The sequence below is a fragment of the Lysobacter gummosus genome (assembly GCF_001442805.1).
Taxonomy (GTDB): domain Bacteria; phylum Pseudomonadota; class Gammaproteobacteria; order Xanthomonadales; family Xanthomonadaceae; genus Lysobacter; species Lysobacter gummosus.
The window spans coordinates 3,665,979-3,723,649 of record NZ_CP011131.1 but is presented as its reverse complement, the minus strand read 5'-3'; the positions used below and the strand labels follow the sequence as shown (position 1 = coordinate 3,723,649).

Here is a 57,671-nt window from a genome sequence, read left to right as displayed (position 1 = left end):
TTGGCGCGCATGGCGGCGTTGGCATCGGCGGCCTGGGTGACCACGCCGGTGGAGACGGTGGCGATGTTCGGGATGCGCTTGGCTTCGGAGGTGGCCGAAACCGACAGCAGGGTGCCGTCGGTGGCGACGTAGGGCGAGGTCTGGGCGGATGCGGTCATGGCGGTTGCGGCTCCGAAGGCGAGAACGGCGGCGAGCGCCAGCGGGCGCAACGAAAGACGGGCGAAGGACAGGGGCGTGGACGAGGACGACAACCGGGTCATGTGGAACTCCTTGATGGGCGAGGGCTAGGGTCTTGCTGAACCGGTTAACGAACCGTGATTCGGTGCGGGGTTTGCGCCGTACGGCGTCGGCTGGCGCTCAGTCAGCGCGGGTTATGCTTTCGCGCATGCTCTATCTAGCCTCCCAGTCGCCGCGGCGACGCGAATTGCTCGGCCGCCTCGGCCTGGAATTCGGCCTCATCGATCTCGACCTGCCCGAACACCGACAGCCCGGCGAGCCGGCGCTGGAGTACGTGCGCCGCGTCGCCCGCGAGAAGGCCGGCGCCGGCCTGCTCAAGGTGGTCGCCAACCCCTCGGCGCTGGTGCTGGGTTCGGACACCGAAGTGGTGCTGGACGACGAGGTCTTCGGCAAGCCGCGTGACGCCGCGGACGCCGCGGCCATGTTGCGCAAGCTTTCGGGCCGCACCCATCAGGTGATTTCCGCGGTGTCGCTGGTATCGCCTTCGCGCGAGGCGCAGGCGGTGTCGATCTCGCAGGTCGCCTTCGCCGAACTCGACGACGCCACCATCGAGCGCTACGTCGCCACCGGCGAGCCGATGGGCAAGGCCGGCGCCTACGCCATCCAGGGCTATGCCGAGGTGTTCGTCAGCCGCCTGGACGGCAGCTACTCCGGGGTCATGGGCTTGCCGCTGCACGAGACCGCGCGCCTGCTGCGCGAATTCGGCGTGGGCGTGTGAATCGCGCGCAGGGGAGCGCGCAGGCATCATTCCGGCAGCGTTGAACTTAAGCTGCCGCGCCGCTTTCCATTACCGCACCACTTGCGTTTCACCCGAGCGGGCGTTTACTGCTCGCTATCGTCGTCCCGTATCACCGCCCCGTATCACCGCATTGGGATCCGCGCCGCCTCATGACTGAAGAAATCCTGGTCAACGTTACTCCGCGCGAAACCCGCGTCGCCGTGGTCGAAAACGGCATGCTGCAGGAACTGCACATCGAACGCGGCTGGCGCCGCGGCGTGGTCGGCAACATCTACAAGGGCCGGGTGCAACGGGTCATGCCGGGCATGCAGGCGGCGTTCGTCGAGATCGGCCTGGAGCGCGCCGCGTTCCTGCACGCGGCCGACATCGTCAAGCCCAACCAGAGCAATGAAGGCGAGGGCGACGAAGCGCCGCTGCCGCCGACGCCGACCCGGCCGATCGCCGAGTTGCTGCGCGAGGGCCAGGAAATCGTGGTCCAGGTGGTCAAGGACCCGATCGGCAGCAAGGGCGCGCGCCTGACTACCCAGCTCAGCATCCCCTCGCGTTACCTGGTGCTGCTGCCGCGCACGCGCGTGGTCGGGGTGTCGGCGCGGATCGAGGACGAAGGCGAGCGCGCGCGGCTGAAATCGCTGGTGACCACCCTGGCGCCGGCCGGCGACAACCACGGCTACATCGTGCGCACCAATGCCGAGGGCCAGCCGGAGGAAGCGCTGGCGGAAGACATCGGTTACCTGAGCCGGGCCTGGGCGCTGATCGCGGAAAAGTCCGGAACCTCGAAGGTCGGCGAGCGGGTCTACGAAGACCTGAGCCTGCCGCTGCGCGCGGTGCGCGACCTGATCCGCCGCGACGTGGAGAAGGTCAAGGTCGATTCGCGCGAAACCTGCGAGCGCCTGCGCAGCTTCGCCGCGCAATACATGCCCGGCCTTGCGGAGAAGATCGAGCACTACACCGGCGCGCGGCCGATCTTCGATCTGTATGGGGTCGAGGACGAGATCCAGCGCGCGCTGGAGAAGGAAGTCCCGCTCAAGTCCGGCGGCTATCTGGTCATCGACCAGACCGAAGCGATGACCACCATCGACGTCAACACCGGTTCCTTCCTGGGTCAACGCAATCTGGAGGAAACCGTTTACCGCACCAATCTGGAGGCGGCGCAGTCGGTCGCCCGGCAGCTGCGGCTGCGCAACCTGGGCGGGATCATCATCATCGACTTCATCGACATGACCGACGTGGAGCACCGCCGTCAGGTGCTGCGGCAGTTGGAGAAGGCACTCACGCGCGACCACGCCAAGACCACGGTCTACGAGTTCTCGCCGCTGGGCCTGGTCGAGATGACCCGCAAGCGCACCACCGAGAGTCTGGAACGCCAGCTCAGCGAGGCCTGCCACGAATGCGGCGGGCGCGGCACCTTGAAGACGCCGGAGACGGTGACGTACGAAATCTTCCGCGACATCGTGCGGCAGGTGCGCCAGTTCGACGCGGCGCGGCTGCTGGTGATCGCCTCGCCGAAAGTGGTCGCGCGCATCACCGACGAAGAGTCGGCGGCGGTGGCCGAGCTGGAGGAATTCCTCGGCAAGTCGATCCGTTTCCAGGCCGACGATCAGTATGCGCAGGAGCAGTTCGATGTTGTATTGCTCTGAAGCCGGGATTTGGGATTGGGGATTGGGGAGTCGTGAGAGCGAAACCCGATTTCTGATTTTCCGAATCCCGAATCCCGAATCCCGAATCGCGTCAGCGACGCGCGGAGCGCGCCGCTGATGCCCACCCCGCTGCGCCGTCGCCTGCGCATGGCCCGCCGTGGCGCCTTCTATGGCGTCGCGGTCGTGCTGGTGCTGGTGGCGTTGCTGCTGGGCGCGGCCAGCCAGGTGCTGCCGTTGGCCGAAAGCCATCCCGAGCAAGTCGCGGCCTGGCTGAGCAAGCGCGCCGGGCGGCCGGTCGCGTTCGACAAGGTCGAAACCCAGTGGACCCGGCGCGGCCCGCTGCTGCGTCTGGATGGGTTGCGCATCGGCGAGGGCGCGCAGGCGTTCACCATCGGCGATGCGGAAATGCTGGTGTCGGTGTATGCCGGCCTGCTGCCGGGGCAGTCGTTCTCCGAGCTGCGACTCAAGGGGCTGGACCTGACCTTGGAACGCGCCGACGACGGCCGCTGGAAAGTGCGCGGCCTGCCCGGACAGGAGCAGCCCGCGCAACGCGATCCGCTGTCGGCGCTGGAAGGGCTCGGCGAACTGCAGGTGATCGACGGCAAGCTCGCGGTAATCGCGCCGACCCTGGGCATCGACGCGCGCATTCCCAAGATCGACCTGCGCCTGCGCGTGGACGGCGACCGCGTGCGCGCGGGCGTGCGCGCATGGCCGAGCGTCGGCGTCCCCGGCGCGCCGTCCACGCCGCTCGACGCGGTCCTGGATTTCGATCGCAAGCGCGGCGACGGCCGCGCCTACGCCGGCGCCACCCGCGCCGACCTGTCCGGCTGGTCGCCGCTGCTGAAAGTGGCCGGCATCCGCATCGAATCCGGGCAGGGCCGCGCCCAGGCCTGGGCCGACCTGCGTGGGCATCGCGTCGCCGGCGTGATGGTGTCCGCCGCGCTCGACCGGGTCGAACTGCGCGCCGAACGCATGGCGCCGTCCCCCGCGACCGTCGTTGCGGGAGCTCCCGCCGCTGCGGGAGGGCCCGCTGTTGTGGGAGGGCCTTCAGGCCCGATGCTTTCTGCTCAGATCGCCGCGCCCCCCAGCCCCGAAGCCCTCGCCAAAACTCCCCCCGCGCGAATCGAATTCGAACACGTAGAAACCCTTTCGCACTGGCGCCTGACCCAGACCGGCTGGCGCCTGGACGCGCCCACGCTGCGCATCGGCAGCGGCCAGAATGTGCAGACGCTCGATGGCCTGGCCGTGGCCGGCGGCGAGCACTACGCGCTGCGCGCCGATCGCATCGACGCCGGCCCGCTGATCGCGGTCGCCGCGCTCAGCGACGCCTTGCCCGAACGCCTGCGCCATTGGTTCGAAACCGCCAAGCCGCGCGTGTCGCTCAGTTCGATCGCGGTCAACGGCCGCCGCAACGGGCCGATGTTCGCCAGCGCGCGGATCGACGCGCTCGGCTTCGACGCGGTCGGCCGTTCGCCGGGACTGAGCGGCCTGGCCGGAACCCTGCAGGCCGACCTCGACGGTTTCACTGTAGATCTCGACGAAAGCGCGCCGATGCGTTTCGATTGGCCGAGCGGTTTCGGCGTGGTCCACACGGTCGCGCTCAAGGGCCGCGTCGGCGGCTGGCGCGAAGGCGCGGGCTGGCGCATGGGCACCACGTCGCTGCGCATCAAGGGCAAGGATTTCGGCGTCAGCACGCGCGGCGGCATGTGGTGGCAGGGCGACGGCTCGCGGCCGTGGATCGACATCGCCGCCGATCTCGATGCGACTCAGATACCGGTGGCGAAAGGCTTCTGGATTCGCAGCCAGATGTCGCCGCGATTGTTGAACTGGCTCGACACCGCCCTGGTCGCCGGACGGCTCGACAACGCCCACGCGGTGGTCTCCGGCGATCTCGACGAGTGGCCGTTCAACCGCAACAACGGCCTGTTCCAGGCCAGCGCGCACCTGACCGGCGCGGTGGTGAAGTTCCAGCCCGAATGGCCGGCGGTGGAAGGGCTGGACGCGGACGTGAGTTTCGTCGCCGACGGTTTCAACGTGGAAGGCACCGGCAAGATCGCCGGCGTCGGCATCCGCAAGATCCAGGCCGGCATCGATCACTACAAGGACGGCTCGCTCAGCGTCAAGGCCGATGCGACCTCCGATGCGAATCAGCTGCTGAGCTTGCTCAAGCAAAGCCCGCTGCATAAGGATCAGGCCGACACGCTCGACAACCTGCGCGTCAGCGGCGCGGCGACGGTCGGCTTCGACATGCGCCTGCCGCTGCAACCGAACGCGCAGACGCAGGTCACCGGCACGGTCGATCTGAACAACGCCAAGCTCGCCGATCCGCGCTGGAAACTCGCCTTCGAACAGGTGCGCGGCCGCGCCGAATACGGCCGCGGCGGTTTCCGCGCCGAGGATCTGGCGGTGCTGCACGAAGGCGCGCCGGGCAAGTTGTCGCTGCGCGCCGGCGAGAACTTCGTGCGCGATCGCAGCAACGTGTTCGAGGCCGGGCTGGACGTGATTTCCGGCGCCGACGAATTGATCGCGCGCGGCCCGGACGAATTGGCCTGGTTGAAGTCGTATCTGGACGGACGTTCGCTGTGGACGGTGGGCATTTCGATTCCCAAGACGACGCATGCGAGCACGGTCGGCGCGCCCGGCGCGGCGCCGAAACCGGTCGCGTCCAATCCGACTCCGACCATCCTGCATCTGCAATCGAATCTGATCGGCACCGCGATGACGTTGCCGCCGCCGCTGGACAAGGCCGCCGGCGCGCCGCTGGCGACCACGATCGATACGCCCTTGCCGTTGGGCAGCGGCGATGTGCGGGTCGCGCTCGGCAACACGCTCGCGTTGCGCGCGCGCACCACCAACGGCAAGACCGGCGTGCGCGTGGTGCTGGGCAGCAACCGGGTCGATGAAGCGCCGCCGGCCAGCGGACTGATCGCCACCGGCCGCGCCAATGCGCTGGAAGCGATCGACTGGATCGCGATCGCGCACGGCGACGGTTCCGGCGAAGGCGTGGCCTTGCAACGCATCGACGTCACCGCGCAGCGCCTGCAATTGCTCGGCGCGGTGTTTCCGAACACGCGCGTGATCGTCGCCCCGGCCGCGCGCGGCGCCACCGCGGTGCGCGCCGAGGGCGCGGCGCTGGAAGGCGCGCTGATGGTCCCGGGCAGCGACGGCGGCGCCATCGCCGGCAAGTTCGCGCGCCTGCATTGGCGCTCCGACAGCAACGCCGCCGCGACCAACGCCCCGGTCAATCCCGGCGCCAACGGCGTCAACGCGAGCACCGCGGTCGCCGCCAACACCGCGCAGGCCGCGGCCAAGCCGCTGCCCGACGCGGGCATGGACCCGGCGAAGATTCCCGGGCTGACCCTGGACATCGCCGATCTGCGCATCGGCGACGCCGCGCTCGGCAGCGCCAGCCTGCGCACCCGGCCGACCCCGGCGGGCATGCGCATCGATCAGTTCAACACCCGCGGCAACAAGCAGTCGATCGACATCAGCGGCGACTGGACCGGGCGCGGCGCAGCCGCGCGCACGCATCTGAGTGTCGCCCTCGACAGCGCCGATGTCGGCGGCCTGATCGGCGGTTTCGGTTTCGGCGGGCAGATCGGCGGCGGCAAGGCCAAGGCCAAGCTCGACGCCGGCTGGCCCGGCAGCCCGGCCGGGTTCGCGCTCGGATCGCTGGAAGGCAATTTGAACCTGGACGTGCGCGACGGCCGCCTGATCGAAATCGATCCCGGCGCCGGCCGCGTACTGGGCCTGCTCAGCGTGGCCCAACTGCCGCGCCGCCTGACCCTGGATTTCCGCGACCTGTTCTCGAAGGGCTTCGCTTTCGACCGCATCGGCGGCAACGTGCGCTTCGGCAACGGCAGCGCGCGCAGCGACGATCTGGTGATCGACGGCCCGGCCGCCAACATCGCCATCCGCGGCGCCACCGACCTTCGCGCGCAGAGCTACGACCAGACCATCGAAGTGCGGCCCAAGGCCGCCAACGTGCTGACCGCGGTCGGCGCGCTGGCCGCCGGCCCGATCGGCGCGGCGATCGGCGCGGCGGCGAACGCGGTGTTGCAAAAGCCGCTGGGCAGCCTGGCGTCCAAGACCTATCGGGTCACCGGGCCGTGGAAGGAGCCCAAGGTCGAAGTGGTCACGCGCGAGCAGACGCGGCTGACGCAAAAGGCGCCGCCGGCGGAGGGCTGAGCCGGTGTTCGGTCCCGGCTCTTTTCGCCGATTGGCGGTGGCGGCGCTTCGCCGGCTGGGCGCGCAGGAAACCGCATCGGCCTCGCGCCTCGCGCGAAACTTCGCCGAATCCGCGCTCAGATCGCGCCCATCCGCCTCGCCCGAGGCAGGATTGCGCAAGCCCGGCCCCATTGATCGGCCGCCGCGGCGCCACCATCTTGGGCTCATGCCGGTGCCGCGCCGCCCGGGTTGCGTTCGCGATCCGATACAGCCGCGGCCTGGCCGCCTAAGATGCCCATTCCACGCAACCACGGTTCCGTCATGACCCTACCGATCCAGATCGCCGAATCCCGCCTCCTCCTGCCCGCCGGGCTAGACGCCAGCGGCCTGGAGCGCAGCTTCGGCACCCTGCTCGGGCCGGGCATCGATTTCGGCGACCTGTACTTCCAGCATTCGCGCCGCGAGAGCTGGAGCGTGGAAGACGGCATCGTCAAGGATGGTTCGCATTCGATCGAGCAGGGCGTCGGCGTGCGCGCGATCAGCGGCGAGAAAACCGGCTTCGCCTATTCGGACGAAATCAACAGCGAGGCCTTGCTCGGCGCGGCCAAGTCGGCGCGCGCCATCGCCCGCGACGGCAATGCGCAGCAGGCGCGTTCGCTGGTGCGCGGCGGCGGCCGTTCGCTGTATCCCAGCGACGATCCGATCGATTCGCTGGCGAACGAAACCAAGGTCGAGGCGCTGCGCAAGATCGACAAGCTGTTGCGCGCGGCCGATCCGCGGGTCAAGCAGGTCATGGTCAGCCTCAGCGGCGGCATCGACACCGTGCTGGTCGCGCGCAGCGACGGCGTGCTCGCCGCCGACGTGCGCCCGCTGGTGCGCTTGAACGTGCAGGTGATCGTCGAACACAACGGCCGCCGCGAAAGCGGTTATTCCGGCGGCGGCGGACGTTACAGCTACGCCGAACTGCTGGGCGGCGACAAGCCCGAGAGGCTCGCGCGCGAAGCGCTGCGCCAGGCGCTGGTGAATCTGGACGCGATCGACGCGCCGGCCGGCGTGATGCCGGTGGTGCTCGGTTCCGGCTGGCCCGGCGTGTTGCTGCATGAAGCGGTCGGGCACGGACTGGAAGGCGATTTCAACCGCAAGGGCACCTCGGTCTACGCCGGCCGCATGGGCCAGCGCGTGGCCTCCAAGGGCGTGACCATCGTCGATGACGGCACCCTGGAAGGTCGTCGCGGCTCGCTCAACATCGACGACGAAGGCACGCCGACCAATTGCACCACGCTGATCGAAGACGGCGTGCTGGTCGGTTACATGCAAGACACCCTCAACGCGCGCCTGATGGGCATGCAACCGACCGGCAACGGCCGCCGCGAATCCTTCGCCCATCTGCCGATGCCGCGCATGACCAACACCTACATGCTGGCCGGCACGCACGATCCGGAAGAGATGATCCGCTCGGTGAAAAAAGGCCTGTACGCGGTGAATTTCGGCGGCGGCCAGGTCGATATCACCAGCGGCAAGTACGTGTTCTCGGCGACCGAGGCGTATCTGATCGAAGACGGCAGGATCACCGCGCCGGTGAAGGGCGCGACCTTGATCGGCAACGGCCCGGAGACCATGCAGAAGGTCAGCATGATCGGCCACGACCTGGCGCTGGACGAAGGCGTGGGCGTGTGCGGCAAGGACGGGCAGAGCGTCCCGGTCGGCGTGGGCCAGCCTTCGCTGTTGATCGACGGGTTGACGGTGGGCGGCACCAGTGCCTGATATCGCGAGCGTTCGCGATAAGAGCGCTGCCGCTGACTTCTCCCTTCTCCCGCTTGCGGGAGAAGGTGGCCTGCAGGGCCGGATGAGGGCGCGCGGAGCATCGAGTTACGGCGCGATCTTGGATGCCCTCACCCCAACCCCGGCCCGGCCCAAACGCATGGCGTTTGGGCGTTCGCGCACACGCGAGCCAGTGGCTCGCAAGCTGCGTGCGCTCACCCCGCGCCCCGAAGGAAGTCACCTTGGGTGGCAAGCGGGAGAGGGGCTACGCGCAGCGATCGAAGATCAATCTCGTTCGTCGCCGCTGAATTCGTCGTTGTCTTCCACGTCGTCATCGGCCTCATTCGCTCCCAACATCACCGTACGCAACTCGCGATACAGCTCGCGGAACGAATGCGGCGGCTTGTTGCGCTTGCGCTCTTCCAGCGTGTTGCGCGCCAGTTGGCGCAGGCGCTGGCGGTCGGCCCCGGGGTATTCGCTCAGCAGCTCGGCCAGCGCGCTGTCGCCGTCGACGAGCAGACGCTCGCGCCATTGCTCGATCCGGTGCATCGCGGCGATTTCGCGCCGCGCCGCTTCGCCGTTTTCGTCGAGCGCATCGCGCAGCGCGTCCATCGCCGCATCGTCCTCGCGGCGCATCTGCTTGGCCAGGAACGCCAGCTGGCGCTTGTGCGCGACATGCGAGGTGATGCGCTTGCAGTCGCGGATGTGCGGCAGCAGCGCTTCGGGCACCGGCAGCTTGGCCAGCTGGGCCTCGGTCAGCGACACCAGTTTTTCGCCCAGGGCCAGGGTTTCCAGCGCTTCGCGCCGGTTCTGGCTCCGGCTGGGGCTCAGGAATTCGCCGGTTTCCTCGTCTCTGCCGCGCATCGCAAAACACCTCTATAGCCTGCAAACTGAACATTACGACGGCCGCGCCCAAGCGCGGCCCATGACTAGGATAAGCCATTGAACGCGTCAGCCCTCAGCCAGGCCGCTCCGGCCCATATCTTCGCCGACCCCGAAGCGCGCCTGGACGCGCTGTCGGACCTGTCGCAGCGCCTGCTCGCGGCCGCGCGCGCGCGCGGCGCGACCCAGGCCGAGGTCTCGTGCTCGGAAGAGACCGGCCTCAACGTCAACGTGCGCATGGGCGAGGTCGAAACCGTCGAAGCCACCCGCGACCGCGGCATCGCCGTGACCGTGTATTTCGGCCAGCGCAAGGGTAGCGCCAGCACCGCCGACCTGCGCGACAGCAGCCTGGAAGCCACGGTCGAGCAGGCCTGCGCGATCGCCCGCTACACCGAGGACGACAGCGCCGCCGGCCTGGCCGATGCGGCGCTGATGGCCACGGATCTGCGCGAATTCGACACCTGGCACCCGTGGTACATCGACGCCGACCGCGCCATCGAGCTGGCCCTGGCCAGCGAAGCGGCCGGGCGCGAGTTCGACGCGCGCATCGAGAATTCCGACGGCGCCTCGGTCGGCACCGGCGCCAGCCTGGGCGTGTACGCCAACTCGCACGGCTTCATCGGCCGCGATCGCGGCACCCAGCACAGCCTGGGCTGCGCGCTGATCGCCGGCCGCGGCGACAGCATGCAGCGCGACGGCTGGTACACCTCGGCGCTGATCGCCGACGAACTGGAATCGGCCGCCAGCGTCGGCCGCAAGGCCGCCGAACGCACGGTCGCGCGCCTCGCGCCGCGCCAGCTCAACACCGGCGAATACCCGGTGCTGTTCGCCGCCGAGAGCGCGCGTTCGCTGATCGGCCATCTGCTCGGCGCGGTCAGCGGCGGCGCGCTGTACCGGCGCGCGAGCTTCCTGGTCGATAGCGTCGGCACGCAGTTGTTCCCGTCGTGGTTCCGCATCGAAGAACAGCCGTTCCTGCATCGCGGCCTGCGTTCGACCTCTTACGACGCCGAAGGCGTGGCCACGCGCGAATCGGCGCTGATCGACGCCGGCGTGCTGCAGCGCTACGTGCTGGGCAGTTACTCGGCGCGCAAGCTCGGCCTGCAGAGCACCGCCAACGCAGGCGGCGTGCACAATCTGCAAGTCGCGGCCAATGCCGGCGATTTCGAATCGATGCTGCGGCAGATGGGCCGCGGCCTGCTGGTCACCGAGCTGATGGGGCAGGGCGTCAACAGCGTCACCGGCGACTACTCGCGCGGCGCGGCCGGTTTCTGGGTCGATAACGGTGAAATCCAGTACCCGGTGGACGGCATCACCATCGCCGGCAACCTGCGCAAGATGTTCGAGGCGATCGAAGCGGTCGGCACCGACGTGGATGTGCGCTCGCACGTGCGCACCGGTTCGATCCTGGTCGGACGCATGACCGTGGCCGGCGATACCGCGGAAGATTGATCGCGGCATGAACGACGGCGCGGTTCGATCATGAACCTGCGCCATCGAATTTCCGTTCGATTTCTCGAAACACGACATCGGCGCCTGAACGGGCGCCGTTTGTTGTCAACCCGCAAAGTGCACGTCCGTTTCCGGGGGTATCTTCCCATTGCCCCGGAGAGCCCGATGAGCGCAAGCAAGGCCACTGCCGCCAATCGTTTCGGACTCGGTGCGCGTCCCGGCGAGATCGATCGCGGCAGCGACGGGCGCGAGGTTCTGCTCGCGCAACTGCGGCAGCCCGCGTCGCTGAGCGAATTCGAAGGCCTGCCCGGCAGCGCCGCGACGATGCGCAGCGAGTTCGAACAACAGCGGCTCAATCGCGAGAACCGCAGCCGCGATGCCGCGCCGGCAACGCCGCCACAGGCCGCCGCCGCCGATATGGCGGCCGGCGACATGGCCGCGCCGAACCTGTCCGCAGCGCCCCAGCGCCGCGGCCGCGCCAACGCGGCCGCGATGCCCGGCGACACCAAACCCAACGCCGCCGCCAGCGATGCCGACAATCCCGGCCAGGCCATGCTGCGCGATCTGCGCCGGCAGCAGCTCAACGAATTCGCCGCGCGCTATCGCCATGCCGCGCGCACCCAGGCGCCGTTCGTCGAGCGCCTGACCCAGTTCTGGTCGAACCATTTCGCGGTCTCCATCGACAAGTCCAACGCGCGTCTGTACGCCGCCTCGATGGAGCGCGAAGCGATCCGCCCGCACGTGACCGGGCGCTTCGAGGACATGCTGTTCGCGGTGGAAACCCACCCGGCGATGCTGCGTTACCTCGACAACGCGGTGTCCATCGGCAACGACTCGCGTGTGGCGATGAACGCCGAACGGGCCAACAAGCCCAAGCGCGGGCTCAACGAAAACCTCGCTCGCGAAATCCTGGAACTGCACACCCTGGGCGTCAACGGCGGCTACAAGCAGGCTGACGTGACCGAACTGGCGCGCGCGATCACCGGCTGGAGCACGCCGGCGCCGCGCGATGCCGACATCGATAATCCATTCGTGTTCCGCGCCAACGCGCACGAGCCCGGCGCGCGCCGCGTGCTGGGCCGCGATTACGCCGAAGGCGGGCTCGACCAGGGCCGCGCGGTATTGGCCGACCTGGCCCGGCATCCGGCCACCGCCAAGCACCTGAGCTTCAAACTGGCGCGTCACTTCGTCGCCGACGAGCCGCCGCCGGCGCTGGTCGATGCCATGGCCAAGGCCTACCTGCGCAGCGGCGGCGATTTGCGCGCGCTCTACACCACCCTGGTCGAAAGCCCGCTGGCGTGGGCGCCGGACGCGCGCAAGTTCAAGACGCCGAACGATTTCGTGATCTCGGCGCTGCGCGCAGGCGAACTGCCGGTAGACGAGGATGCGCGCGCCTTGATCGCGCTGCTCGCCAGCCTGGGCCAGCCGGTGTTCACGCCGCGCTCGCCGGCCGGTTTCCCCGACACCGCCGCCGACTGGAGCAGCCCGGACGGCTTGTTCAAGCGCATCCAGGCAGCGCAATTGTTCGCCGCGCGCGTGGATGCGACGAACGGCATCACGCCATATCAACGCGCGGTATCGGTGCTGGGCAGCGACGTGGTCAGCGGCGATTTCGCCATCGGCCTGCGCCGCGCCGGTTCGGCCAGCGACGGTTATTCGCTGCTGTTCGCCAGCCCGGCGTTCCAATGGAGGGCTTGAGATGATCGACGCTCAACGACGTAGCCTGCTGGCGGCGTTCGGCGCGAGCGCGCTGCTGACCTTATTCCCCGGCACGACCCGCGCGGCCACCGGACACGACACGCGTTTCCTGCTGGTGCTGCTGCGCGGTGGGCTCGACGGCTTGCATATGCTGCCGGCGTTCGGCGATCCGGCCTACGCCGCCTTGCGCGGCGACGGCGCCATCGCCGATCCGATTCGCATCGACAGCCAGTTCGGCCTGCATCCGGCGATGCAGCAGAGCGCGGCGATGTACCGCGAAAAACAATTGCTGCCGATCGTGGCGATCGCGCCGCCGTATCGCCAGCGCTCGCATTTCGAAGCGCAGGATTGCCTTGAGAACGGCACCGCCACGCCCAGCGGCGCGCGCGACGGCTGGCTCGGTCGCTGCGTCGGCGCCATGCCCGGCAACTCCGCGATCGCCATCGCGGCGGTGATGCCGTTGGCGCTGCGCGGCAGCGATCGCGCCAGCAACTGGTCGCCGCCGTTGTCGAAGAAAGTCGATCCGCTGTTGCTGCAGCAGTTGGGGCCGCTGTACGCGGCCGATGCGCGACTCAGCGAAACCTTCGAGCGCTCCATCCACGGCGCGACGATGATGCGCGACGGCAAGGGCGCGTTCGCGCTGCCCGAGGCGATGCGCGTGGCCGCGCAACGCATGAGCGCGGCCGACGGCCCGCGCATCGGCTTCGTCGAGGACAGCGGCTGGGACACGCACCGCAATCAGGCGGCGTTGCTGCAGCGCAAGCTCGCCGAACTCGATCAAGGCCTGGCCAATGCGCGCGATGCGTTCGGCGCGGCATGGCCGCGCACGGTGGTGGCGGTGGTGACCGAATTCGGCCGCACCGCGGCGATCAACGGCAGCGGCGGCACCGACCACGGCACCGGCGGCGTCGCTCTGCTGTGCGGCGGCGCCGTGCACGGCGGCCGCATCGGCGGCGACTGGCCGGGGCTGGCGCCGGCGCAGCTCAACGAAGGCCGCGACGTGCGCGCCACCAGCGACCTGCGCGGCTTGTTCAAGCGCGTGCTGGTCGAGCACGTGGGGCTGGCCGATTCGGCGATCGAGTCGAAGGTGTTCCCCGGCAGCCGCGCGGTCGCGGCGATGCAGGGCGTGAGCCTGGCCTGAGCGCGGACTTGGCCGGATCGCAGCGCTGACTGGCGCGAATGCGCGCGGTTCACCGACGTTTCGTCGGGCCGCCGATACGGTCGGCGCGACGCGGTTCGCAAACCGGCGTTTATCCCGCGATCCGTGCGCTCGCGCACGGCCGCATTTTCGCCCTTCCTACGTGGACCCGGGGCCGGAAAACTTGCGCCACTGCGTTGTTATTCTGTGATGAATAAAGGTTTATGATGCCCGCAAGGGGCAACGGGCCGTGCGGCGCGGGACCTCAACCGACACCATCCAACACGTAGGGGAAGCGTAATGAACGATATCAGTCAGGACGAAAAGACTTGGGGCATGCTGGCTCATCTGAGCACGCTGGTCGGTTTGATCATTCCCTTCGGCACCGTCCTGGGCCCGCTGGTGGTATGGCTGGTCAAGAAGGACACCATGCCCTTCGTCGCCGACCAGGGCAAAGAAGCGCTGAACTTCAACATCACCGCGCTGATCGCCGGCATCGTCAGCTTCCTGCTGACCTTCGTGCTGATCGGTCTGGTGCTGCTGCCGCTGGTCGGTCTGGCATGGCTGGTGCTGACCATCATGGCCGCGCTGGCCGCCAACAAGGGCGAGGAATACCGTTATCCGTGGACGCTGCGTCTGGTCAAGTAAGACGCGCATCGCGGCAAGAAAAAAGCGGGCTTCGGCCCGCTTTTTTCATGTCCGCGATTTGCGCGAGGGCGTCTCAGCGATCGCGCTCGATCGCCAGCCGGCCCAGCGCCTGCAGCGCGTTCGCGCGTTCGCCGAACGGCTCCAGCGCATCGCGCATTGCCTGCGCGAGTTCGTCCAGGCGCGCGCGCGAAGCCTCCACGCCGATCAGCGCGGGGAACGTCGATTTGTCCTGGGCGATGTCCTTGCCCGCGGTCTTGCCCAGGGTCTGACTGTCGCCTTCGATATCGAGAATGTCGTCGCGCACCTGGAACGCCAGGCCGAGCGCGCGCGCGTAGCGGTCCAGCGCCTCCAGCGCGGCCGTGTCGGCGCCGCCGCACAGCGCGCCCAGGCGCACCGACGCGCGGATCAGCGCGCCGGTCTTGAGCGAATGCAGACGTTCCAGCGCCGCCACGTCCAGGCGCACGCCGGCGCCGGTGGCGTCGATGTCCAGCGCCTGGCCGCCGCACATGCCGGCCACGCCCGCGGCCTGGGCCAGGGTGCGCAGCAGATCGACCCGGATCGCGTCGGAGACCTGGGTGTCGGCGAGCACGCCGAAGGCCAGCGACTGCAGCGCATCGCCGGCGAGAATCGCGGTGGCTTCGTCGAAGGCCACGTGCACGGTCGGCTGGCCGCGGCGCAGCGCGTCGTCGTCCATCGCCGGCAGATCGTCGTGGACCAGCGAATAAGCGTGAATGAATTCCACCGCCGCCGCCGGCGCGTCGAGCACCAGCGGGGCGACTTCGAACAAGGCGCCGCTGGCGTAGACCAGCAGCGGCCGCATGCGCTTGCCGCCGAGCAGCACCGCATGGCCCATGGCCTGGTGCAGACGCCGCGGCTGCTCGTCGGTCGGAGGCAGGGCGCGTGCGAGTGCGGCGTCGGCGCGTTGGCGCCATTGCCTCAGGATGCCGTCGAGCATGGAGAAATCGGGCCTTGGTGAGCCGGTCGGAACGGGAACGGCCATGGTGTCAGCGGCCGGTCGCGGGCGTGTCAGGCATCGACTTCGCTGCCCGGCGGGCCGGCATTGCCGAAGGGCTCGGCGCTGGCCGGTTCCTGCGGATCGGTGAGCAGGCGCACGCGCAGTTCGGCTTGCTCCAGCGCGCTCTGGCAGCGGCGGTAGAGCCCGACCCCGCGTTCGTAGGCGGCGAGGGAGTCTTCCAGACTCATTTCGCCGTGCTCCATTTTCTCGACCAGTTGTTCGAGCGCGTCCAGGGACTGCTCGAAATCTGCGACCGGCGAGGCGTCTGTGGTGGATTTACGGGCCATGTGAGAAGTGTGCGGCGGGGACGGGGCGGGGTCAATGCGCGCCCGCGGCGACGGCTGCGACAATCGGTCGCGGTCGGCTTCCAGGCCGCGGCCGCGTTGCCGATCGCGGCGATATTCGCAGCGCCTTCGCGCTCAACCGGTCCAGTGCAGTCGCGCCGCGCGTTCGCGCAGCCAGGCGTCCATCGACGCCGAGTACACCAGATCGCCCACCGCCAGCAGTTCGCCCCGCGGCGAGGACAGCAACGGCAGGCGCGCGCGCTCCCACGGCGGCACGCCCAGTTCCTGCAACAGATTCTTGAGCGAATGCCGATGCGCGCGGCCGGGCAGGGCGATGCGTTCGCCGCCGCGGCGCGCATGCGCCAGAAGCGGGGTGTCGAAGGCCGGCGCGTTTTCCAGCCGCAATTGTCCGCCGCAGGGCAGTAGCAGTGGCGCGCGGCCGTCCCAGGCATGGCTCCAGTTCTCGGGCCAGGCCGGGCGCTGAGCCTGCGCGTGCAACAGATCGCGCCAGGCGCGGATGCTCGCACCTTGCCAGGCGAATTCGGCTTCGGCGTCGGCGCGCGCGGGCAACAGGTCGGTTTCGATCCGCATCACGCCTTGCGCCGGCAGCGGCGGCAGCCCGAGCGTCGCGATCCAGCGCCGCAGCACCCGCGCGCGCCGCGCCGCCGGCAGCGCGAGCAGGGCCGAGCGCGACAGCGCCTGCGGGTCCAGACTGCGCACCTGGGCCAGGGCTTGCGCGTCTTCGCCGTCGAGCAAGCGCGCGGCCTCGCCGCTGAGTTGCGCCGATACGGCGAAGGCGGCGTCGGCCTGCGGCCAGCGTTCGCGCAGCAGCGGCAATACGCGGTGGCGCAGGAAGTTGCGGTCGTAGCGGTGTTCCTGGTTGCTGGGATCGTCGATCCAACGCAGGCCGTGCGCTTGCGCGTAGGCCTGCAAGGCCTCGCGCGGCAGCGCCAGCAGCGGCCGCCACAAGCGGCCGCTGCCGCAATCGCGCCACGGCCGCATCGCCGCCAGGCCGTCGGGGCCGGAGCCGCGCAGCAGGCGCAGCAGCAGGGTTTCGGCCTGATCGTCGCGATGGTGCGCCAGCGCGAGGACTTCGCCTTCGCCCAGCCCGGCCTCGAAAGCGGCGTGACGGGCGCGGCGCGCCGCGGCCTCCGGGCCGTCGCCGTCCTCGCGCGCAACCGATACCCGCGAAACGGTCAGTTCCAGGCCGTCGCGGTCGCAGATTTCCCGGCAATGCCGCGCCCAATCGTCGGCGTTCGGATGCAGGCCGTGATGGACATGCCAGGCGCGCACGCGCTGGCCGCGCGAACGCGCGCGCGCCGCCAGCGCATGCAACAGCACGGTCGAATCCAGGCCGCCGCTGTAGGCCACGCACAGCGGCGCATCCGGCGTTTGAGCCAGGGCGAGGGCGATCGCATCGGCGTTTGATACGGACATGCCGGCATGGTGCCACGGCCACGGGACGCAGCAACCCATGCGTGATGCTGCAACGGCGCGAGGCCGCCACTACCTTGGTTCGCAGTCATCCCTTGCAGAGATTCCCCGTGTCCCGGCTTTTCGCTCCGCTTTCGCAACGATCCCTGAGCTTGCGCAACCGTCTGGTGGTTTCGCCCATGTGCCAGTACTCGGCGGTCGATGGCCTGCCGAACAACTGGCATCTGGTGCATCTGGGCAGCCGCGCGGTCGGCGGTGCGGGCCTGGTCATGACCGAGGCCAGCGCGGTCTCGCCGGAGGGGCGCATTTCCGCCGCCGACACCGGTTTGTGGAACGGCGCGCAGGCCGAGGCCTGGCACCGCATCACCTGCTTCCTGCGCTCGCGCGAGGCGGTGGTCGGCGTTCAACTCGGCCACGCCGGGCGCAAGGCCAGCGTCGAGCCGCCGTGGCTGGGCGGCAACGCGGTGTCGGTGGAAGACGGCGGTTGGACCACGGTCGCGCCGTCGCCGCTGGCGTTCCGCGAAGACGGGCCGGAACCGCGCGAATTGCAGCCGATCGAGATCCGCACCGTGATCGACGATTTCGCCGCTGCGGCGCAGCGCGCGCTGGACTCGTGCTTCCAACTGGTCGAGATCCACGCCGCGCACGGCTATCTGTTGCATCAGTTCCTGTCGCCGTTGTCGAACCATCGCAGCGACCGCTACGGCGGCAGTTTCGAAAACCGCACGCGCCTGTTGCGCGAAGTGCTGGCCGCGGTGCGCGAGGTGTGGCCCGAGCGCTTGCCACTGTGGCTACGCATTTCCGCGACCGATTGGGCCGAAGGCGGTTGGGATATCGAACAGAGCGTGGAGCTGGCGCGGATCGTGAAAGACCTCGGCGTCGATCTGATCGACGTCTCCAGCGGCGGCCTGGTTCCGCATGTGCGGATTCCGAACGAGCCGGGTTATCAGGTGCCGTTCTCCGCGCGCATCCGCCGCGAAGCCGCCATCGCCACCGGCGCGGTTGGATTGATCACCCAGGCGCGGCAGGCTTCGAGGATCATCGAAGACGGCGAAGCCGACGTGGTGCTGCTGGCGCGCGAGTTGTTGCGCGATCCGTATTTCCCGCACCGCGCGGCGCGCGAGTTGGGCGCGGCGACGCATGTGCCGGAGCAGTATCAGCGGGCGTGGGGCTGAGGCCGACTGCGACGAAAGCGTCGGGCCTGAAGGGCCTCCCACAACAGCGGCCGACAGCACGAAGTCTTTTGTGGGAGGGCCTTCAGGCCCGACGCTTTCGTCGCAGTCGGCCGCGCCGGCTTACGCCGCCTCGTACGCCCCGTACCCGCGCAAGCGCTCATAGCGCCGCTGCAGCAGCTCATCGGCCGGCACGTTTTCCAGCGCGTCGATCTCGTTGATCAACACCGCCTTCAAACGCGTGGCCATCTGCTTGGGATTGCGATGCGCGCCGCCGATGGGTTCGCGCACGATCTTGTCGATCAGGCCCAGCTCGTGCAGGCGCTTGGCGGTCAGGCCGAGCTGTTCGGCCGCGTCCTTGGCTTTTTCCGCGGTCTTCCACAGGATCGAGGCGCAGCCTTCGGGCGTGATCACCGAGTAGGTGCTGTATTCGAGCATCAGCGTGCGATCGCCCACGCCGATCGCCAGCGCGCCGCCGGAGCCGCCTTCGCCGATCACGGTGCAGATCACCGGAATCTTGAGTTCGGCCATTTCCAGCAGGTTGCGCGCGATGGCTTCGGACTGGCCGCGTTCTTCGGCGTCGATGCCCGGCCAGGCGCCGGCGGTGTCGATGAAGGTCAGCAGCGGCAGCTTGAAGCGCTCGGCCAGCTTCATCAGGCGCAGCGCCTTGCGGTAGCCCTCCGGACGCGGCATGCCGAAGTTGCGCTTGATCTTGCTCTTGGTGTCGCGGCCCTTCTGGTGGCCGACGATGACCACGCTGCGCCCGGCGATGCGGCCCAGGCCGCCGACGATGGCGTAGTCGTTGGCGAAGGCGCGGTCGCCGGCCAGTTCCTGGAACTCGTCGCACATCACCCGGATGTAATCGAGCGTGTACGGCCGCGCCGGGTGGCGGGCGAGTTGGGAAATCTGCCAGGACGACAGGTCGCGGAAGATCTGCGCCGTGCGCAGTCGCAGCTTGTCCTGCAGGGCGTGGATTTCGGCGTCGATATCGACCGCCGGGCCGCTGCTGGCGTGTCGCAGTTCCTGGATTTTGGCTTCCAGGTCGGCGATGGGCTGCTCGAAGTCGAGGTAGTTCGGATTCATTCGGGGGCCGTGGGCCTTGGTCAACGGACAGTCTAGCCCAGTGGAGCGGACCGTACCGAGGGGGATGGCGGAGTCTGGAAGTGAAGCGGATCAAGCGGCTTCTCCCGCGTGCGGGAGAAGGCAGACACGAGGACGCTTCGGCCTAGTTCGCCCAGGGCTTGGACAGGCTCAATTTCACCGCCGTCACACCCGGTTGCGAGCGCAGGATGCCGACCAGATCGGCATCCACGCGCACCGACTGCGGGCCGTTGAGGTCGAGCATGCCGGCCGCGCCCTGGCGCAGCAGGTCCAGGCGGATCGGCGTCGGGCCGGGACGCTGCTTGGCCAGCAGCGCGTCCACGCGTTGCCAGGTGCCGGGCACGCGCAGGTCCAGACGCAGGGCCAGGCGCTGCGCGTGCTTGGCGCAGACCTGGGCGTAGTCCCAGCAGCGCGCCGCGCGCAGGGCGAAGCCGCCGCTGAAGGCGTCCTCGCGCAGGCCGCCCTGGATCACCAGCAGGCGGTCGCGCGCCAGCATCGAGGCGAACTCGCTGTAGGTCTCGGAGAAGAACGCGCACTCCAGGCGGCCGCGGCCGTCCTCGATCTGCACGAACATCTGGCTGTCGCCCTTCTTGCGGAAGCCGACGACTTGCCCGGCGACGATGATGTCCAGCTCCGGACGCCAGCCGCTGCGCGCGCTTTCCGGGCGTTTTTCCCAGATCGTTTCCAGCTCGCCCAAGTCGTTGCCGACCAGGTTGCGCAACTCGTCGCGGTACGGATCGAAGGGATGGCCGCTGAGATAGTGGCCGAGGGTTTCGCGCTCGCCGTGCAGGATCTGGCTCAGCGGCCATTCGTCGGCCTCCGGCAGGTCCAGGTGCAGTGCCGGCGCGGCGGTTTCGAATCCGCCGAACAGCGAGACTTGTCCCGCGGCGCGTTCCTTCGCCAGTTGGTCGGTGACCTTGAGCACTTCCGGCAACTGCAGCATCAAGCTGGCGCGGTTGCGGCCCAGGCCGTCGAGCGCGCCGGCGTGCGCCAGCGCTTCCAGCGCGCGGCGATTGAGCTTGCCGGTGTCCACGCGCTTGCAGAAATCCAGCAGGTCCGAGAACGGGCCGGCGCGGCGCGCTTCCACGATCGCCTCGCACACGCCGCGGCCGACGCCCTTCACCGCGCCGATGCCGTAGCGGATGGTGGTGGCGTCGATGGCTTCGAACATGTAGTCCGATTCGTTGACGTGCGGCGGCAGGACGGTGAGGCCCATGACCCGCGCTTCGTCGAGGAAGTTGACGACCTTTTCCGTGTTGTCCATGTCCGACGAACAGGTCGCGGACATGAATTCGGCCGGGTAGTGGCGCTTCAGCCAACCCGTCTGGTAGGCGACCAGCGCGTACGCGGCGGAGTGCGACTTGTTGAAGCCGTACTCGGCGAACTTCTCCATCAAGTCGAAGATCGGGCTGGCCTGCTTGGCCGGAATGTTGCGCTCGGCGCAGCCGGCTTCGAACTTGGCGCGCTCCTTCGCCATTTCCTCCGGCTTCTTCTTGCCCATCGCGCGGCGCAGCATGTCCGCGCCGCCGAGCGAGTAGCCGGCCAGGACCTGGGCGATCTGCATCACCTGTTCCTGGTAGACGATGACGCCGTAGGTCGGCCCCAGCACCGGTTCCAGGCTGTCGTGCGGATAGGTGACTTCGGCGTTGCCGTGCTTGCGGTCGACCCAGTCCTTGTCCATCCCCGAGCCCAGCGGGCCGGGACGGAACAAGGCGGCCAGCGCGATGATGTCTTCGAAGGTGTCGGGCTTGGCGCGCTTGAGCAATTCGCGCATGCCGCGCGATTCGAACTGGAACACCGCGACGGTGTCGCCGCGCGCGAACAGTTCGTAAGTCGCTTGGTCGTTGAGTTCGAGCGCGGTGATGTCGAGCGGGCCCTGGCCTTCCTTGCCGCGGCGCTTGTTGATCGCCTTGACCGCCCAATCGATGATCGTGAGCGTGCGCAGGCCGAGGAAGTCGAACTTGACCAGGCCGACGGCTTCCACGTCGTCCTTGTCGAACTGGGTGACCGGGCTCTTGCCGCGGCCCTCGCCGTCGTGTTCGGCGAACAGCGGGCAGAAGTCCGACAGCGGGCTGGGCGCGATCACCACGCCGCCGGCGTGCTTGCCGGCGTTGCGGGTCAGGTCTTCGAGTTCGCGCGCCAGGTCCAGCAGATCGCGCACGTCGTCTTCGCTGCGGTAACGCGCGATCAGATCGGCCGACGCCAGTTCCTGGTTCTTCGCCGCCGCTTCCGATTCGCCCAGCGCGTCGTCGAGGCTGATGCCGAGCGTGTTCGGAATCAGCTTGGCGATGCCGTCGACGAAGCCGTACGGATGGCCGAGCACGCGGCCGGCGTCGCGCACCACCGCCTTGGCCGCCATGGTGCCGTAGGTGATGATCTGGCTGACGCGGTCGCGGCCGTACTTGCGCGCGACGTAGTCGATGACTTCGTCGCGGCGGTCCATGCAGAAGTCGATGTCGAAGTCGGGCATCGACACGCGTTCGGGATTGAGGAATCGCTCGAACAGCAAGTCGTAGGGCAACGGGTCCAGGTCGGTGATGCCCAGCGCCCAGGCCACCAGGGAACCCGCGCCCGAACCGCGGCCCGGGCCGACCGGGATGTCGTGGTCCTTGGCCCAGTTGATGAAGTCCGCGACGATCAGGAAGTAACCGGGGAACCCCATCTTGATGATGACGTCCAGTTCGGTTTCCAGGCGCTCGTCGTAGATCTGCCGGGTCTTGCCCGGCGCGATCGGATTCTTCTCCAGGCGCTTGATCAGGCCTTCGCGCGATTGCGCGCGCAGCCAGGACTCGATGGTGTGATCGTCCGGCACCGGGAAATCCGGCAGCGCGTATTCGCCGAGCTTGAGTTCGACGTTGCAGCGCTTGGCCAGCGCCAGCGCGTTGTCGATCGCGTCGGGCACGTCGGCGAACAGTTCGCGCATTTCCTCGCTGGACTTGAGGAACTGCTCGGCGCTGTAGTCGCGCGGGCGCTTGGGATCGTCGAGCACGCGGCCCGAGGCGATGCACACGCGCGCTTCGTGCGCCTCATAGCCTTCCGCGTCGATGAAGCGCGCGTCGTTGCTGGCGATCACCGGCAGGCCGCGCTTGCTGGCGGCGTGCAGGGCGAAGGCGTTGAAGGCTTCCTCACCGTCGCGCTGGGAGCGGGTCAGCTCCAGGTGCAGGCGATCGCCGAACACGCCCTGCCAATCGACCAGCCAGGCGTGAGCGAGCTCGTCGCGGTTGCTCGCGGCCAGGCGGCCGGCGAGGCTGTGGCGGCCGGCCAGCGCGAACAGGCCTTCGTTGTCCTCGCGCAGCCATTCCGGACGCAGCACCACGCCTTCGGTGCGGTGGCCTTCCATCCAGGCGCGGCTGAGCAGGCGCGACAGGCTCAGGTAGCCGCCGCGGTCGCGGCACAGCAGGGTCAGGCGCGAAGCGGTTTCGTTGCCGTCGGCCAGATGCACGTCGGCGCCGATGATCGGCTTGATGCCGGCGCCTTCGCAGGCTTTGTAGAACTTCACCGCGGCGAACATGTTGTCGACGTCGGTCAGCGCGACGGCCGGTTGGCCGAGCGCGACGCAGCGTTTGACCAGATCGCCGATGCGGATCGTCGAGTCGGCCAGCGAGTACTCGCTGTGCAAGTGGAGATGAACGAATGGAGCGGACATGCGTACCGGTTCTGCGGCCGTGCCGATGGAGACTCAAGCCGTGGGTCGGCTGGCGGCGTGCGAGCCGCCTTGCAGGGTATCAGCCCGGCGGCGTGGGACAAGCCTTGACAGGATCGGATTGGGGGTTGCGGGGCGAATTGGGCGAATCGCGAAAACTGGTGGGTGGTGGTGTGGGGAGGCGGCGGGGCAAATCCCCCGCGCTTTGGCCGGTCTTCGGATTGCGTGGTTGCGCCGGGCGCCGGCCCCCTTTTTCAAAGGGGGCGAATTCACTCGCTCGGTTCAGCCCGCAATGTAGCTGTCCCCCCCTTTGAAAAAGGGTGAAGGGCCGCGCTTGCGAACCGCAGGTTCGCGCGGCACTGAACGCCCGCAGGCTGTGCCTGCGGGCCGGAGGGAAAGGGGGGGCTTTTCCCCGCCACTCAAGCCACCCGAAACACCGGCTCCGGACTGCGCCCATTGGCATAGTGGCTATCGCTGACCCGAGCGTGATGCTGCAACAACGCCAACTCAGCCAGGCGATCGCGAACCCAGGCCGCGCGCTGCTGCGTGGCATCGCCGTCCGGGTGCTCGATCCGCCGGTACGCGCAGAAGTCGCGGAAGTCCTCCGCCTCGGCCGCGAACGCAGGCCAAGTCAGCTCGACCAGCAGCACATCGTCGAGCAAGCCGAACAAGGGCACGCGGTCGGGAATCAGGTCCTCGTCGCTGTCCACGTAGGCGAACAGCTGATCCAGGCGCCGGCGCATGGCCGGTTCGCAGTCCCAGCCCGGGTCGGCGACCATCGAGCGCAGGTCCTGCAGGCATTGCAGACGCTCGTCGATCGCGCGCCGCGCCTGGCTGGCCGGCAGCGAGGCCAGCCAGCCGGCCAGACGCTGCAGCCGGGTGGCGTCCACGCGCGCGGCATCGGGATGCAATTCGTGAACGAGCGCGTCGAAGGCGGCGATCGCGGCCGGGCTGATCGTCATCGCCGGCTCGTAGGGTTGAACGTAGTGAGGCAGCGCGCTTTCGCGTTCGAACGGAAACGGTTCGGGCGTGGGCGTGGGATGAGGCAGACGCATGGAACACCTCGCGTCCGGCCGGATAAGGCGGGGGCGGTGCGCGTCGCGGGCCGGTGGCGACGCGTAGCGGTTGCGGTCGATGAACGAACTTTGCGCCTGAGGGCAGTGTGAGCGCGCCGGTATGAAGTCGCTGTGACCTGTGGCACGGGTTACGCGTTCAGCCGACCGGGGGCGGCGTGGCGGGGGAACTTTTGCGCTGCGTGCTGTGTTGCGTCGGCGAAGCCGAATATCTAGAGCCCTCAGCGCCATCCTTCCAGAACGTCATTCCCGCGAACGCGGGCTCCGCTTTACTTCGGCGGAGCCGAACATCCAGTGACTTCAAACGTTCTCGCACGAAAGGCCCTGGATTCCCGCGTTCGCGGGAATGACGAGCGAAGAAATTGTGGGGATAACGAGGAAAAACCTCAGAACAAACTCAACGTCTCCAACGCCGTGCGCACCGGCGCGAAGCTGCGCCGATGCTGCGGGCAGGGCCCGTGCTGGTTCAGCGCGGCCAGGTGCGAAGGCGTGGAATAGCCCTTGTGCTGATCGAAGCCGTAATGCGGGAAGGTTTCGTGCAGGCTGCGCATCATCCGGTCGCGCGCGACCTTGGCCAGGATCGAGGCGGCCATGATCGACGGCTCCAAAGCGTCGCCGCCGACCAGGGCCTCGCCGCCGCAGGGCAGGCCCTTGGGCAGGTGATTGCCGTCCACGCGCACGAATTCCGCCTGCGGCGCCAGCGCCTGCACGGCGCGGCGCATGCCGAGCATGGTCGCCTGGAAGATGTTGACCCGGTCGATTTCCTCGACTTCCACGAACTCGATGCGCCAGGCCACGGCGCGCTCGACGATCAGCGCGTACAGCGCTTCGCGCTTGGGCTCGCTGAGCTTCTTCGAATCGTCCAGGCCGTCGATGCGGCGGCGCGGGTTGAGGATCACTGCCGCCACCGACACCGGCCCGGCCAGCGGGCCGCGGCCGGCCTCGTCCACGCCGGCGATCAGGCGCGGCTTCGCGCGCGGCCGGGGCGGGGCGGGGTCGGGGGCGATCAGGCTGTCCACGGTGACGGCGTTCTGTGCGGGTTCGGCGCCAGTGTATGCCGCCGCGGGCTCGCGGTCGCCACCGTCGGGCTCAGGCCGCGGGCCTGGGTTCGGCGATCAACTCGGCGATCGCATCGGCCGCGCGGGCCGAGGCGTCGCGCTTGAGCTCCAGATGGATGCGCTGGAATTTAGGCAGCAGCGCCGCGCTCGCGGCCGGATCGCGCAGCCAGCGCAGCACCGCGCCGGCCAGGTTCTCCGGCGTGCAGTCGTGCTGCATCAGCTCGGGCACCACCACTTCGCCGGCCAGCACGTTGGGCAGGGCGTAGTGATCGACCTTGAGCATGCCCATGCGCTTGACCAGGGTGTAGGTCAGCGGCGCGATCTTGTAGCCGACCACCATCGGCCGCTTGGCCAGCATCGCTTCCAGCGTGGCCGTGCCCGAAGCCAGCAGCACCACGTTGCTGGCGACCATCACCGTGCGCGCGCCGCGATCGACGATGCGCAGGGCGCGGCGCAGACGCTCGCCGTCGGGATGGGCGGCGAGCACGCGCTCGAACGCGGCGCGCGCGCCGGCGTTGGCCATCGGCGCGACGATGTTGAGCTTGGGCTCGGCGCCGAGCAGGATCGAGGCGGCGGCGATGAAGTCGCCGGCCAGGGTTTCGATTTCGCCCACGCGCGAGCCCGGCAGCATCGCCAGCACCGGAGCTTCGTCGTCCAGTCCCAGGTTCATCCGCGCTTCGTCGCGATCGGGGTGGATCGGCATCTCGTCGGCCAGCGGATGGCCGACGAAACGCGCGTCCACGCCGTATTCGGCGTAGATCGGCGGTTCCATCGGGAACAGGCACAGCACGCGGTCGGCGCTGCGGCCGATCTTCTGCGCGCGCTTCCTGCGCCAGGCCCAGACCGAGGGGCTGACGTAGTGCACGGTGCGCACACCGCGTTGCTTGAGCCAGCGCTCCACGCCCAGGTTGAAGTCGGGCGCGTCGATGCCGATGAAGGCGTCGGGCTTCCAATCGAGAATGCGCTGGCGCACGTCGCGACGCAGGCGCAGCAGGCGCGGCAGGTGCTTGAGCACTTCGGCCAGGCCCATCACCGCAAGTTCGGTGGCGTCGAACCAGGTTTCCATGCCGGCCGCGCGCATTTGTTCGCCGCCGATGCCGATGAATTCCGCGCCCGGGTAGCGGCGCTTGAGTTCCTCGATCAGGCCCGCGCCGAGCAGGTCGCCGGAGGCTTCGCCGGCGATCAGGGCGAAGCGCGGCGGCAGCGGCGCGACAGGGAAGATTTCGTCGATCGGGCGGGGCGTCGCGGCGTTCATGGGGCGCGGTAACGTTCCAGTTCTTGCTCGTATTGCACGCGGTCGAAGACGAAGCGGGCGACGGGCGTCAGGGTGGGAAGCGAACTGTCCGGCGCATTGTGCCCGGCCACGGGGCCATCGTCGTCTTCGAGCGTCACATCCTGCCAAATCACGTGATCGTCACCGACTTCCAAACGGCAGGAGATCACGCCGCAGTAGTCGCAACCGCAGTGGCAGCGGTATAGCACCAGACGGCCGCTGCCGAACTGATTGTGAGCCTGGGCGCGGCTCAGGAACGCGTCGATCCCGCGGTTGCGTATCGGTTCCGGCGAGCCGGGATCGAAATCGGTGCCGTATTGCGACAGATTGCGGTCGATGCCGAGCCATTCGCACAACCGGCGCTCGTCGATGAAGAATTCGGCGAGCGTGACCTTGTAGTCGGCCTCGTCGATCCGGTAGTCCACGACGGTCTGTCCGAAACGAAACCGATGGACCGTCGTCATCGCGAAGGTCTCAGCGCAACAACGGCCGCTCGCCGTTGCCGATGAAGTCCAGCAACGCCCGTACGTCGGGGCTGGTCGCGGCCATGTCCTCGAGCTTGACCCGCGCTTCTTCCAACGGCGCGCCGGACACGTACAAGGTGCGATACGCACGCTTGATGGCACCGATTCGCTCGGCGTCGAAGCCGCGGCGCTTGAGGCCTTCGCTGTTGATGCCGCGCGGGCGGCCGTAGCCGTCCTGGGCGACCATCACGAACGGCGGCACGTCGCCGTTGACCAGCGCGCCCATGCCGATGAAGGCGTGCGCGCCGATGCGGCAGAACTGATGGATGCCGGAGAAGCCGCTCATGATCACCTGGTCTTCGACGGTGACGTGGCCGGCCAGGGTGGAGTTGTTCGAGAACACGCACAGGTTGCCGATCGCGCAGTCGTGGGCGACATGCGTATAGGCCAGCAGCCAGTTGCCGTCGCCGATGCGGGTGATGCCGCCGCCGTTGCCGGTGCCGCGGTTGACGGTGACGAACTCGCGGAACACGTTGCCGTCGCCGATGTGCAACTGCGTGCGCTCGCCGGCGAATTTCTTGTCCTGCGGATCGCCGCCGATCGCGCACTGCGCGTAGAAGCGGTTGTCGCGGCCGATCCTGGTCGGGCCGTGGACCACGCAATGCGGCCCGAACACGGTGCCTTCGCCGACTTCGACCTCATCGCCGATGTAGGTGAACGCGCCGACCACGACGCCGTCGGCGAGTCTGGCGCCGGGCTCGACATAAGCGCTGGGATGGACGGTCGCGCTCATCGGTTCAGTCCTTGGCCTCGGCGCACATGATGTCGGCGCAGGCGGCGATTTCGCCGTCCACGCGCGCCACGCCGGTGTACATGGCCATGTTGCGGATCATGCGCTTGAGGGTGACTTCCAGTTCCAGCTTGTCGCCCGGAGTGACCATGCGCGAGAAGCGCGCGCCGTCGATCTTGACCAGGTAGAAGGAACGGCCGGCGGCGACGCCGCCGTGCGAGATCTGGGTCAGCAGGCCGCCGGCCTGGGCCAGCGCCTCGACCACCAGCACGCCGGGCATGACCGGGTTGCCGGGAAAGTGGCCGTTGAAGAAGGGCTCGTTGCAGCTCACGTTCTTGTAGGCGAGCACGCGCTTGTTGGGCTCGAGCTCCACCACCCGGTCGATCAGCAGAAACGGATAGCGGTGCGGCAACAGCTTCTGGATCGCCGGAATGTCGAGCGGGAGTTGCAGGGTCTGGCTCATCTTCGTGTTCGTCCTGTGTCCATCTGTGTCGCGCTGTGTCGCGCCGACGGCGGTCGCCTCCTGCGTTGCGGTCCGCAATCCGTTGCGGCCTGTCGAGGGTGGCGCGTGTTCGCGTGTATTGTCCCGCAGTTTCCCGCGCGGGTGTGGCGCCACCGTATGGAAACGGCCGGGACCGGGCCCGGCCGCCGGCCGCTCAGGCCTCGTCGCCGTCGCCCCCGCGGGCGCGCGTGCGCCGCGCGATCGCGTCGAGCTGCTTGAAACGCGCGGCGTTCTTGCGCCAGCTGCGATTGTCCATCAACGGGGTGCCCGAGGAGTATTCGCCCGGCTCGCGGATCGAGCTGGTGACCAGGCTCATCGCGGTGATGGTGACCTTGTCGCAGACCTCCAGGTGGCCGAGCACGCCGGCGCCGCCGCCGATCAGGCAGTAGCGGCCGATCCGGGCGCTGCCGGCCGCGGCCGAGCAGCCGGCCATGGCGCTGTGCGCGCCGATGTGGACGTTGTGGCCGATCTGGATCTGGTTATCCAGGCGCACGTCCTCTTCCAGCACCGTGTCCTCGATCGCGCCGCGGTCGATGCAGGTGTTGGCGCCGATCTCGCAATCGTCGCCGATCGACACCCCGCCCAGCTGCGGCACCTTGAGCCAGCGGCCGGCTTCCATCGCCAGGCCGAAGCCGTCCGCGCCGAGCACCGCGCCGGGATGGATCAGCACGCGCCGGCCCAGGCGCACGCGGGTCACCAGGGTCACACGCGCAATCAGTTCGCAGCCTTCGCCGACCACGCAGTCCTCGCCGATCACGCAGCCCGGGCCGATCATGGCCCCGGCCTCGACGCGGCTGCGCGCGCCGATGCTGACGAACGGGCCGATGTGCGCATCGGCCGATACCTGCGCGCTGGGATCGACGACCGCCAGGGCATGGATGCCCGGCTCGCGCACCGGCTTGGGCTCGAACAGCGCCGACATCTTGGCGAAGGCAGAGTAGGGATCGCGCGCGATCAAGGCGGTGCCGGCGTGCGCGGCGGCGTCCTCCTCACGCATGACCACCACGCCGGCGTGGCTCTCGGCCAGTTGCGCGCGGTACTTGGGATTGGCGAGGAAGGCCAGTTGGCCGGGACCGGCCTTGGCGAGCGTGCCGACGCCGCTTACGCGGACGTCGGCATCGCCGTGCAGGCCGAGCGAGAAACGCTCGGCCAGTTCGCGTGCGGTATAGGCGGGCGCGTCCACCGGGGCGTGAGGCTGGGACGCCGCGCTCAGAACGTGCCGCCGAAGGTGAACTGCAGACGCTCCAACTCGTCGCCGCGGTCCAGCTGGGTCTTGCCGTCCGCGCTGTAGATCGGGCCCTTCTTCTTGAACGGGAACGCGTAGCTGATCGAGATCGGGCCCATCGGCGAGCGCCACATCATCGCGATACCGGCCGAAGCGCGCAGGTCGCCGGCGTCGAAGGCGTCGTAGTCCTTGTAGACGTTACCGAAGTCCAGGAACGCCGAAACGCGCGCGGCCGGAGTGTCGAGCAGGGTCGGGAAGTACATTTCCAGCGAGCCGGTGGTCTTGAACGAACCGCCCAGCGGCTGGGTGTAGCTGCCCGCGACCGCGGCTTCGCGCGGGCCCAGGGTGTTGTCGGTGAAGCCGCGCACCGAGCGCACGCCGCCGGCGTAGAAGTTTTCGAAGAACGGCAGGCCGGTGGCGGTGATGGTTTCCGCCGGCAACGGGCCGTCCGGGCCGTCGCGATCGATAACGCGGGTGACGTCCTTGCCGTAGCTGTCGCCGTAGCCCAGTTCGGCGCGGGTGTTGAGCACCAGGTGGCGCGACAGCGGCCAGAACTTGGAGAAGCTGTAGTTGAGCTTGTAGTACTCGACGGTCGAGCCGGGCAGGGTCGCTTCCAGCCACAGGCGCTGCTGGGTGCCGGCGGTCGGCGTCAGCGCGTGGTTGAGGCTGTTGCGGCCCCAGCCGATCTGCGCGCGCCAGGCGTGGAAGGTACGGTGACCCAGCGCGTCGAGGTAATCGACGATGCTCTTGGGCGTATAGCCGTAGCCGGCGATGATTTCGTTGCTGTCGATGCCGATCAGGCCGGTGATCGAGTCGGTCTCGGTCAGCGGCACGCCCAGCACGACCTGCGCGGTGCCGTTGGTGGTCGAGTACTGCGCGGTGTTGAAGTCGGAGTAGTCCAACTTGCGCCACGACAGGTTGTAGCCCAGCGACACGCCGTCGTCGGTGAAATACGGGTTGGTGTAGGAGAAGTCGAAGCGCTCCTGGTAATAGCTGCGCTGCGCCTGCACCGACACGCGGTTGCCGCTGCCGAGGAAGTTGTTCTGCGACAGCTGCACCTGCGTGGTCAGCTTGCCCAGCTGCGAATAACCCAGGCCGAACACGAAGCTGCCCGAGGTGGTTTCCTTGAGGTTGTAGATCACATCGACCTGATCGCTGGTGCCGGGAACCGGCTTGCTCTCGACGTCGACGGTCTCGAAGAAACCCAGGCCTTGCAGACGGATCTTGGAGCGGTCGATCGCGGCCTGCGAGTACCAGCTGCCTTCGAACTGGCGCATTTCGCGGCGCAGGACTTCATCGCCGGTGCGCGTGTTGCCCTTGAAGATGACCCGGCGCACGTTGACGCGCGGACCGGGCACCACCTGCATGTTGATGCCGACGGTCTTGTTCTCGCGATTGACGTCCGGGATCGGATTGACCTGGGCGAAGGCGTAGCCGACGTTGCCCAGCGAGGCGGTGATCGCCTCGGAGCTGATTTCCAGCAGGCGGCGCGAGAAGATCTGTTCGGGCTTGACGATGACCAGCTTCTCGACCTGCTCCTTGGGCAGGATCGTGTCGCCGGTGACCACCACGGTGGAGACCTTGTACTGCTCGCCTTCGCTCAGGCCGGCGCTCAGGAACATGTCCTGGCGGTCCTGGCTGATCGAGACCTGGGTCGAGTCGATGCTGAAATCGACGTAGCCGCGGTCCAGGTAATACGAGTTGAGCTTTTCCAGATCGCCCGACAGCTTTTCGCGCGAGTACTGGTCGTCGCGGCGGTACCAGCTGAGCCAGTTGTGCTCGCGCGATTCCCAGCCGTTGAGGATGTCCTTCTGCTCGAACTTGTCGTTGCCGATCAGGTTGATGTGGCGGATCTTGGCCGCCTTGCCTTCCTTGACGTTGATCGTGATATCGACGCGGTTGCGATCAAGGCGGGCGACGGTCGGGGTGATCTCGACGTTGTACTTGCCGCGGTTGTTGTATTGGCGCGCCAAGTCCTGCGTGACCTTGTCCAGCGCCAGGCGGTCGAAGGTTTCGCCTTCGGCCAGGCCGATTTCCTTCAGGCCCTTGAGCAGGTCCTCGGACTTGATGTCCTTGTTGCCGCTCAGGGTGAGCTTGTTGATCGCCGGACGCTCGGTCACGGTCACCACCAGGATGTTGTCCTGGCGGTCGAGCTGCACGTCTTCGAAGAAGCCGGTCTTGTACAGCGCGCGGATGGCTTCGCCGGCCTTGGCCGCGTCCATCGTGTCGCCGCGCTCGATCGGCAGGTAGGTGAAGACGGTACCGGCCGAGATGCGCTGCAGGCCGTCGATGCGGATGTCGCCGACGGTGAACGAGCCCGGGCCGGGGGTGTTCGGGGTGGCGCCTTTGAGGGCGAACGGATCGGCGGACTGCGCCAACGCCGGAATCGCCGGGGCCGAGGTCATTGCCGTGGCAAGGGCGAGGGCGAGCAGGCGGCGATTAGGAATTCGCGTCATCATTACGTCCGTTGGGGGCTGGTCTGCCAGCGCTCGCGGAGCGGGCTGGCGGGGGTCAAGGCGGCAGGTTTCGGGCGGCTGGTTTGAAGCAGGCCAGGTGGAGCTAAAGCGTTCGATCGAGCGTCAGGCCGGCATCAGCGCACCAGGTTGTTCAAAATGTCGTTGTAGAACGCCAGGCCCATGAGGCTCGCGATCAACGCCAGGCCGACGAAATGCCCGGCCGCCATCACGCGCTCGCTGACCGGGCTGCCTTTGACAAGCTCGATAAGGTAATACAGCAGGTGTCCGCCGTCCAAGATCGGGATCGGCAGCAGGTTCAGGATTCCCAGGCTGAGCGACAGCATCGCCAGCAGCTGCAGATACCAGGCCGGGCCGTTGTTGGCGTAGGCGTTGGCGGCGCGGCCGATGGTCACCGGGCCGGCCACGGTGTTCTGCAGCGAAACCCGGCCGGTGAATGCGCGGCCGATCATGGCGAACAACTCGCGGGCCTGATGCGCGCTTTCGCCCAGCGCCGCCGGCAGCGCCTGGATCGGGCCGTAGCGCAGCACCGCGTCGCGTCGAGGCGGCTGCGGGGTCGCGGGCAGCACGCCCAGACCCCAGAATTTCTCGCCGGTTTCGCGCTGCATGCGCTTGGGCGCGATCTCCAGCGCCAGCCGGTCGCCGTTGCGGACGACCTCGATCATGGCCTTGCCGCCGCGCTCGCCCAGGCGGGCCACGGCCGGCGGCAAGTCGTTCCAGCTCGGGATCGGCTCGCCGTCCAGGGCGGTGATGCGGTCGCCTTCGGCCAGCACGCCCCAGGCCGCGGTGTCCGGATTGATCCGGCCGATCACCGCCGGCACCAGTTCGTGGCGCGCGCCCAGGCCGATGACCTGGACCGCGCGGCGCTCATCGAAGGCCGCCGGCAGGCGCGAAAGCTGCAGCTCGCGGTTCACTTCGGTGCCGTTGTCGGTGCGCACTTTGACCCGCACGTCCTCGCGGTCCAGGGCGTAGGGAATCAACGCCATCTGCACCTCGCTCCAGGTCGGAGTGGGGCGGTCGCCGATCTGCATCAGGGTGTCGCCGCGGCGCAGGCCGGACTCGGCGGCGATGCCGCTGGCGCTGCCGACCACCGGCGCGAAGTCCGGACGGCCGATCACGAACATGCCCCACAGGAACGCCACGCACAGGATCAGGTTGGCGACCGGGCCGGCGGCGACGATGGCGATGCGCTGCCACACCGGCTTGCGATTGAAGGCCTGCGGCGCCAGCGCCTCGGTGATTTCGTACTCGCGCTCGTCGAGCATCTTGACGTAGCCACCGAGCGGGATCATGCCGATCGCGTAGACGGTGCCGTCCTTGCCGGTGCGCTCGTACAGCGGTTTGCCGAAGCCCACCGAGAAGCGCAGCACCTTCACCCCACAGCGGCGGGCGACCCAGAAGTGGCCGAATTCGTGGAAGGTCACCAGCACGCCGATGCTGATGATTAGCCACCACAACGAGCCCAGGATTTCGCTCATGGCTGTATCAGGCTCTGTAGGCTTGGGCTGCGTGACCGATCGCCTGCTCGGCATGGCGTCGGGCCTGGGTATCGGCCTCGCGCAACGCCGCCAGCGAACTGGCCGGGGTGGGCGGGAGCGCGGCGAGAGTGTCCTCGACCAGCGCGGGTATGGCTAGGAAACCCACGCGCCGCTGAAGAAAGGCTGAAACGGCCACTTCGTTGGCGGCGTTGAGCACCGCCGGAGCGGTGCCGCCGGCGGCCAGGGCCTCGAAAGCCAGGCGCAGGCAGGGGAAGGCTTCCAGATCGGGGCGTTCGAAATCCAGGCGGCCGTGGGCCAGCAGGTCCAGTCCGGCCACCCCCGATTCGATCCGCTGCGGCCAGCCGAAGCCCACCGCCAGCGCGGTGCGCATGTCCGGCAGCCCCAGCTGGGCCAGGGTCGAGCCATCGACGAATTCGACCAGCGAATGCACCAGGCTTTGCGGATGCACCAAAACCTCGATGCGCTCGCCTTCCACGCCGAACAGGTGGTGGGCCTCGATGACTTCCAGGCCCTTGTTCATGAGCGTGGCCGAATCGACGGAAATCTTCGGGCCCATGGACCATTTCGGGTGGGCGACGGCCTGTTCGGGTGTGACCTGGGTCAGGTCCGAACGTGTACGGCCGCGGAACGGCCCGCCCGAGGCGGTCAGCAGAATCCGCTTCAAACCGGCGTGCGCGCGGGTATCGGCGCGTTCGCCGCCGGTCTGCGCGGTCGGCAGGCACTGGAAGATCGCGTTGTGCTCGCTGTCGATCGGCACGATGCAGGCGCCGGCCTCGTGCGCGGCCTGCATCAGCAGTTCGCCGGCCAGGACCAGGGATTCTTTGTTCGCCAGCAGCAGGCGCTTGCCGGCGCGGGCCGCGGCCAGGGTGGACGCGAGCCCGGCGGCGCCGACGATCGCGGCCACGACCGTGTCGCAGACCTGCGAGGACACCAGTTCGACCAAGGCCTGGTCGCCGCAATGCGCCTGGGTGGCCAGGCCGCGTTCGCGCAGGCCCTCGCGCAGGGCGGGGAAGCCGGCTTCGTCGGCGATGACCGCGTGTTCGGGGCGATGGCGCTCGCACAGCGCGAGCAGCGCATCGACCTTGCCGCCGGCGGCAAGCACGGTGGCGCGCAGGTTGTCGCCGTGGCGGGCGATCACGTCGAGCGCGGAGGTGCCGATCGAACCGGTGGCGCCGAGCACGGCGATGTTGCGCGCGGGGGTGCTCATGCGAGGGCTCCGTTCGCGCTTGTCGCGGCGATGTGCATTGCGGTAAGAGCAAATCCCCCCTGCCTCCCTTTTTCAAAGGGGGGAAAAGCCGATGGCGCTGGCAATACCGCAGCGTGGGCCGTTGCCGTTCTCCCCTTTGAAAAAGGGGGGCAGGGGGGATTTGCTTCTACCAGGCGAACCGGCGTACTCATCATCAGAATCCGAAAATCGCCTTGCCCAGCGCGAACACCGGCAACGCGGCGAGGACGCCGTCGATGCGGTCGAGAATGCCGCCGTGGCCGGGAATCAGATGGCCCGAATCCTTCACCCCGACATGGCGCTTGAGCAGGCTTTCGAACAGATCGCCGACCACCGAGAACAGCACCGCGACGAAGGACACCAGCGCCACCCACGGCAGCTGATCGGTGGTCGCGCCGGCCAGCAGCGAGAAACCCACGCCCGCGGCGACGCCGGCGAACGCGCCGCCGATCAGGCCTTCGACGGTCTTGTTCGGGCTGACCCGCGGGGCCAGCTTGAGCATGCCGAACTTGCGCCCGGCGAAGTACGCGCCCGAATCGGCCGCCCACACCACCGCCAGCGCGGTCAGCAGCCACCAATGTCCGTCCGGCAGCCCCAACAGGCCGACCGGGCCTTCGGCATGAATCCAGACCAGCGCGGCCCAGGCCGGGATCACGCTCAGCGCGGCCGCGGCGAGCTTGAACATGCGCGCATAAGTGCGGTGATCGCTGGCGAAGTTGAAGCGCTGCAGCCACAGGAAGGCCAGCAGCCACCAGATCACGCCGACCAGCGAAGCGATCTTGAACAACACCATCGGCGCCTGCGTGGCGCCGAGCCCGCCGGTGCGCGAGGCCCACACGATCGCCACCATCAGCGCCGCGTGCACGACCAGCAGCACGGTGCGCGACAAGGTGTCGTCGATTTCGGCCAGATCGAACCACTCCCACAGACCGATCAGGAAGATCACCGCGGCCAGCGCGGTGATCCATGGCGTAGACAGCAGCAAGATCGCCGAGATCGCGACAGGTGCCATGACCAGCGCGGCAAGCAGGCGGGTTCGGGTCATTCAACGATCTCGTTGGTCTGGGCCGCGACCTGCGCCCCGGTCAGGCCGAAGCGGCGTTCGCGGCTGGCGAAATCGTCCAGCGCGTTCTGCAGCAGGCCGGCGTCGACTTCCGGCCACAGCGCTTCGGTGAACCACAGTTCGGTATAGGCCAGCTGCCACAACAGGAAGTTGCTGATGCGGGTGTCGCCGCCGGTACGGATGAACAGATCCGGCGCCGGCAGGTCGGCCAGCGACATGCGCGAGGCGAGCAGGGTTTCGTCGATGTCGTTCGGGTCCAGGCGGCCGTCGGCCACGTCCTGGGCCAGCCCGCGCGCGGCCTGGGCGATGTCCCAGCGGCCGCCGTAGCTGGCGGCGATGCTCAGATGCAGGACGTCGTTGTTCCGGGTCTGGCGTTCGGCCGCGGCCATGCGTTCGCGGATCGGTGCGGCGAAACGGTCGCGTTCGCCGATGAAGCGCACGCGCACGCCGCGACGGTCGAGTTCCTCGACCTCGCGTTCCAGGGCATTGAGGAACAGCTTCATCAACGCGCCGACCTCGTCCTCGGGCCGGCCCCAGTTTTCGCTGGAGAAGGCGAACAGGGTCAGCGCGCGGATGCCGCGGTTGATGCAGAAATCGATGCAGATATTGACCGCGCGCGCGCCGGCGCGGTGGCCGATGATGCGCGGCCGGCGCCGGCGCTGCGCCCAGCGGCCGTTGCCGTCCATGATGACGGCCAGATGGCGCGGGATGCGTGCGGGCGCGGCGTTGGCGGGCTCGGAAGGCATGGCGCCGATGATGTGGACCTCAGGCAACGGATGGGGCGATGGACGAGGGTGGAAGCCGCTGTGTCCATCGTGCGGCGCGGCGGTGTCGGCGAGTCGGCCGGGGACACTGCCCGTTGTGGACCTGCACGATACGCAGAAGTTCAGCGCGGCTGCGACCGATGAACCGGTCGCCGGTCGCCGCGATGGTCTGCGTTCAGACCGCCATCAGTTCCTGTTCCTTGGACTTGACCACGCCGTCCACGTCCTTGATCGCGCTGTCGGTGACCTTCTGGATGTCGCCTTCGAAGCCGCGCAACTCGTCCTCGGTGACCTTCTTGTCCTTGAGCAATTCCTTGGCCTGATGGTTGGCATCGCGGCGGATATTGCGGATCGCGACCTTGGCGTCCTCGCTCTGGCTGTGGACGACCTTGGTCAGTTCCTTGCGGCGTTCTTCGGTCAGCGCCGGCAGGTTGATGCGGATCACGGTGCCGGCGGTGTTGGGGGTCAGGCCCAGGTCGGAGGCGAGGATGGCCTTTTCGACCGCGCCGACGATCTGCTTTTCCCACGGGGTGATGGTGAGCGTGCGCGCATCGCTGACCTGCACGCTGGCGACCTGGCCCAGCGGCATCTCGGAGCCGTGGTAGTTGACCTTCAGATGATCGACCAGCGCAGTGGAGGCGCGCCCGGTGCGGATCTTGGTCAGGTCGTGGCGAAAGGCTTCGACGCTCTTGGCCATGCGGTTCTGTGCGTCTTTCTTGATTTCATTGAGCATCGCCGGCTCCGTTCCAGTGGCGGTAATCGCGGGATTATATGGGCTCGGGCGGGTTTTGCGGACGACGACCGGCCCCCCGGCCTTGTCGCGACCGCCGCCGCGCGCGCGATCGCCGCTGTTTTGCGCATGCCGCAGCGGGATCGTGGCGATGGACCGATGCCCGGGTTTTCGATGGCATCGGTCACGTTTTGCGCGCGATCGCGGCCGATTTCGCCCGGACGCGGATGGACGGGGCGATCAGGTGCCGACGGTTTCGCTGCGTTGCAGCATGGCGGCCTGGCGCGTGGGTCAGTGCCGGTGCGTGGTGCCGTGCGGGTGCGGGTGTGCCGGCGTGTCGGCTTCGTGGCCGTCGGCGCCGTGCTCGTGGGCGTGGTCGCCGTGATCGTGGTGGCTGTGATCGCCGTGATCGTGGCCGTGATGGTGCCCGCCCGCATGCGCGGGGTCGCCGTGCGGCGCGCGATCGTGGCGGTCGTGCTCGCAGGCGCGGCCGTGCTCGACCTGCAGGGTCGGGTGATTGATGCCGAAGCGGCGGTCGAGTTCGCGATTGAGCCGATCGATGAAGGCGTCGTGGTCGCTGTCGTCGGGCCGGACGATATGCGCGGTCATGGCGATCTCGCCGGCGCCCAGCGACCAGATGTGCAGATGATGGATCGCGATCACCCCGGGCTGTTCGCGCAGCAACGTTTCGACTTCGCCGCGATCGACCCCGCGCGGCACCGCGTCCATCGCCGCGTTGAACGCCTCGCGCAGCAGCCCGAACGCGCCGACCGCGACCACCACGCCGATCAGCAGCGCGATCGCCGGGTCCAGCCATTCCCAGCCGGTCAGCCACATGCCGGCGCCGGCCAGCACCGCCGCCAGCGACACCGCGGCGTCGGCCATCAGGTGCAGGAACGCGCCGCGGCGGTTGAGATCGTGATCGTGGCCGTCGCGCACCAGCCAGGCGGCGCCGAGATTCACCGCGATACCGAGCGCGGCGACGATGATCACCGGCAAGGCGGGAATCTCCGGTGGCGCGCTGAAGCGGCGGATCGCCTCCCAGCCCAGCGCGCCGGAGAAACCGACCAGCAGCAGCGCGTTGGCCAGCGGCGAGAGCAAGGTCGCGCGGCGCCAGCCGTAGGTGTGGCGATCGGTCGGCGCGCGCTTGGCCAGCGCCGCCGCGCCCCAGGCCAGGCCCAGGCCGAGCACGTCGCCGAAGTTGTGCAGAGCGTCCGACAGTAGCGCCAGCGAATTGGTCATGAAGCCGTAGCCGGCTTCCAGCGCGGTGTAGGCGAGATTGATCAAGGTCACCGCGGCGAACGCGCGGGTGCCGCTGAGGCCGTGGTGGTGACCGTGGTGGTTGTGCGAGTGCATGCGCACATGCTGTCACGGCCGTCGGCGTGAACACTATTACAGGGTCGCGGCGGAGGCCGTTAAGCGCGCCTCGCGTCGCAGATCGGGCTTTTCCTTCGGTGTTTGCGGTTTGAGCGATGCGGCGGCGCGGCGTTGGTACGGCATAACATTTCATTGCGGTATCGCGCGGCGATATGCGTGTCGCGGCGTGAATCGCGCGAGCGTTTCGATCGCGTGGCATCGATGACAATCTGACGGCCGCGCGGCGAAATTCCAGATCGTTTGCGATCGCCGTTTAGTAGCGCGCGAGTGCGTCGACGTGCACCAACATCGCAAGCTGTCGAGATGCTGTCGTCGAATGCGCTTCGCGGGACGCGATGTCGATTTCGCATCCATGAGCCCACAGAGAGGCATCGCCGCAATTATCCCCGCGAGGCCGCCCGAGCCCTGGTCCGCCATCGATCGCCGCCGTCTCTTAAACCTTTCCCGCCACCTCGACATCGATACCTGTCTCTGCCCCGCGGGATCCGGCCCATGACTTTCTGCAGGCTTGACTACGTCTGTAGTCACACGCACCCTTGGCTACAGCTGTAGTCAAGGAGCGGCCATGACCCAGAAATCCATCGGCGACCAGGAGCTGGCGCTGCTGCAATACCTCTCCGAACAGGGCGAGGCCTCGGTCGGCGACGTCGCCGCCGGCTACGGCGAGCCGCGCGGACTGGCGCGCTCGACCGTGCTGACCATGATGGAGCGCCTGCGCGCCAAGTCCTATCTGCGCCGGCGCAAGGTCGGCGGGGTGTACCGCTATTCCACCGCGACCGAACCCGACGACGTGATGCGCTCGGCCGTGGCCAAGTTCGTCGCCAACACGCTGCAAGGCTCGGTCTCGCCGTTCGTGGCCTGGATGTCGCAACGCGCGCAGGTCAGCGACGACGAACTGGCCGAGCTGGAAAGCCTGGTCGCCGATCTGCAGTCGCGCCGCAAGGAGAATTGAGATGAGTCTGGACTGGATTGGCGAGACCCTGCTGCCGCGCCTGGTCGCGGCCGGATTGCAATCGGTGCTGGTGGTCGCGGCGGTGTGGCTGCTGTGCCGCTATCTGCGACTGAGCGCGGCGATGCGCTGCTGGCTGTGGTGGTGCGCGGCGCTGCAACTGTTGCTCGGCGCGCTGTGGCCGACGCCGTTGAGCCTGCCGTTGCTGCCGGCCTCGTGGAACGACGCGGCGCTCACGACGCAGCCCGCGCCGCCGCTGTCGTCGGCCGCGCAATTGCCGTATTTCGTGACCCGCGCCGACCTCGCCGCGGCGCCGGCCGTCGGCGAACAGATGGCCGGCGCGGACTGGTTGTCGTGGCCGCTGGTGTTCGCCGCGCTGTGGCTGTCGGGTTTCGTCCTGGTCGCGATCGCCAGCGCGCGTGGTTATGCCGCCGCGCGCCGCCGCGTCGCCGATTCGCAGCCGTGCGAACAAGCGCACGTGCTGCGGGCCTATCGCGCGCTCGGCGACAGCCTCGGGCTGCGCCGCCTGCCGCCGCTGCGTCTGTCGGCGCAGATCCATTCGCCGCAGCTGATCGGCCCGTGGCCGGCCGCGGTGCTGCTCCCCGGTGCGCGAGCGCCGCAGTTGAACAGCGAAGAGCTGTCGATGGCCTTGCATCACGAACTGGTCCACGTGCGCCGCCGCGATCTGTGGTGGGGCTGGGTGCCGGCGATGGTGCAGCACCTGTTCTTCTTTCATCCGCTCGCGCACGTCATCGCGCGCGAGTACTCGATCGCGCGCGAAGCCGCTTGCGACGCCGCCGTGCTCGAAAGCCAGCGTTATGCGGCGCACGACTACGGCCGTCTGCTGCTGCGCCTGGGCGTCGCGCCGCGGCCCGCGGCCGGCGTGGCCAGCGCGTCGCCCACTTATGTCGTTCTGAAGAGGAGACTGACCATGTTGCAGAACGCGACTCCGTCCTCGCACATCGCAGGGCTGGTCCTGACCGCGGCCGTGGTGCTGCTGGGGCTGGTGCCTTACCGCGTGACCGCCGCCGCCGCCGGCGAGCGCGCGCCGAAAACTCAGTCGCAGACCGTGTCGATCCATTCCGATTCGCGCGACGGCGAAACCCGCATCACCGAACTCAAGGGCGGCGGCAAGCCGGAAATCTGGGCGGTGAAGGGCGGCGAGTACTACCGCGTCGGCGACGACGGCCGCTACGAAATCGTGCGCGATCCGGCCACCCGAGCGCGCCTGCAACAGCGCATGAGCGACGCCAAGCAGGCCGGCATCGATGCCGAGCGCGCGAGCCGCGAGGCCGCCAAGGCGATGCGCGAGGCTGAGCAAGCCGGACGCGAAGCCGAGCAGGCCGGCCGCGACGCCGAACGCGCCGGCCGCCAGGCCGAGCGCGACGCCGAAGTCGCCAGCCGCGATGCGCAGCGCGCCGCGGCCGACGCCCGGCGCGAAGCGGTCGGCACCCAGCGTGAAGCGCGCGACGCCGCGCGTCGGGCGCAGGAAGAAGGCCAGCGTGCGCGCGAACAGGGCCGCCGCGATGCCGAACAGGCGCAGCGCGACGCCGCCCAGGCCCGTCGCGACGCCGAACAGGCTCGCCGCGATGCGCAACGCGAAGGCGAGCGCGCCCGGAGCGACGCGCAACGCGAGGCGCAGCAAGCCAGGCAGAGTGCGCTGCGCGATGCGCAACAGGCCCGGCAGCAGGCCAGGCGCGACGGCGAACAAGCACGCCGCGAGGCGCAGCTCGACCGCGACCAGGCCCTGCGCGAGGCCGCGCAAGCGCGCCGCGACGCACAGCAGCAGGCGCGCGATGCCGAGCGCATCCGCCGCGACGCGACGCGCTACGTGCCCGACAGCGCGCAAATCCGTCGCATCGCCGAGCAGGCCCGTCGCGATGCGCAGCGGCAGACGGCCGACAGCGCGCAGATCCGCCGCGACGCGCTGCGCGCCAGCCGCGAAGCGCGGCAGCAAGTGGATGTCGAAAAGATTCGCCGCGATGCGATGAGCAGCAGCCGCGAAGCCCAGCAGCAGCGGGCGGACGTCGAAAAAATCCGCCGCGATGCGATGCGCGCCGCGCGCGAAGCGGTGGAGCAATCGCAGCGAGATTTGAGCGACGCGAACGCGTCGTTGTAAGGGTTGATAGGTTCGTCATTCCCGCGTTCGCGGGAACGACGAGAAAAAACCGATCCTTCGAAACCGGAAGCAGAGACTTTGAACGGGCTCTAAGGTCGGGCAAGGCTGCCGGCGCTCAGGTCCGATCGCAGCCTGTCACGCGCGCCGCAGCGCAGACTCGCCGAGCGGCGAGCCTCCAGGAAACTTCAGTATCGTTCGAAGCGAAACCGCCGGCGCGACGCAAGCCGCCGGCCGACGCGCAGGCCAGGACTCAGCCGCGGCCCTGCACCAGAGTGCCGATGTTCTCGCCGCGCAGGATCTTCAGCAGCACGCCCGGGTGGCCCATGTCGAAGATGCGCAGCGGCAGTTCGCTGTCGCGGCACAGGGCGAAGGCGGCGGTGTCCATCACCTGCAGATCGCGGCTGATGACGTCGTCGTAGGTCAGCTTGTCGAAGCGCACCGCGTCGCTGTGCTTCTTCGGGTCCTTGTCGTACACGCCATCGACCTTGGTCGCCTTGAGCAGCAGGTCGGCGCCGATCTCGATCGCGCGCAGCGCCGCGCCCGAGTCGGTGGTGAAGAACGGGCTGCCCACGCCGGCGGCGAAGATCGCCAGGCGGCCTTTTTCCAGATGACGGATGGCGCGGCGGCGGATGTAGTCCTCGCACACGTCGTTGATCTTGATCGCGCTCATCACCCGCACCTTGGCGCCGAGCTTTTCCAGCGAATCCTGCATCGCCAGGGCGTTGATCACCGTGGCCAGCATGCCCATCTGGTCGCCGGTGACCCGGTCCATGCCGCCGGCCGCCAGGCCCGCGCCGCGGAAGATGTTGCCGCCGCCGATCACCAGCGCGATTTCGGCGCCGGCCTGCTGGACTTCGATGACTTCGCGCGCCAGCCGGCCGATGACCTTGGGGTCGATGCCGTAGTCCTCATCGCCCATCAATGCCTCGCCGGAGAGTTTCAACAGGACACGGCGATAGGCGAGCTGGGACATGGGGGATCTCGGGGGAGGCGGAAAACGGGGCGAATTGTAGCTCAAGCGCACTGTGCTTAGGCGTGCGCGAACGGGCCGGGAGCATATCGGTAGTGGCGCGGGCGCACCTGTCCAGGCCGCCGCGCGCCGCGTATCGGCCGCGCCGGCGCGGGTGCTGACGCGTTCGCGCGCCCCCTGCCTGCCTGCTGCCGCCCGACCGGCGGCAGGTGGGGACGTTGCCGCATCGATCCGAAACCGTGACGCCGCAAGCAGACGCGATCCAAGCGGGTATGATCCGGCCGCCGGTCCAAGCACTGGAACCGCCGCCGCGGCCGCGCCGTCCTGACGGCGCCGCCGCGCACCACCCAAGGAGATGGAAAGTGTCGATCAAGAACCTCAATGAATTCGTCGAAGCGTCCAAACAGAAGGATCTGAGCCAGGACGCGTTCGAACTGGAAAGCTCGCATCTGCTGGAAGTCAAACTCAACGGCCGGGTCTGGGCCAAGTCCGGCTCGATGGTCGCCTACCGCGGCGGCGTCAAGTTCGTGCGCCAGGGGCTGATGGAGCAGGGCCTGGGCAATCTGCTCAAGAAGGCCATCAGCGGCGAAGGCACCCAGCTGATGAAGATGGAAGGCCAGGGCCGCGTCTACATCGCCGACGCGGGCAAGAAGATCACCCTGCTGCGCCTCAACGGCGAATCGATCTTCGTCAACGGCAACGACGTGCTGGCCTATGAAGACGGCGTGCAGTCGGACATCAAGATGATGCGCAAGGTCTCCGGGATGATGTCCGGCGGCCTGTTCAACATCAAACTCAGCGGCAGCGGCGTGGTCGCGATCACCTCGCACTACGAGCCGCTGACCCTGGCGGTGAGCCCGGACCAGCCGGTGTTCACCGACCCGAACGCGACCGTGGCCTGGTCGGGCGGCCTGACCCCGGACATCGTCACCGACATCTCGCTGGGCACGCTGTTCGGCCGCGGCTCGGGCGAGAGCATCCAGCTCAAGTTCGCCGGCACCGGCTGGGTGGTGGTGCAGCCGTATGAAGAGGTGTATTTCCAGCAGACCAGCTGATCGTCGCATGCTCCGGCGCATTTGCGCCGGGGCGGGGCGGTTGTTGCGGTGCGAAGGCCGGGGTGATTCCCGGCCTTTGTTTTTTTGTGGGGTGCGGACATCGGGTTTCGTCCCCGTGCCGTCATTTCTCAGCCCCGTCATTCCCGCGAAGGCGGGCTCTGCTTTACTTCGGCGGGAGCCGAACATCCAGAGACTTCAGCGTCATCTCCCCAGGTCGTCATTCCCGCGAAGGCGGGAATCCAGTGACTTCAGGCGTTCTCGCACGAAAGGCCCTGGATTCCCGCGTTCGCGGGAATGACGGTAGGTGGGTGCGCGGCTTCCGGGTTTTCAGCCGCGAATGAAAATCCAGATTCCAGATTCCAGATTCCAGATTCCAGATTCCAGATTCCAGATTCCCGACTCCCGACTCCCGACTCCCGACTCCCGACTCCCGAACCCCGAACCCCGAACCCCGAACCCCGAATCCCGAATCCCGAATCCCGAATCCCGAATCCCGAATCCCGAATCCCGAATCCCGAATCCCGAATCCCCAAAAAGAAAAAGGCCGCGGAATCCGCGGCCTTTCTCATATCGCTGCTGAAGCGCGGAAGGCTTACGCCAGACCCGCCTGCTTCATGACTTCGGCGGCGAAATCGTCCACCTGCTTCTCGATGCCTTCGCCGACAGCCAGGCGACGCATGGTCACCACGTCGGCGCCGGCGGCCTTGACCACCTGCTCGACGGTCTGGTCGCCGTTGAGCACGTAGGGCTGGCCGTACAGGGTGACTTCGTTGACGATCTTGGCGATCTTGCCGCCGATGATCTTCTCCAGGATGTCGGCCGGCTTGGACTTGTCCTTGTCGGACATCTTCGCCAGTTCGATTTCCTTTTCCTTCGCCACGAACTCGGCCGGAACGTCGCTGGCCTTGATGTGCGGCGGGTTCATCGCCGCCACGTGCATGGCCAGGCCGCGCGCCAGGTCGGCGTCGCCGCCCTTGAGCTCGATCAGCACGCCGATGCGGCCGCCGTGGACGTAGGCCGCGACGTTGTTGGCGCTGTCGATGCTGACCATGCGACGGATCTGGATGTTCTCGCCGATCTTGGAAATGACCGCGGCGCGGGTTTCCTCGATGGTCTCGCCCGAAGCCAGCTTGGTGGCCTTGAGCGCTTCCACGTCGGCGGCGCCCGAAGCCAGCGCGGTCTGCGCGACGGTTTCGGTGAAGCCGACGAAGTTGGCGTCCTTGGCGACGAAGTCGGTCTCGGAGTTGATCTCGACCAGCACGGCCTTGCCGCCGTTCTGGGCGACCGCGATGCGGCCTTCGGCGGTGACGCGGTCGGCCTTCTTGCCGACCTTGATGATGCCGGCCTTGCGCAGCCACTCGGCCGAAGCGTCGAGGTCGCCGTTGTTTTCGGTCAGGGCCTTCTTGCACTCCATCATGCCGGCGCCGGTGCGCTCGCGGAGTTCCTTGACCAGGGAAGCGGTGATATCAGCCATTGGAATTACCTCAGGTATACGTGTTGCCGTGCAGGAGCGGCGCAAGCCGCGACGGGGCGCGGGCGGGTGGCGGCGGAATCGGCCTGGCCGGTCGGGGCGCAGGCTTTGGCTTGCGGTCCGGGCGGTGCTGGCTTCGGATTGCGGCGCTTGCGTACGTCGCGTTGGTTGATCGCGGCTTGCGCCGCTCCTGCAGGGTCGGATGGTGCGTGTCGCAGCCGCGCACTATGGCGCGGCTGCGTTACCGGGCGCTGACGGCCGCGCGATTACTCGGCAGCCGGAGCTTCGCCGTCGGCCTTCTTGGCCGGGGCGGCAGCCGGAGCCGGGCCCTTCTTGGCCGGCGCGCGGCCGCGCGGAGCGGACTTGCGGTCGTCCTTGCCTTCGCCTTCGGCTTCGGCGGCGAAGTCTTCTTCGCGCACGCCGCCGACCTGCGGAGCCGCAGCCTTGCCTTCCAGCACGGCGTCGGCCGCGGCGCGGGCGTACAGCTGCACGGCGCGGATGGCGTCGTCGTTGCCCGGGATGGCGTAGTCGACCAGGGCCGGATCGTAGTTGGTATCGACCACGGCGATGACCGGGATGCCGAGCTTCTTGGCTTCCTTGATCGCGATGTCTTCATGGCCGATATCGATCACGAACAGCGCGTCGGGCAGACGGTTCATGTCCTTGATGCCGCCCAGCGAGGCTTCCAGCTTGTCGCGCTCGCGGCGCAGGCCCAGCACTTCGTGCTTGACCATCTTCTGGAAGGTGCCGTCGGTTTCGCCGGCTTCCAGTTCCTTCAGGCGCGAGACCGACTGCTTGACGGTGCGGAAGTTGGTCAGCGTGCCGCCCAGCCAGCGCTGGGTCATGTACGGCATGTTGCAACGCTCGGCCTCTTCCTTGATCGACTCGCGCGCCGAGCGCTTGGTGCCGATGAACAGGATGGTGCCGCGCTTCTGCGCGATGCCCGAGATGAAGTTCATCGCGTCGTTGAACAGCGGAACGGTCTTCTCGAGGTTGATGATGTGGATCTTGCCGCGGGCGCCGAAGATGTACGGGCCCATCTTGGGATTCCAGTAGCGGGTCTGGTGGCCGAAATGGACGCCGGCTTCCAGCATCTGACGCATGGTGATCTGAGGCATTGCGAAACTCCGAAGGCAAAGGAACCGACGCCGAATGAGTGAGGGCGTTCTGTCCGAAGCGAATCAGCTTCAGGACAAGTGGTTCCGGGGTTGGGCCTCCCTGTCGCTTCCGTGTCCGAACCTGCATCGACGATCTTGCGATCGAGGACTCAGGCACCCCGGCACGGGCTGTGGCGGCAGGTGTGAATTCGCCGGTGACGCCCGGCGTGGGCGGCTGCGGTCGAGGTCCGGAAGACGGACGTACCGGCCGCAAAGCCGCGAAAGTGTAGCCGGGACCGGGGTTTGGGGCAACTGGACCGGGGTTGGCGCCATCCGGGCCGGGCGCTTGCCGTCCGGGGGGCGAAGGTCGCGAGGTCTTTTGTGGGAGGGCCCTTCAGGCCCGATGCTTTCCTTTCCGCTGCGATGATCCGCAGGTCTGATCGAAAGGCATCGGGCCTGAAGGGCCCTCCCACAAAAGACCTCGGGGCTTGCGATGGGGCGGGGCGCCTCGCCCGGTGCGTCGCGCAATGCTTTGAGACTGGGCCGGGCCGCCGATCAGCCCCCGGCGCTGAAGTCCCGGGCCGGCACTACCACCCACCCCGGCCCCGACCAGGAATGAACCCAACTTCACACACCGCGCCCACAAGAGGCCGTCATCGGCACGCAGCGGACCGCGCGGCGCGATGATAGGCGAACGTGAATGAGCGATAATGCAGACATGGCCATCTCCATCAAAACCCCCGAAGACATCGAAAAGATGCGCGTCGCCGGCCGCCTGGCCGCCGAGGTGCTGCAGGTCGTCGCTCCTTACGTGAAGCCGGGCGTCAGCACCGGCGAGCTGGATCGCATCTGCAACGAGCACATCGTCAACGTGCAAAAGGCGATTCCCGCCAACGTCGGCTACAAAGGCTTTCCCAAGACCGTGTGCACCTCGGTCAACAACGTGATCTGCCACGGCATCCCCAGCGACAGCAAAATCCTCAAGGAAGGCGACATCGTCAATATCGATGTCACCGTCATCAAGGACGGCTGGCACGGCGACACCAGCCGCATGTATTACGCCGGCACGCCGTCGGTCATGGCCAAGCGCCTGGTCGAGGTCACCCGCGAAGCCATGTTCCGCGCGATCCGCCTGGTCAAGCCCGGCGCGACCCTCGGCGACATTGGCCACGCCATCCAGACCTACGCCGAAGCCGAGCGCTTCAGCGTGGTGCGCGATTATTGCGGCCACGGCATCGGCCGCATCTATCACGAAGAACCGCAGGTGCTGCACGTCGGCCGTCCGGGCGAGGGCGTCAAGCTGGTCCCGGGCATGACCTTCACCATCGAGCCGATGATCAACGAAGGCACCTATCGCCATAAGACCCTGCCCGACGGCTGGACCGTGGTGACCAAGGACCGCAAGTTGTCCGCGCAGTGGGAGCACACCATCGCGGTCACCGAAGACGGCGTGGAAATCCTGACCCGCGTGCCGGGCGACGACAACGATTTATGACCGCTACCGGTGCCGGCGAACGGCCGGTCGATCGATCGGCCGTCGCTTCGTCGGTGTCCGCCGCCCCGGCGGCCGATGAAGCGCCGCTCCCCGGCACCCCCGCGGCGATCCGCGCCGCGCTGAGCGCGGTCGATGCCGCGCTCGCGCAGCGCTTCGACCAGGACGCCAACGCCGACATCGACCGCCTGCTGCGCGCCCGCGCCGATGCGGTCGATACCCAGGTCCGCGCCGCCTGGCAGCTGTGCATCGACGCCGACGCGCCGCTGGCGCTGTTCGCGGTCGGCGGCTACGGCCGCGGCGAACTGTTTCCGCAATCGGACATCGACCTGCTGGTGCTGGCCGAACCCGAGGCCCAGACCGCGCAGGCCGAGCAACTGGGCTGTTTCTTCGCCTCGCTATGGGACGCCGGCGTGCCGGTCGGCCACGCGGTGCGTTCGGCCGCGCAATGCACCGAGGCCGCCGCCGACCTGACCGTGCTGACCGCGATGCTGGAAGCGCGGCCGATCGTCGCCGGCGCGGTCGCGCAGATGGCGCTGCAAGCGGCGGTCTCGCCCTCGCAGGTGTGGCCGGCGCGCGAATTCTTCATCGCCAAGCGCGACGAGCTGCGCCAGCGCCACGCCCGCTACGGCGACACCGCGGACAACCTGGAGCCCAATCTCAAGGAAGGCCCCGGCGGCATGCGCGACGTGCAGACGCTGCACTGGATGGCGCTGCGCATCATCGGCACCTCGGACCTGGAATCGCTGGTGTCCATCGGCCAGTTGGGCCCGGACGAGCTGACCACGCTGGAACGCGAGCGCCGCACGCTGTCGCGTTTGCGATTCGGGCTGCATCTGGTCGCGCGCAAACGCGAAGAGCGCCTGCGCTTCGATTACCAGAAACTGCTGGCCGAGCGCCTGGGTCACGTCGATAACGCCGACAACCTGGCAGTCGAACAAATGATGCAGGGCTTCTACCGCAGCGCCGCGCTGGTGCTGCGGATCGGCGAGCGCCTGCTGCAGCGCTTCGAGGAACAGATCGAAGGCGAAGCCGTGCCGGTGCCGCTGAGCGGCCTGTACGAAGCCTTCGAACTGCGCCGCGACTACATCGCCGCGCGCGAGCCCGAATGGCCGCGCGACGCGTTCGACGTGTTCGCGCTGTTCGGCGCCTGGGCCGCGCACGACGAAATCCGCGGCCTGCACTCGCAGACCGCGCGCGCGCTGGCCGAAGCGCTGTCGAAGGTGCCCAGCTTCGATCGCGCCGAACCGGCGCTGCGCGAGCGCTTCCTCAAGATCCTGCGCGGCCCGCATCCGGTGCACGCGCTGGAACGCATGGCGCGCCTGGGCGTGCTGGGACGGTGGATTCCGGCGTTCTCGAAAGTCTCCGGACGCATGCAGTTCGACCTGTTCCACGTCTACACGGTCGATCAGCACACTCTGGCGGTGCTGCGTAATCTGGCGCGCTTCGCGTCCGGCGTGGCCGATGAGCGTTTCAGCATCGCGCACGAAGTCTGGCCGCGCCTGCGCAAGCCAGAACTGCTGCTGCTCGCCGGCTTGTTCCACGACATCGCCAAGGGCCGCGGCGGCGATCATTCCGAACTCGGCGGCGACGACGCGCGCGTATTCGGCACGACCATGGGCCTGAGCGAATCCGACACCGCTCTGGTCGAATGGCTGGTGCGCCAGCATCTGCTGATGTCGGTGACCGCGCAGAAGCAGGACATCGCCGATCCGGACGTGATTCACCGCTTCTCGGCCAAGGTCGCCGATCGCGAGCATCTGGATCATCTGTACCTGCTGACCTGCGCCGACATCGCCGGCACCTCGCCGAAGCTGTGGAACGCGTGGAAGGACCGGCTGCTGGCCGATCTGTACACGGCCACGCGCCTGGCGCTGCGCCGCGGTCTGGAGCATCCGGTCGCCGGCGACGAGCGCGCGGCGGAAACCCGCGAAGCCGCGCAGGCCATGCTGGCCGCGTTCGGCGTGCGCGACGAAGAGATCGCCGCATTGTTCGCGCGCATGCCGCAGATCGCGTTCCAGCGCGGACGTCCCGACCAGATCGCCTGGCAGGCCTCGACCCTGCGCGGCGTGGCCATCGGCGACACGCGCGTGCGTGCGCGTCCGGTCAGCGCCCACGGCGGCGCGCATGCCGGCGCGCTGGAAGTGTTCGTGCATTCGCCCGATCGCGACGGCTTGTTCGCCGCGATCGTCGCCACGCTCGATCGCCTGGGCCTGGCGATCCAGCAGGCGCGCGTGCTCGACGGCCCGTTCGGAGCGATCTTCGATACCTTCGAAGTGGTGCCGACCGACCCGCGCCAGTCGCCCAGCGCGGAAGATGTGGAGCGCCGCCTGGAATCGACGCTGGCAGGCCCGCTGGAGCGGATCAAGCCGGCGCGCCGCGCCCAGCCGCGCCATTTGCGTCATTTCCGTATCGCGCCGCAGATCGAATTTTCCGATTATCGCAAGGGCGAGAGCGCGAGCCCGCGCACCACCCTCAGCCTGGTCTGCACCGACCGTCCCGGCCTGCTCGCCGACGTCGCGCAGACCTTGCGAAAACAAGGGCTGCGCGTGTACGACGCGCGCATCGCCACCTTCGGCGAACGCGCCGAAGACGTGTTCCAGATCACCAGTGTGAATGCCGACGGGCGCGACAACGCGCTCGATGAAACGCAACAGCAGGCCCTGCGCGACGCGTTGCTGGCCTGCCTCGAAGGAGATAGCCGATGAGCCCCGCGAAGAAGACCACCAAGAAGGCCGTGAAGAAGAAGAGTGTCGAGTCGCCGGGCGCGGACGAACTGAAATTCATGATCGACAGCGCGTTCGAGCGCCGCAGCATGCTGACGCCGGACGAGATCGAAGGCTCGACCCGGCCGACGGTGGAGCGCGTGATCGACGGCCTGGAGCAAGGCGAGTTCCGCGTCGCCGAACCCGACGGCAAGGGCGGCTGGACCGTCAACGAATGGCTGAAGAAAGCGGTGCTGCTGTACTTCCGGGTCAACGACATGCAAGTCGTCGAAGCCGACCCGGCGCCGTTCTGGGACAAGGTGCCGGCGCGTTTCGAAGGCTATGGCGAAGCCGATTTCCGCAAGCTCGGCGCGCGCGTAGTGCCCGGCGCGATCGCCCGCCGCGGCGCCTACATCGGCAAGGATGTGGTGCTGATGCCGAGCTTCGTCAACATCGGCGCGCACGTCGGCGAAAGCACGATGGTCGACACCTGGGCCACGGTCGGTTCCTGCGCGCAGATCGGCAAGCACTGCCACCTGTCCGGCGGCGCAGGCATCGGCGGCGTGCTCGAACCGCTGCAGGCCTCGCCGACCATCATCGAAGACCACTGCTTCATCGGCGCGCGATCGGAAGTCGTGGAAGGCTTCGTCGTCGGCCATCACAGCGTGATCGGCATGGGCGTGTTCCTGGGCCAGAGCACCCGCGTCTACAACCGCGCCACCGGCGAGATCAGCTACGGCTCGGTACCGCCGTACAGCGTGGTCGTGTCCGGCCAATTGCCGGCGAAGGACGGATCGCATTCGCTGTATTGCGCGGTGATCGTCAAGCAGGTGGATGCCAAGACTCGGTCGAAGACCAGCATCAATGAGCTGTTGCGCGGGTTGGCGGACTGAGGCGTTCCGGTCATGCAGCGTATCTCGGCCGGCATGATGCCGTTGTACAAATGGGTCATGCCGGCGCTGAGTCTGCTGATCGTTGCATACGCTTCTTGGGGCTTGTATGACCCGAACGGCTCGCAGCCCATTTGGTGGGGGATGGCTTTGGTCGTGGTCGCCTATCTGGCCCAGGTCGTCATGTCATGGACTCTGGTCGATGAGGTCGTGGACTATGGAGATCGGCTGAAGGTGCGCCGTGGCGGTATCGAGGAAACCATCGATATCGCCGACATCGAAAGCGTGTCGGTCAACTATGCGATGCGGTCGCATCGCGCGACTTTGCATCTGCGAAAGACCGGCCGGTTCGGCAAGCGCATCGTGTTCCTCCCGCGAGCGAATTCGCCATTCGGCACGTTCGGCGCGAATAAGATCATCGAGGACCTCAAGCAGCGAATACTGCTGGCGAGCGCGAACTCTTCGCATCAATAGTCGTTTTAATTCAGAACATATACCTTTAAAAATGTTTCCGATATTTCGGAGTTGAAATGACCACGCTTTACGGATTGAACAACTGCGACACCTGCAAGAAAGCCCGCAAGTGGCTCGACCGCTTCGGTGTCGCGCATACCTTTGTCGATTACCGCGACAACCGGCAGTCGCCGGAAACGCTGATCGAGTGGAAGACTCAGCTCGGCGGCTGGGAGTCGCTGATCAACAAGTCTTCGACCACCTGGCGCACCTTGCCGCCCAATCGCAAGGAGCCGGCGTCGGACGCGGAGTGGAAGCTGTTGCTCAAGGAGTATCCGCAGTTGATCCGGCGGCCGGTCGTGGTCACCGACGACGGCAAGGTCTCGCAAGGGTTCAGCGACAACGGTTTCAAGCAGCGTTTCGGGATCGGTTCGTGAGCGCGGCCGGCGCCGGTCGCAGCGCGGTGCTGGAACTGACCTGCGATCTGATCGCGCGGCCGTCGGTGACGCCGGACGATCTGGGCTGCCAGGCGCTGATCGCCGGGCGCCTGACACGCGCGGGTTTCGCCTGCGAGCATCTGCGCTTCGGCGAGGTCGATAACCTGTGGGCCGTGCATGGCGACGGCGACGGCCCGACCCTGGTTCTGCTGGGGCACACCGATGTGGTGCCGTCGGGTCCGGTGGACAGTTGGCGCAGCGATCCGTTCCTGCCGGAAATCCGCGACGGCGTGCTGTACGGGCGCGGTGCGGCCGACATGAAGGGCAGCGTGGCGGCGTTCGTGATCGCGCTGGAACAGTTCGCGGCGCGGCATCCGCATCATCGCGGCCGCGTCGCGCTGTTGCTGACCTCCGATGAGGAAGGCGATGCGATCGACGGCGTGCGCCGGGTCGCGGACAGCTTCCGCGCGCGCGGCGAGCGCATCGACTGGTGCATCACCGGCGAGCCGTCTTCGACCGCGCGGCTGGGCGATCTGCTGCGGGTCGGACGCCGCGGCACCTTGTCGGCGACCTTGAAGGTGATCGGCGTGCAAGGGCACGTCGCCTATCCGGAGAAGGCGCGCAATCCGATCCATCAGGCGATGCCGGCCCTGTCCGAACTCGCGGCGAAGCGATGGGACGAGGGTTACGAAACCTTTCCTCCGACCTCGCTGCAGATCAGCAATATCCACGCCGGCACCGGCGCCAACAACGTGATTCCCGGCGAGCTGCAGGTGTTATTCAACCTGCGCTTCAACCCGAGCTGGAACGCCGAGCGCCTGGAACGCGAATGCGAGGCGGTGTTGCAGGCGCACGGGCTGGAATACGAACTGCGCTGGTTCCGCGGCGGCGAACCGTTCTACACGCCGGAAGGGCCGCTGCGCGCGGCCGCGCGCGCGGTGCTGACTCAGTTCGCCGGCGCCGCGCCGCTGGAGAGCACCGGCGGCGGCACCTCGGACGCGCGCTTCATCGCGCCGCTGGGCGCGCAGTGCATCGAGATCGGGCCGGTCAACGCGAGCATCCACAAGGTCGACGAGAACGTCGCCGTGACCGACCTGGAAGCGCTGCCGGGCTTGTACCTGGCCTTGATCGAGCGTTTGTTGATCGTCTGATCGGCGCCGCTCGCGACACGGCGGCAAGCGTGAAGCTTGCCGCCGCGATCCGGGCGCCTTATTGCGGCGTCAACTTCAAGGTGTAGCGCGTCGCCCCCGGCAGGAACGGCGTCGGGCGCCCGTGCACCCAATCCTCGTGGCCCGCGCCCCAGAACGGCGACAGCGGATTGCCGCTCTGGCCGCCGGGCATGTGGATGATGCCGTCGGCTTCGTGACCGGGCGACACCACCATGCGTTCGGACGCGCCGAAGCCGGCGCGCTGTACCCGCGGCATCGCCGCGTCGCCGGCCAGTTCGTCCGGCGGCATGCACAGCGCGCTCTTGGCGAAGCCGGGCAGGGCGGAGGCCAGCGGGTGGCAGATCGCGGCGGTGTTATGTTCGCCCCAGCGATGCCTGGACAACTTCGCCACCGCGTCCGGGCCGGGCGCGATGTTCAGATCGGTAAGCACGTCGAGCGCGGCATGTTCGAGCAGGCTGTCCCAGGTCTGCTCGTTGCGCGGCAGCAGGTGCGCGGGGCGCTGGCTCAGCAGCGGCCACACCACGCCTTCGAGTTGCTTGAAGTCGGGCATCTCGAACTGCGGGCCGATCGCGACCTGCGCCGGCGCGGTCAGGCCGTTGGCGACGCGGGTGAACACCGCACGGCGCCAGTTGCGCACCATGCGATAGCTCACCGAACCCGGTTCGGCGCGGCCTTCCCAGCGTTTGGAGGCTTCGGCCAATGCGCTCAGCGCCGGGCTTTGCCCGCTCTTGCTCACGCGCGCGGCTTCGTCCTGCAGCAGCTTCCACCAGCGTTGCAGGAACAGCGAGCGATCGTCGAGCTGAATCGCCAGCAGATCGCGTTCGGTGAAACGCTGCTTGGCGAACAAGCCGTCGCGAATCTGGCCGGCGCGCGCGCCCAGGACGTAGTCGCCGTCGCCGATGCGTTCCAGGTCCAGGCCGTCGAGCGTGCGCGCGTTGGCCGTCCACAGCCGCCCCGAGGGCGGCGCGATCAGGCTCGGCGCGTCGGCGGTCTGGATCGTCCACGGCGGGCACGCCGGCGGCTGGGCGATGTTCTGATTCTCGACCAACGCCGCGGCGGAGCAATCGCCTTCGCGCTCGGGCAACGGGCCGAGCAAGCGCCAGGCGATCTTGCCCTGGCTGTCGCCGACCACCAGGTTCTGCACCGGCATGGCGACCTTGCGCGCGATCACCATCGCATCGTCCACCGACTGCGCGTGCAACAAGTCGGACAAGCCCATGTTGAGCGAGCCGGGCAGATGCGCGCTCCAGCGCAGGGCCAGCGCGCTGCCGTCGGCGTTGTCGTGCAGCAGCGGTCCCCACGCGGTTTCGCGCACCACCAAGGTTTGCGGCGCGCCGTCTTTGACCGCGATGGTTTCCTTGTGCACGGTCAGGCCGGCGCAGGTCTGCAGCGTCGCCTCGCCCGCGCAACCGGGCTGCAGCGACCAGTCGGCCCAGTCGCCGTAGCTGTTGGTGAAGGCCCAGGCGATGTGGGTATTGCTGCCGACCACGATCGCCGGCAGGCCGGGCAGGGTGAAGCCGTTTGCGTCGATGCGGCCGCCGGCCGCGCGCGCGTCGGCGTAGCGCAATCGCGCGCGGAACCAGATGTTGGGCGCGCGCAAACCCAGGTGCATGTCGTCGGCGACGATCGCGCGGCGGTCGGCGGTGAGGCTGCCGGCGACGGCGAAATTGTTGCTGCCGATTTCGTCCAGGAACGGCAGCGGCGCCAGCGGTCCCGGCGGCGGCGAGGGCAGTTTGCGCAGATCGACTTCCTCCGCGCTCGGCAGCGCGGCGTCGCCGACCGGGGCGCCGAACAGCGGCGCATCCCAACTGCTGCCCGGATGCGCCAGCAATCGGTAAAGCGGCGCCGGCAACTGCGAGCTGAGTCGCCACTGTGCGTACTCGCGCGCGTTGCTGCCGTCCTGCAGATCGAAATACATCGCGTAGCCGACCAGGGCCGAATCCGGCACGGTCCAAGGCTCGGGCTCGCTACGCAGCAGCAGATACGGCCAGGGCTTGCGCGACAAGCCGTTCAAGCCGGCGTTGACGCCGTCGGCATAGGCCTGCAGCAAGGCGGTCTTGTCCTGGGCGAAGGACGCCACTTGCGCCTGCACCCGGCTGCGCAGGCGGTGCACGCGATGCTGGCGGTCGTAGTCGAGCGCGCGTTCGCCGAACAGCGCCGACAACTCGCCGGCGGCGGTGCGCCGCAGCAGGTCCATTTCGAAATAGCGTTCCTGGCCGTGCACGTAGCCCAGCGCGCGCATGGCGTCGGCTTCGTTCGCGGCATCGACGGTGATCACGCCCAGCGCGTCGCGCTGGATCGTCGCCGGCGCCGACAGCCCCGGCAGGGCGAGTTCGCCTTCCAGGCGGGGCAGGCTGCCGCGAAGCAGCCACCAGGCGGTCACACCGCCGATCGCGAACAGGCAAAGCAGCGCGAGCAGGCCGCGCTTGATCCATTTGGCCATGGGAATCCTCCGTGAGCGAGCTTAGCCGAAGTCTGCGATGGCCCGGCGAAGCGGCGATGAAGCGGTGCCGCCGATCGCCGGAAGTCTTTTTGTGGCAAGCCCGTTTCAGACCCGGCCCAAAGTCTTGTGGCGGGCCCATGTCAGGCCCGGCGCGATTTTTGTGGGAGGGCCCTTCAGAACCGACGCTCTTCGTTCCGCCGGGGCATGACCAACCGCCGACCCAGGAAGCCCCGATCCCCACACGATTTCCACCGCCGATGGCCGGACCGCGACGGCGGTCGCGTCGGCCCGGTCACCGGACGCTTGCATCCGGCGCCGTCCTCAAGCAGGATCGATCCATGAGCCTCGCCTCCGCCACCGCCTCGATCCGTAGCGCCGCCGTCGCCGGCCGCTCGCGTTCGGCCGTGAACGGCGCGCGCGTCAACAACAATAATCGCAATAACGCCAGCCTCCCGCGGGCCGACGATTAGCGCGCAGCAAAACGCTCAATCGATCACAAGCCCGCACTGCGAAGTGCGGGCTTTTTCGTTTCTGGCTCCGGCAAAACCCTCAACCCCGTCCCCAGCGCTGTAAACCTTCAGGAGATTGTCCGATGTGTTCGATCCTAGGCTTGTTCGACCTGCGCCCCGGCGCCGATCTGCGCCCGCTCAGGCCGCTGGCCCTGTCCTTGTCGGCGAAACAGCGCCATCGCGGCCCGGACTGGTCCGGTGTCAGCGTCGAGCCGCGCGCGATCCTGGTGCATGAGCGGCTGGCGATCGTCGATCCCACCGGCGGCTCGCAGCCGCTGCGCTCGGCCGACGGCGAACTGGCGCTGGCGGTCAACGGCGAGATCTACAACCACCGCGAGCTCGAACAGCAGCTCAGCGCGCCGTACCAGTTCCAGACCAAATCCGACTGCGAAGTGATCAACGCGCTGTACCGCGAAGGCGGCGACCTGGGCGAGCTGCTGAACCGCCTCAACGGCATCTTCGCCTTCGCCCTGTGGGACGCCGCGCGCGGCCGCTACGTGATCGCGCGCGATCCCATCGGCGTGTGCCCGCTGTACTGGGGCCACGATGCCGACGGCCGCTTGTGGGTGGCTTCGGAAATGAAAGCGCTGGCGCGGCTGTGCGACGACGTCGCACCGTTCCCGGCCGGGCACTACTACGACAGTGAAGTCGGCGCGCCGGTGAAGTACTACCAAAAGCCCTGGCGCGACTACGACGCTACAAAAGGCGTGGAAGTGTCGAAGCAGGAATTGCGCGAAGCCTTCGAGCGCGCGGTGCACCGGCAGATGATGAGCGACGTGCCCTACGGCGTGCTGCTGTCGGGCGGTCTGGATTCGTCCCTGGTCGCCGCCTGCGCCGCGCGCTTCGCCCGCCGCCGGGTGGAGGAAGACGATCAGGCCGAGGCCTGGTGGCCGCGCCTGCATTCCTTCGCCATCGGCCTGCAGGGCTCGCCGGACTTGGCCGCCGCCGAGATCGCCGCGCAAGCGCTGGGCACGGTCCATCACGGCTTCACCTACACCTTCGAAGAAGGCCTGGACGTGCTGCCGGATGTGATCCAGCACATCGAGACCTACGACGTCACCACCATCCGCGCTTCCACGCCGATGTTCCTGCTGGCGCGGCGGATCAAGGCGATGGGCGTGAAGATGGTGCTGTCGGGCGAGGGGTCGGACGAAATCTTCGGCGGCTATCTGTATTTCCACAAAGCGCCGAACGCGCGCGAATTTCACGAGGAACTGGTGCGCAAGCTCGACGCGCTGCACAGCTTCGACTGCCTGCGCGCGAACAAGTCGATGATGGCCTGGGGAGTGGAGCCGCGGGTGCCGTTCCTGGATGTGGAATTCCTGGACGTGGCCATGCGCATGGACGCGCAGGCCAAGATGGTCGACAAGGCCGCCGGCAAGATCGAGAA

45 protein-coding genes (2 of these 45 cut by a window edge) are annotated in these 57,671 nt (G+C 68.1%); 20 read left to right on the top strand and 25 right to left on the bottom strand.

All coding sequences use genetic code 11. The annotated features are described in order from the left end of the window. Positions 1–260: the 5' end (the start) of an SIMPL domain-containing protein gene (locus LG3211_RS15205; protein ID WP_057943577.1), read on the bottom strand. 523 nt of this gene lie to the left of the window's left edge; 260 of the gene's 783 nt are visible here — the first part of the coding sequence; its start codon is at positions 258–260; its stop codon lies off the left edge, out of view. A gap of 125 nt (positions 261–385) precedes the next feature. Here LG3211_RS15205 and LG3211_RS15200 point away from each other — a divergent pair, with 125 nt between their 5' ends. The 4 genes from LG3211_RS15200 (at position 386) to tldD (ending at position 8,544) form a co-directional block, all read left to right on the top strand. After that, positions 386–955, top strand: coding sequence for a Maf family protein (locus tag LG3211_RS15200; protein ID WP_057943576.1), 570 nt, complete (start codon positions 386–388; stop codon positions 953–955). Between the two features lie 170 nt (positions 956–1,125). Continuing rightward, positions 1,126–2,613 (top strand): ribonuclease G, encoded by a 1,488-nt coding sequence (rng, locus tag LG3211_RS15195; RefSeq protein WP_057943575.1) that lies wholly within the window; start codon positions 1,126–1,128, stop codon positions 2,611–2,613. A 117-nt stretch (positions 2,614–2,730) separates the two neighbouring features. Then, complete coding sequence (locus LG3211_RS15190) at positions 2,731–6,801, top strand: YhdP family protein (protein ID WP_057943574.1); 4,071 nt, start codon at positions 2,731–2,733, stop codon at positions 6,799–6,801. A gap of 300 nt (positions 6,802–7,101) precedes the next feature. Next, positions 7,102–8,544 carry a metalloprotease TldD gene (gene tldD, locus LG3211_RS15185; RefSeq protein ID WP_057943573.1) on the top strand — a complete coding sequence of 481 codons (1,443 nt, stop codon included), beginning with the start codon at positions 7,102–7,104 and terminating at the stop codon, positions 8,542–8,544. Positions 8,545–8,826: 282 nt separating this feature from the next. Here tldD and yjgA read toward each other — a convergent pair whose 3' ends face one another. Then, on the bottom strand, positions 8,827–9,405 hold the full coding sequence (gene yjgA / locus LG3211_RS15180; protein ID WP_057943572.1) for a ribosome biogenesis factor YjgA: 579 nt from the start codon (positions 9,403–9,405) through the stop codon (positions 8,827–8,829). 117 nt (positions 9,406–9,522) lie between these two features. Here yjgA and pmbA point away from each other — a divergent pair, with 117 nt between their 5' ends. From pmbA to LG3211_RS15160, 4 genes are all read left to right on the top strand, one after another. Then, positions 9,523–10,872: a metalloprotease PmbA gene (pmbA, locus tag LG3211_RS15175; protein WP_148649207.1), complete on the top strand. Its 1,350-nt coding sequence runs from the start codon at positions 9,523–9,525 to the stop codon at positions 10,870–10,872. Between the two features lie 165 nt (positions 10,873–11,037). Further along, on the top strand, positions 11,038–12,570 hold the full coding sequence (locus LG3211_RS15170) for a DUF1800 domain-containing protein (protein ID WP_057943570.1): 1,533 nt from the start codon (positions 11,038–11,040) through the stop codon (positions 12,568–12,570). 1 nt (position 12,571) lies between these two features. Next, on the top strand, positions 12,572–13,711 hold the full coding sequence (locus tag LG3211_RS15165; RefSeq protein ID WP_057943569.1) for a DUF1501 domain-containing protein: 1,140 nt from the start codon (positions 12,572–12,574) through the stop codon (positions 13,709–13,711). Between the two features lie 297 nt (positions 13,712–14,008). Then, complete coding sequence (locus tag LG3211_RS15160; RefSeq protein WP_057943568.1) at positions 14,009–14,356, top strand: DUF4870 domain-containing protein; 348 nt, start codon at positions 14,009–14,011, stop codon at positions 14,354–14,356. Positions 14,357–14,429: 73 nt separating this feature from the next. Here the strand turns inward: LG3211_RS15160 and ispA are convergent, their stop codons facing one another. The 3 genes from ispA to tilS form a co-directional block, all read right to left on the bottom strand. Then, positions 14,430–15,311 (bottom strand): (2E,6E)-farnesyl diphosphate synthase, encoded by an 882-nt coding sequence (gene ispA, locus LG3211_RS15155; RefSeq protein WP_057943567.1) that lies wholly within the window; start codon positions 15,309–15,311, stop codon positions 14,430–14,432. 71 nt (positions 15,312–15,382) lie between these two features. Next, positions 15,383–15,658: an exodeoxyribonuclease VII small subunit gene (locus tag LG3211_RS15150; RefSeq protein ID WP_057943566.1), complete on the bottom strand. Its 276-nt coding sequence runs from the start codon at positions 15,656–15,658 to the stop codon at positions 15,383–15,385. A 132-nt stretch (positions 15,659–15,790) separates the two neighbouring features. Beyond that, positions 15,791–17,092 carry a tRNA lysidine(34) synthetase TilS gene (gene tilS, locus LG3211_RS15145; protein WP_057943565.1) on the bottom strand — a complete coding sequence of 434 codons (1,302 nt, stop codon included), beginning with the start codon at positions 17,090–17,092 and terminating at the stop codon, positions 15,791–15,793. Positions 17,093–17,241: 149 nt separating this feature from the next. Here tilS and LG3211_RS15140 point away from each other — a divergent pair, with 149 nt between their 5' ends. Further along, the gene (locus LG3211_RS15140; RefSeq protein ID WP_237049767.1) at positions 17,242–18,264 is read left to right on the top strand and encodes an NADH:flavin oxidoreductase/NADH oxidase; all 1,023 of its coding nucleotides are present in this window, start codon (positions 17,242–17,244) and stop codon (positions 18,262–18,264) included. A gap of 120 nt (positions 18,265–18,384) precedes the next feature. On the opposite strand, the gene LG3211_RS15135 is transcribed toward LG3211_RS15140, so the two are convergent. The 16 genes from LG3211_RS15135 to LG3211_RS15060 all read right to left on the bottom strand — a co-directional run bounded on the left by LG3211_RS15135 (position 18,385) and on the right by LG3211_RS15060 (position 38,501). Then, entirely contained in the window at positions 18,385–19,344 is a 960-nt protein-coding gene (locus LG3211_RS15135; protein WP_057943563.1) for an acetyl-CoA carboxylase carboxyltransferase subunit alpha, read from the bottom strand. 142 nt (positions 19,345–19,486) lie between these two features. After that, complete coding sequence (gene dnaE / locus LG3211_RS15130; protein WP_057943562.1) at positions 19,487–23,008, bottom strand: DNA polymerase III subunit alpha; 3,522 nt, start codon at positions 23,006–23,008, stop codon at positions 19,487–19,489. Positions 23,009–23,424: 416 nt separating this feature from the next. Beyond that, the gene (locus LG3211_RS15125; RefSeq protein WP_057943561.1) at positions 23,425–24,060 is read right to left on the bottom strand and encodes a hypothetical protein; all 636 of its coding nucleotides are present in this window, start codon (positions 24,058–24,060) and stop codon (positions 23,425–23,427) included. 404 nt (positions 24,061–24,464) lie between these two features. Then, positions 24,465–25,097, bottom strand: coding sequence for a ribonuclease HII (rnhB, locus tag LG3211_RS15120; RefSeq protein ID WP_057943560.1), 633 nt, complete (start codon positions 25,095–25,097; stop codon positions 24,465–24,467). A 70-nt stretch (positions 25,098–25,167) separates the two neighbouring features. Then, positions 25,168–26,391, bottom strand: coding sequence for a lipid-A-disaccharide synthase (lpxB, locus tag LG3211_RS15115; RefSeq protein WP_057943559.1), 1,224 nt, complete (start codon positions 26,389–26,391; stop codon positions 25,168–25,170). Continuing rightward, positions 26,388–26,873 carry a hypothetical protein gene (locus LG3211_RS15110; RefSeq protein WP_057943558.1) on the bottom strand — a complete coding sequence of 162 codons (486 nt, stop codon included), beginning with the start codon at positions 26,871–26,873 and terminating at the stop codon, positions 26,388–26,390. The genes lpxB and LG3211_RS15110 overlap by 4 nt, the downstream gene beginning before the upstream one ends. Before the next feature lie 10 nt (positions 26,874–26,883). Continuing rightward, entirely contained in the window at positions 26,884–27,666 is a 783-nt protein-coding gene (gene lpxA / locus LG3211_RS15105) for an acyl-ACP--UDP-N-acetylglucosamine O-acyltransferase (protein ID WP_057943557.1), read from the bottom strand. 4 nt (positions 27,667–27,670) lie between these two features. Then, positions 27,671–28,126, bottom strand: coding sequence for a 3-hydroxyacyl-ACP dehydratase FabZ (gene fabZ / locus LG3211_RS15100; RefSeq protein ID WP_057943556.1), 456 nt, complete (start codon positions 28,124–28,126; stop codon positions 27,671–27,673). A gap of 193 nt (positions 28,127–28,319) precedes the next feature. After that, the gene (gene lpxD / locus LG3211_RS15095; protein WP_057943555.1) at positions 28,320–29,348 is read right to left on the bottom strand and encodes a UDP-3-O-(3-hydroxymyristoyl)glucosamine N-acyltransferase; all 1,029 of its coding nucleotides are present in this window, start codon (positions 29,346–29,348) and stop codon (positions 28,320–28,322) included. 26 nt (positions 29,349–29,374) lie between these two features. After that, positions 29,375–31,846 (bottom strand): outer membrane protein assembly factor BamA, encoded by a 2,472-nt coding sequence (gene bamA, locus LG3211_RS15090; RefSeq protein ID WP_057945514.1) that lies wholly within the window; start codon positions 31,844–31,846, stop codon positions 29,375–29,377. A gap of 134 nt (positions 31,847–31,980) precedes the next feature. Next, positions 31,981–33,342: an RIP metalloprotease RseP gene (rseP, locus tag LG3211_RS15085; RefSeq protein ID WP_057943554.1), complete on the bottom strand. Its 1,362-nt coding sequence runs from the start codon at positions 33,340–33,342 to the stop codon at positions 31,981–31,983. A 7-nt stretch (positions 33,343–33,349) separates the two neighbouring features. Beyond that, complete coding sequence (locus LG3211_RS15080; RefSeq protein ID WP_057943553.1) at positions 33,350–34,570, bottom strand: 1-deoxy-D-xylulose-5-phosphate reductoisomerase; 1,221 nt, start codon at positions 34,568–34,570, stop codon at positions 33,350–33,352. 193 nt (positions 34,571–34,763) lie between these two features. Beyond that, complete coding sequence (locus LG3211_RS15075) at positions 34,764–35,633, bottom strand: phosphatidate cytidylyltransferase (RefSeq protein WP_057943552.1); 870 nt, start codon at positions 35,631–35,633, stop codon at positions 34,764–34,766. Beyond that, the gene (gene uppS / locus LG3211_RS15070; protein WP_057945513.1) at positions 35,630–36,397 is read right to left on the bottom strand and encodes a polyprenyl diphosphate synthase; all 768 of its coding nucleotides are present in this window, start codon (positions 36,395–36,397) and stop codon (positions 35,630–35,632) included. The genes LG3211_RS15075 and uppS overlap by 4 nt, the downstream gene beginning before the upstream one ends. 193 nt (positions 36,398–36,590) lie before the next feature. Beyond that, positions 36,591–37,148, bottom strand: coding sequence for a ribosome recycling factor (gene frr / locus LG3211_RS15065; protein WP_057943551.1), 558 nt, complete (start codon positions 37,146–37,148; stop codon positions 36,591–36,593). Between the two features lie 288 nt (positions 37,149–37,436). Next, positions 37,437–38,501, bottom strand: a complete 1,065-nt coding sequence (locus tag LG3211_RS15060; RefSeq protein WP_083512564.1) for a cation diffusion facilitator family transporter — start codon at positions 38,499–38,501, stop codon at positions 37,437–37,439. Between the two features lie 586 nt (positions 38,502–39,087). Between LG3211_RS15060 and LG3211_RS15055 the strand changes: the two genes are divergently transcribed. After that, a complete protein-coding gene (locus LG3211_RS15055) occupies positions 39,088–39,474 on the top strand; it encodes a BlaI/MecI/CopY family transcriptional regulator (RefSeq protein ID WP_057943550.1) in 387 nt (128 codons plus the stop codon). A gap of 1 nt (position 39,475) precedes the next feature. Next, the gene (locus LG3211_RS15050) at positions 39,476–41,590 is read left to right on the top strand and encodes a M56 family metallopeptidase (protein WP_057943549.1); all 2,115 of its coding nucleotides are present in this window, start codon (positions 39,476–39,478) and stop codon (positions 41,588–41,590) included. A 250-nt stretch (positions 41,591–41,840) separates the two neighbouring features. Here LG3211_RS15050 and pyrH read toward each other — a convergent pair whose 3' ends face one another. Next, positions 41,841–42,563: a UMP kinase gene (gene pyrH, locus LG3211_RS15045; protein ID WP_057943548.1), complete on the bottom strand. Its 723-nt coding sequence runs from the start codon at positions 42,561–42,563 to the stop codon at positions 41,841–41,843. Between the two features lie 359 nt (positions 42,564–42,922). Here pyrH and LG3211_RS15040 point away from each other — a divergent pair, with 359 nt between their 5' ends. Then, entirely contained in the window at positions 42,923–43,615 is a 693-nt protein-coding gene (locus LG3211_RS15040) for an AIM24 family protein (protein WP_057943547.1), read from the top strand. A gap of 592 nt (positions 43,616–44,207) precedes the next feature. On the opposite strand, the gene tsf is transcribed toward LG3211_RS15040, so the two are convergent. Next, positions 44,208–45,089: a translation elongation factor Ts gene (gene tsf, locus LG3211_RS15035; RefSeq protein ID WP_057943546.1), complete on the bottom strand. Its 882-nt coding sequence runs from the start codon at positions 45,087–45,089 to the stop codon at positions 44,208–44,210. A 263-nt stretch (positions 45,090–45,352) separates the two neighbouring features. Then, positions 45,353–46,204, bottom strand: coding sequence for a 30S ribosomal protein S2 (gene rpsB, locus LG3211_RS15030; RefSeq protein ID WP_057943545.1), 852 nt, complete (start codon positions 46,202–46,204; stop codon positions 45,353–45,355). 697 nt (positions 46,205–46,901) lie between these two features. On the opposite strand from rpsB, the gene map reads away from it, so the two are divergent. Genes map through dapE form a run of 6 tightly spaced genes read left to right on the top strand, consistent with a single transcriptional unit; the run spans position 46,902 to position 53,311 of the window. Further along, the gene (map, locus tag LG3211_RS15025; RefSeq protein ID WP_057943544.1) at positions 46,902–47,678 is read left to right on the top strand and encodes a type I methionyl aminopeptidase; all 777 of its coding nucleotides are present in this window, start codon (positions 46,902–46,904) and stop codon (positions 47,676–47,678) included. A gap of 53 nt (positions 47,679–47,731) precedes the next feature. Further along, the gene (gene glnD / locus LG3211_RS15020) at positions 47,732–50,383 is read left to right on the top strand and encodes a [protein-PII] uridylyltransferase (protein WP_187313199.1); all 2,652 of its coding nucleotides are present in this window, start codon (positions 47,732–47,734) and stop codon (positions 50,381–50,383) included. Further along, complete coding sequence (gene dapD, locus LG3211_RS15015) at positions 50,380–51,273, top strand: 2,3,4,5-tetrahydropyridine-2,6-dicarboxylate N-succinyltransferase (protein WP_083512563.1); 894 nt, start codon at positions 50,380–50,382, stop codon at positions 51,271–51,273. The genes glnD and dapD overlap by 4 nt, the downstream gene beginning before the upstream one ends. 12 nt (positions 51,274–51,285) lie before the next feature. Further along, entirely contained in the window at positions 51,286–51,744 is a 459-nt protein-coding gene (locus LG3211_RS15010) for a hypothetical protein (protein WP_057943542.1), read from the top strand. Between the two features lie 56 nt (positions 51,745–51,800). Beyond that, complete coding sequence (locus LG3211_RS15005; protein ID WP_057943541.1) at positions 51,801–52,160, top strand: arsenate reductase; 360 nt, start codon at positions 51,801–51,803, stop codon at positions 52,158–52,160. Further along, positions 52,157–53,311 (top strand): succinyl-diaminopimelate desuccinylase, encoded by a 1,155-nt coding sequence (dapE, locus tag LG3211_RS15000; RefSeq protein WP_057943540.1) that lies wholly within the window; start codon positions 52,157–52,159, stop codon positions 53,309–53,311. The genes LG3211_RS15005 and dapE overlap by 4 nt, the downstream gene beginning before the upstream one ends. Positions 53,312–53,369: 58 nt before the next feature. On the opposite strand, the gene LG3211_RS14995 is transcribed toward dapE, so the two are convergent. Continuing rightward, complete coding sequence (locus tag LG3211_RS14995) at positions 53,370–55,772, bottom strand: penicillin acylase family protein (RefSeq protein WP_057943539.1); 2,403 nt, start codon at positions 55,770–55,772, stop codon at positions 53,370–53,372. Positions 55,773–56,110: 338 nt separating this feature from the next. Between LG3211_RS14995 and LG3211_RS27225 the strand changes: the two genes are divergently transcribed. Both LG3211_RS27225 and asnB read left to right on the top strand, forming a co-directional pair. Continuing rightward, entirely contained in the window at positions 56,111–56,242 is a 132-nt protein-coding gene (locus LG3211_RS27225) for a hypothetical protein (RefSeq protein ID WP_257720558.1), read from the top strand. 122 nt (positions 56,243–56,364) lie between these two features. Continuing rightward, positions 56,365–57,671 carry the 5' portion of an asparagine synthase B gene (gene asnB, locus LG3211_RS14990; RefSeq protein WP_057943538.1) on the top strand. The gene runs 379 nt beyond the window's last position, so the window shows 1,307 of its 1,686 coding nt (coding positions 1–1,307); its start codon is at positions 56,365–56,367; its stop codon lies beyond the right edge, outside the window.

Excerpts from the sequence above, each read along its gene's own strand:
- LG3211_RS15200 (WP_057943576.1), top strand. The coding sequence starts at position 386 with ATGCTCTATCTAGCCTCCCAGTCGCCGCGGCGACGCGAATTGCTCGGC.
- rng (WP_057943575.1), top strand. The coding sequence starts at position 1,126 with ATGACTGAAGAAATCCTGGTCAACGTTACTCCGCGCGAAACCCGCGTC.
- LG3211_RS15190 (WP_057943574.1), top strand. The coding sequence starts at position 2,731 with ATGCCCACCCCGCTGCGCCGTCGCCTGCGCATGGCCCGCCGTGGCGCC.
- tldD (WP_057943573.1), top strand. The coding sequence starts at position 7,102 with ATGACCCTACCGATCCAGATCGCCGAATCCCGCCTCCTCCTGCCCGCC.
- yjgA (WP_057943572.1), bottom strand. The coding sequence starts at position 9,405 with ATGCGCGGCAGAGACGAGGAAACCGGCGAATTCCTGAGCCCCAGCCGG.
- LG3211_RS15170 (WP_057943570.1), top strand. The coding sequence starts at position 11,038 with ATGAGCGCAAGCAAGGCCACTGCCGCCAATCGTTTCGGACTCGGTGCG.
- LG3211_RS15165 (WP_057943569.1), top strand. The coding sequence starts at position 12,572 with ATGATCGACGCTCAACGACGTAGCCTGCTGGCGGCGTTCGGCGCGAGC.
- LG3211_RS15160 (WP_057943568.1), top strand. The coding sequence starts at position 14,009 with ATGAACGATATCAGTCAGGACGAAAAGACTTGGGGCATGCTGGCTCAT.
- ispA (WP_057943567.1), bottom strand. The coding sequence starts at position 15,311 with ATGCTCGACGGCATCCTGAGGCAATGGCGCCAACGCGCCGACGCCGCA.
- LG3211_RS15150 (WP_057943566.1), bottom strand. The coding sequence starts at position 15,658 with ATGGCCCGTAAATCCACCACAGACGCCTCGCCGGTCGCAGATTTCGAG.
- tilS (WP_057943565.1), bottom strand. The coding sequence starts at position 17,092 with ATGTCCGTATCAAACGCCGATGCGATCGCCCTCGCCCTGGCTCAAACG.
- LG3211_RS15135 (WP_057943563.1), bottom strand. The coding sequence starts at position 19,344 with ATGAATCCGAACTACCTCGACTTCGAGCAGCCCATCGCCGACCTGGAA.
- dnaE (WP_057943562.1), bottom strand. The coding sequence starts at position 23,008 with ATGTCCGCTCCATTCGTTCATCTCCACTTGCACAGCGAGTACTCGCTG.
- LG3211_RS15125 (WP_057943561.1), bottom strand. The coding sequence starts at position 24,060 with ATGCGTCTGCCTCATCCCACGCCCACGCCCGAACCGTTTCCGTTCGAA.
- lpxB (WP_057943559.1), bottom strand. The coding sequence starts at position 26,391 with ATGAACGCCGCGACGCCCCGCCCGATCGACGAAATCTTCCCTGTCGCG.
- LG3211_RS15110 (WP_057943558.1), bottom strand. The coding sequence starts at position 26,873 with ATGACGACGGTCCATCGGTTTCGTTTCGGACAGACCGTCGTGGACTAC.
- lpxA (WP_057943557.1), bottom strand. The coding sequence starts at position 27,666 with ATGAGCGCGACCGTCCATCCCAGCGCTTATGTCGAGCCCGGCGCCAGA.
- fabZ (WP_057943556.1), bottom strand. The coding sequence starts at position 28,126 with ATGAGCCAGACCCTGCAACTCCCGCTCGACATTCCGGCGATCCAGAAG.
- bamA (WP_057945514.1), bottom strand. The coding sequence starts at position 31,846 with ATGACGCGAATTCCTAATCGCCGCCTGCTCGCCCTCGCCCTTGCCACG.
- rseP (WP_057943554.1), bottom strand. The coding sequence starts at position 33,342 with ATGAGCGAAATCCTGGGCTCGTTGTGGTGGCTAATCATCAGCATCGGC.
- LG3211_RS15080 (WP_057943553.1), bottom strand. The coding sequence starts at position 34,570 with ATGAGCACCCCCGCGCGCAACATCGCCGTGCTCGGCGCCACCGGTTCG.
- LG3211_RS15075 (WP_057943552.1), bottom strand. The coding sequence starts at position 35,633 with ATGACCCGAACCCGCCTGCTTGCCGCGCTGGTCATGGCACCTGTCGCG.
- uppS (WP_057945513.1), bottom strand. The coding sequence starts at position 36,397 with ATGCCTTCCGAGCCCGCCAACGCCGCGCCCGCACGCATCCCGCGCCAT.
- frr (WP_057943551.1), bottom strand. The coding sequence starts at position 37,148 with ATGCTCAATGAAATCAAGAAAGACGCACAGAACCGCATGGCCAAGAGC.
- LG3211_RS15060 (WP_083512564.1), bottom strand. The coding sequence starts at position 38,501 with ATGCACTCGCACAACCACCACGGTCACCACCACGGCCTCAGCGGCACC.
- LG3211_RS15055 (WP_057943550.1), top strand. The coding sequence starts at position 39,088 with ATGACCCAGAAATCCATCGGCGACCAGGAGCTGGCGCTGCTGCAATAC.
- LG3211_RS15050 (WP_057943549.1), top strand. The coding sequence starts at position 39,476 with ATGAGTCTGGACTGGATTGGCGAGACCCTGCTGCCGCGCCTGGTCGCG.
- pyrH (WP_057943548.1), bottom strand. The coding sequence starts at position 42,563 with ATGTCCCAGCTCGCCTATCGCCGTGTCCTGTTGAAACTCTCCGGCGAG.
- tsf (WP_057943546.1), bottom strand. The coding sequence starts at position 45,089 with ATGGCTGATATCACCGCTTCCCTGGTCAAGGAACTCCGCGAGCGCACC.
- rpsB (WP_057943545.1), bottom strand. The coding sequence starts at position 46,204 with ATGCCTCAGATCACCATGCGTCAGATGCTGGAAGCCGGCGTCCATTTC.
- map (WP_057943544.1), top strand. The coding sequence starts at position 46,902 with ATGGCCATCTCCATCAAAACCCCCGAAGACATCGAAAAGATGCGCGTC.
- dapD (WP_083512563.1), top strand. The coding sequence starts at position 50,380 with ATGAGCCCCGCGAAGAAGACCACCAAGAAGGCCGTGAAGAAGAAGAGT.
- LG3211_RS15010 (WP_057943542.1), top strand. The coding sequence starts at position 51,286 with ATGCAGCGTATCTCGGCCGGCATGATGCCGTTGTACAAATGGGTCATG.
- LG3211_RS15005 (WP_057943541.1), top strand. The coding sequence starts at position 51,801 with ATGACCACGCTTTACGGATTGAACAACTGCGACACCTGCAAGAAAGCC.
- LG3211_RS14995 (WP_057943539.1), bottom strand. The coding sequence starts at position 55,772 with ATGGCCAAATGGATCAAGCGCGGCCTGCTCGCGCTGCTTTGCCTGTTC.
- LG3211_RS27225 (WP_257720558.1), top strand. The coding sequence starts at position 56,111 with ATGAGCCTCGCCTCCGCCACCGCCTCGATCCGTAGCGCCGCCGTCGCC.